We start from the raw sequence: 57,488 nt of genomic DNA, 5'->3' as shown, positions 1-57,488 counted from the left end.
GCGTCGGCATCGACGCCGAAGCGCGCCAGCGCATCGACCGGATTGAGCGTCAGCTTGCGGCCGCGCGCCTGCGCCTCCTCGGCGTTGAAACCGGTGTCGACCAGAATGTCGCGGCCGCCACCCCGGATCAGCCAGACGAAATAGTCGAGATCCTGGGCCGTGGTTTCGTGCGGATCCGGCTGCAGGTAATTCATGTGGGGGGTGCGCGGCGACATCGTGGCATAGCGCAGGGCGTAGATTTCGTAGGCGTTTCCCATCGGTGCTTCTTCTTTGTCTGGATTGTCCGATTTGTTGAGATGGTCCCTGGAGCTAAGCCACCGCCGCCCGGAAAGGTCAAACCGGACGCTTCGCCGCAGCCGCCGCGGCGACCTTCCGTTGACCTTCGCTGGGCCGCTGCGACGCAACACGCGCGGAACCCACATTGTTTGATGGGCGGAGAAGGCCGCCGCCGGGGTGGGATTTATTCCCCTGACACGTCGCGGTTAATTGTCGCTGCTACGATCGGCTTCGCAAACGGTTGACAGGGCTTGCCGGCCCGGTTTGATAATGGGGTTTCCGTAGAGTAAGGTCGCCGAGGCGCAAGCTGGTGTCGGCGCCTAGTTGGCTGGACTGCTGATTTATGAGAATCCGCCTTGCATTGTTGCTGATTTCGGCTTTGTCGGTGCTTCCGATTGTCCCGGCCGCCGCCGCGGGCGCCGAACGGTTTGCGCTGGTTATCGGCAACGCCAAATATCCCGACGCCGAAGCGCCGCTGAAGGAGCCGATCAACGATGCCCGCGCCGTCGCCGACGAGCTCAAGCGCGACGGCTTCAACGTCGAGATCGGCGAAAACCTGACCGGCGACGCGATGCGGCGCGCCTTCGACAAGCTTTACGGAAAGATCAAGCCCGGCTCGGTGGCGCTGGTTTTCTTCAGCGGGTTCGGCATCCAGTCCGGCCGCCAGAGCTACATGATTCCGGTCGACGCCCAGATCTGGACCGAACCCGATGTTCGCCGCGATGGCTTCAGCCTGGAGACGGTGCTCGGCGAAATCAACAGCCGCGGCGCCGGCGTCAAGATCGCCCTGATCGACGCCTCCAGGCGCAACCCGTTCGAGCGCCGGTTCCGCAGCTTTTCCGCGGGCCTCGCTCCCGTGATCGCGCCGAACGGAACGCTGGTGATGTATTCGGCCGCGTTGTCTTCCGTTGTCAGCGACAATGGCGGCGACCGCAGCCTGTTCGTGAAGGAATTGCTCAAGGAAATTCGCGTTCCCGACCTGATGGCCGAGGAAACCCTGAACCGGACCCGGGTCGGCGTCACCCGCGCCTCCCGCAGCGAGCAGGTGCCGTGGATTTCGTCCTCCCTGGCCGAGGATTTTTCTTTCATCCCGGGCGCGAAGCCGGCCGGCCAGGGTCAGGTGGCGGCGGTACCCCAGGTTACTCCGCCGGTGAAGCCTCCCGTGACGCCGCCCCCGCCGCCCCAAATCACCCCTCAAGTCACGCCTCAGGCCACGCCTCAGGCCCCCCCCCAACCGCCGCCGGCCGCAAAGGTCGAACCGCCGCCGCTGCCGCGTGTCGAAACGCCGCCGCCGGCACCGCCAAAGCCGCCCGAAATCGTCGCCACTCCGCCCGAAGCGGAAAAAACCGAGGCGCCGACGGCTCTGGCGCTGGCCGAGGATCCGACCATCAAGAGCCTGACCGCTAAGCTTGCCGCCAATCCGGATGACGGCGGCGCGCTGTACCGGCGGGGCCAGGTCTATGCCAGCAAGGGCGCCTACAGCCTTGCCATCAAGGATTTCGACAACTCGCTGCGGCTGAACCCCAAGGACGTGGAAGCCCATAACAACCGCTGCTGGGCCCGCGCCGTGATCGGCGACCTGCAGGCCGCCCTGAAGGATTGCAACGAAGCGCTGCGGCTACGCCCGAACTTCGTCGATGCCCTCGACAGCCGCGGCCTCGTCAACCTGAAGAGTGGGCAGACCAAGAATGCAATTGCTGATTTCGACGCCGCCCTCAAGATCAACCCGCGGCTGACCTCGTCGCTGTACGGCCGCGGCCTCGCCAAGCAGCGAAACGGCTCGATTTCCGAGGGCGAGCTGGACATCACCAATGCCAAGGCGATGGATCCGAATATTGTTAAGGAATTCGCGAGTTACGGGATACGCTGAGGATTATTTGAGGCAGGGACCGGCGCTGCCTGAACCCTGGAGCAGGCAGCAGAGACGAATCCAGGAAAGTTGCCGGGCCGGGCAGGCGACGGGCCTGCGCCCGATTTTCCGGCGGCGTATTTGAGAACGGATTGCAACCGCGCGAGGCGCGCAGGAGGGACTGGCAATGTCGAAGATCTCTGGAAGGAACAATCTCACGGCAATCCTTTCGATCGTGACGATCGGCGCCACGTTGTCTTTCGGAATGACCGGGGCGATCGCCGCCGACGAGGTCACCGAGGATCAGATCCTGCGGGCGCTGGCGCCGCCGGCCAAGAAGCCGCTGACCCGCGGCCTGTCGGTCGGTCCGCAGCAGGCTGAACCGGTGATCTCCGCCGAGGAAGGGCGTTTCGTCCAGAAGATCCGCGGCCGGCCCAGCCGTTCGCTCTCGGCCAGCGAGCGCGAGGAAATCGCCACCCTCGCCAAGGACAAGCCGAATATCGATCTGGAGATCACCTTCGATTACAATTCGGCCGAGATCAGCGCCAAATCGCTGGCTTCGGTGCAGGCGCTCGGAAAGGCGCTGAGCAGTGCCGATCTGAAGGGCTCGACCTTCATCGTCGCCGGCCACACCGACGCCGCGGGCAGCGACGGTTACAACCAGGACCTGTCGGAGCGGCGCGCCGACTCGATCAAGCGCTATTTGACCGAAAAATACGGCATCGCTGGCGCTGACCTCGTGACCGTCGGATACGGCGAGAGCAAGCTGAAGGATCCGAGCCAGCCGCTGGCGGAAGCCAACCGCCGCGTGCAGGTCGTCAACATGGCCAACAAGACCACGGCGTCCAAGCAATAGTAGATTTTTTCCATCACGGGCCTCCGTTCCGATCGCGCCGGAACGGAGGCTCTGTGTTTATTTGACGCATTTTCCCCGCGCGAGCCGGTATCCACTTCGCCGGAAAACGCTATAAAGAAAACGCGATAAAGCGTCTTGATACCTCCCTCCCGACAGGTCTGGATCGATCCGGCGATGAAGCTCTCCGAATATCTCAAGCCTGCGATCGGAGTGGTCGTCGTGGTCGCGGTGGGGGTTTACTACTGGCTTGGGCACCGTCCTCGTCCCGAGGAAAAGGAAATTCCGACCAAGGCGATGGTCATCGTCACCAAGAGCACCAACGCCTGCTTCTCCGACCTGGTCCGGGTCACCGGCTTTATCGTGCCGCGCCGCGAAGCGGTGGTCGGCGTCGAGCAGGAGGGCTCCAGGGTTTCCGAGGTGCTGGTGCGCGAAGGCGACATCGTCACCGACAATCAGGAACTGGCGCGGCTGACACCGCCGCCGCAGCAGCCCGGGACGCGGCCCGGCCCGACCGTGCTGCGCGCGCCGGCCGCCGGCCTCGTTACCGAAGTCAGGACCATCGCCGGCGCGCCCGCCTCGCCGCAGGCCGGCCCGATGTTCCGGATTTCCGTCAACAACGAGATCGAACTGGATGCCGAAGTGCCGGCGATCCATATGCTGAAGCTAAATCCCGGCGCCGGCGCGCGGATCAGCCGGGACAACGTGCCCGATTTGATCGGGCGCGTGCGGCTGGTCTCGCCGCAGATCGACCGCGCCACCCAGCTCGGCCATATCCGGATCGCGCTGACCAACAACCCGTCGCTCAAGATCGGCATGTTTGCGCGCGCCAGCATCGACGCCAAGCGCAGTTGCGGCGTCGCGATCCCGCGCACCGCCATTGACCATTCGACCGTTCAGGTGGTCAAAGGAAACATCGTTGAGACGCGGAAAGTGAGGGTCGGGCTGGTGTCCGACACATCAACGGAAATCCTCGAGGGCCTCGACGTCGGCGAAATCGTCGTCGCCGACGCGGGCACCTCGCTGCATGACGGCGACCAGATCAAGACCATGTTCGCCGAGGAACTAGATCGAACGCGGGTGCGCTGATGGCTCTCAATATCTCGGCCTGGTCGATCCGAAACCCGCTGCCGTCGATCGTCTTCTCCATCATCCTTCTGGTACTGGGCTGGGTCAGCTTCACCAAGCTCGCGGTGACGCGGCTGCCGAGCGCCGACATCCCGGTGATCTCGGTCGCGGTGTCGCAGTTCGGCGCGGCACCCGCCGAACTGGAATCGCAGGTCACCAAGACCATCGAGGACGGCGTGTCCGGCGTCGAGGGCGTGCGGCACATTTCGTCGTCGATCACCGACGGGCTGTCGCTGACCACAATCCAGTTCGCGCTCGAGACCAACACCGACCGGGCGCTGAACGACGTCAAGGACGCCGTCACAAGGGTGCGCTCCAACCTGCCGCAGAACGTCAACGAGCCGCTGATCCAGCGCGTCGACGTGATCGGCCTGCCGATCGTCACCTATGCCGCGATCTCGCCCGGCAAGACGCCCGAGCAGCTGTCCTATTTCGTCGACGACGTGGTCAAGCGCGCGCTGCAGGGTGTGCGCGGCGTCGCCCAGGTCGAGCGGATCGGCGGTGTCGAGCGCGAAATCCTGGTGTCGCTGGATCCCGACCGGCTGCAGGCCGCGGGCCTGACCGCGGTCAATGTCAGCCAGATCCTGCGCGGCACCAATGTCGATCTCGCCGGCGGCCGTGCCGAGATCGGCAAGAACGACCAGGCGATCCGTACGCTGGCCGGTGCCAAGACCCTGAACGATCTCGCCGGCACTATGATCCCGCTGTTCGGCGGCGGCGAGGTTCGTCTCGACGATCTCGGCACCGTCACCGACACCATCGCCGACCGCCGCACCTTCGCGCGCCTGAACGGCGAGCCGGTGGTGGCGCTCGGCATCAAGCGCTCCAAGGGCGCCAGCGACGTGGTGGTCGCCGCCGCCGTGCAGAAGCGCATCGAAGCGCTGAAGAGCGCCTATCCCGACGTCGACCTCAAGCTGATCGATACCTCGGTGGATTTCACCAAGGGCAATTATGAAGCGGCGATTTCGACCTTGTTCGAAGGCGCCATCCTCGCCGTCATCGTCGTGCTGTTGTTCCTGCGCGACATCCGCGCCACCATCATCGTTGCGGTCTCGCTGCCGCTGTCGATCTTCCCGGCGTTCTGGGCGATGGACATGCTGGGATTCTCGCTGAACCTGGTCAGCTTCCTCGCCATCACGCTGTCGACGGGCATCCTGGTCGACGACGCCATCGTCGAGATCGAGAACATCGTGCGCCACATGCGAATGGGCAAGTCGCCCTATCGCGCCGCACTGGAAGCCGCCGACGAGATCGGCCTCGCCGTGATCGCGATCTCGCTGACCATCATCGCGATCTTCGCGCCGGCAAGCTTCATGTCGGGGATCGCCGGGCAATTCTTCAAGCAATTCGGCATCACGGTGTCGGTGCAGGTGTTCTTCTCGCTGCTGGCCGCCCGCTTCGTCACGCCGGTGCTGGCCGCCTACTTCCTGAAGGACCATCCGCACGAGGACCCGCCGCCGGGCCGCATCCTGAAGACCTATACCAAGCTCGTGACCTGGTCGGTGAAACACTACTTCATCACCGTGCTGGCCGGCTTCGGCACCCTCGCCGTCTCGATCTGGAGCATCACGCTGCTGCCGCAGGGCTTCCTGCCGGCGCAGGACACCGCGCGCTCGCTGCTGGCGATGGAGCTGCCGCCGGGGTCGCAGCTTGCCTATACCGAGAAGGTCACCGAGGAGATCGTGACGCGCCTGCGCAAGCGGCCCGAGATCAAGAGCGTGTTCGTCGACGGCGGCCGTGTGCCTCCGGGCATCTTCGAAGTGCGCCGCGCCGCGCTGATCATCAATTATACGCCGAAGGGCGACCGCAAGATTACCCAGCGCGAGCTGGAGCTGGCAATCTCGGGCGATCTCGAGAACGTTCCGGACATCCGGTTCTGGTTCCTCGACGAAAACGGCCTGCGCGCGATCTCGCTGGTCGTCACCGGCGTCGACAGCAACATCGTCGGCAATGTCGCCAGCGAGCTGGCGACGCAGATGAAGCGGATTCCGATCATCTCCAACGTGATCTCCGAAACCTCGCTCGACCGGCCGGAGCTTCGCATCCAGCCGCGGGCAGAGCTGGCGGCAAGGCTCGGCGTCTCCACCGAAAGCCTGTCGCAGACCATCCGCGTCGCCACCATCGGCGACGTCGGCCCGGCGCTGGCGAAATTCGACGCCGGCGGCCGGCTGGTGCCGATCCGGGTCCAGCTCGAGGACGGCGCGCGCGGCGACCTGCAGATCCTCGAACAGTTGCGGGTGCCTTTGGGCCAGCGCGGCGAAAAGGGCGGCGTGCCGCTCTCGGTGGTCGCCGACATCCGGCTCGATCAGGGGCCGACCAGCATCAACCGCTACGACCGGGAACGTCAGGCCACCGTGGCCGCCGACCTCGTCGGCTCCGCGGCGCTCGGCGACGCCACCAAGAAAATCTACGACCTGCCGGTCATGAAGAGCCTGCCCAAGGGCGTCAAGGTCAGCCCCTCGGGCGACGCCGAAAGCCTCAACGAACTGTCGGAAGGTTTCGCCACCGCGATCACCACCGGCCTGATGATGGTCTATGCAGTGCTGGTGTTGTTGTTCGGCACCTTCCTGCAGCCGATCACCATCCTGTTCTCGCTGCCGCTCTCGATCGGCGGCGCCATCGCGGCGCTGCTGTTGACCGGCAAGCAGCTGACGACGCCGGTATGGATCGGCATCCTGATGCTGATGGGCATCGTCACCAAGAACGCCATCATGCTGGTGGAATTCGCGGTCGAGTCGATCCGCGAGGGCGCGCCGCGCGACGCGGCGATCATCGACGCCGGCATCAAGCGCGCGCGTCCCATCGTCATGACCACCATCGCGATGGCAGCCGGCATGATGCCCTCGGCACTGGCGTTCGGCGCCGGCGGCGAATTCCGTTCGCCGATGGCGCTGGCGGTGATCGGCGGCCTAGTGTTCTCGACGTTGCTGTCGCTGGTGTTCGTGCCCGCGATGTTCATCCTGATGGACGACCTCGGCGCCCTGATCTGGCGCTTCGGCAAGAAGCTGCTGGCCTCCAGCGGCGAGAACGAGCCCGGACCGGGCGATCATTCCGGCGGCCACAAGCCGGCACCGGCCATCGCGCATTCGCCCGCGGCGGAGTAGGATGGGGCTCCGTAGCCCGGATGGAGCCCACGGTCGGCGCGAAGCGCCGCCCGCTGGCGCAATCCGGGACGAACGCGGCGGCGGCCCCGGATTTCGCAAGCGCTCCATCCGGGCTACGGACTTTACTTGAAGACCCCCCGCCTCAACCCGCCACCGTCTTCGCGATCACATCCGCGAGCTGCTGCTGCAGAAACGGCTTCGACAGTTTGGGCAGGCCCTCGTCCGCGCCGGGCGGCAGCTCGGCGAATCCGGTCGCCAGGATGATCGGCAGATAGGGCTTTTCCGCCCTGATCGCGGCGGCGAGATCCGAGCCCGTCATGTGCGGCATGGCCTGGTCGGTGATCACGAGATCGATGGTGTCGTCGCGCCGGATGATGTCGAGGGCGTCCTTGCCGGAGACCGCCTCCAGCACGGTGTGGCCGAGGTCTTCCAGCATGGCCGCGGTATTGAGCAGCACCAGCGCATCGTCATCCACCGCGAGGATCAGGAGAGGACCTTCCTTTCCATTCGATGGCCTCAAGGCGGCTTCGTTCCGAACATGGTCAGGACCGTCCGCTACCGGAAGCCAAAGCTCGGCCGTGGTGCCGTCGCCCTTGCTGCTCCTGAGCATGAACTTGCCGCCGGACTGCTGGATCATGCCATGAACCATCGACAGCCCCAGTCCGGTGCCCTTGCCGATGCCCTTGGTGGTGAAGAAGGGCTCCAGCGCCCGCCGGCGCGTGGCTTCGTCCATTCCGCATCCGTTGTCGGTCACCGACAGACAGACATAATTTCCGTCCTTCAGGTCCGGCGCGCCCGCGATGGTCTCCTCCTTCGCGGTGATGACGACCAAGCCGCCTTTCGGCATCGCGTCCCGCGCATTGACGACGAGATTGAGGATGGCCAGTTCCAGCTGGTTCGGATCGGCGAGAACCTTGTTCAGCCCGGAGGCGAACTCCATCGTGATCTGCGCGGTGGCGCCGAGCGAACTGTGCAGCAGATCGGTCATGCCGCGAACGAGGTCCGCAACGTCGAGCGCCACCGGATTGAGCTCCTGCCGGCGCGCGAAGGCCAGCATCCGCTGCGTCAACCCGGCGCCGCGCTGGGCGGCGTGCATGGCGTTATCAACCAGACGTAACGTCTTGGGATCGTCGGGAAGACGCTTGCGCAGCAGTTCGAGGCTGCCCAGCACCGCCATCAGGAGATTGTTGAAATCATGCGCGACGCCGCCGGTGAGCTGTCCGATCGCGTCCATTTTCTGCGACTGGAACAGGGCTTCGCGGGTCTCCTGCAGTGCGCGCTCGGACTTTCTGCGCTCGGTAATGTCGCGGGTGATCTTGGCGAAGCCCAGCAATGTTCCATCGTCGGCGCGGATCGGATCGATGACGACGCTGGCCATGAATTTGCTGCCGTCCTTGCGCTGGCGCCAGCCTTCCTTTTCGAACCTGCCATCGCGCGCCGCCGTTTCGAGCGCGGCTTGCGGGGCTCCCGCGCGCTGGTCCTGCTCGATATAGAATCGGGAGAAATGCTGCCCGATGATTTCGGAGGCCTCGTAGCCCTTGATCCGTTCCGCACCCGCGTTCCAGCTCGACACCAGGCCCTCCGGCGTCAGCATGTAGATAGCGTAGTCGGTGACGCCCTGAACAAGACGCTTGAACTGCTCCTCGCTTCGCCTGAGCTGTTCCTCGGCGGCTCGCCGCTCGGTCAGGTCGCGCGTGATCTTGGCGTAACCGACGACGTTGCCGGAACCATCCCTGATCGGGTCGATGACGACAAAGGCCCAGAACCGGGTACCATCCTTGCGGACACGCCATCCCTCGCTCTCGAACTTTCCCTCGCGTGCCGCGGTCTCCAGCGCCCTTTGCGGCAATCCCGTAGCGCGATCGGCCTCAGTGTAAAAGCGCGAGAAATGTTCGCCCACGATTTCGGAGGCTTCGTAGCCCTTGAAGCGCCGCGCGCCCGGGTTCCAGCTCGACACGATGCCGTTGGAATCAAGCATATAGATCGCGTAATCGGTGATGGCCTCGATCAGCATGCGGTAACGGCCATTGTCGGACAATGACGCGTCGAACAGCTGACTTCCTCGCATTGAATACTCCCCGGCCAACCCCAACCTTGGGAAACCCGGTTCTGGCCGTATGGTTCCGTGGGCAGGCACAGCGTTTTCGGCCGGTTCTAGTCGTTCCGCGCCACCGCCGTCAGCTTGGTCATGTTCTGAAGCAGGATTCGGCCGCGCTGCAGATCGAGAATGCCGTCCTTGCGCCACAGCTGCAGCTGGCGGTTGACGCTTTCGCGGGCGGCGCCGACGAAGACGCCGAGTTGCTCCTGCGAGATGTGCACCTCGGAGCCGAAATCCGACGACAGCGCGCAGAGCCGGCGCGCCAGCCGCACCGGCAGCGGCTGCAGCATGGATTCCTCCATCCGCTCGCTCATCCAGCGGATGCGCTGGCACAGCAGCATGATCAGCTTGACCGCGACGCGGGGCTCGCGCTCGAGATGGGCCAGGAAATCCTCGCGCCGCAGCACGAATAATTCGGTCGGCTCGCCGGCGGTGGCATCCGCAGTGCGGCTCTGGCCGTCGAGTACCGCGACCTCGCCGAACAGATCGCCGGGGCCGAGGAAATTCAGGGTCAGGCGGCTGCCGTCCGATGCCCCGGTCTCGATCCGGATCTGGCCGCGGCGGACCCCGAACAGGGCGTCGCCGGCGTCGCCCTTCTGGAACAGCATCTCGCCGACCCCAAGGTGCTGGGTGTGGCAGAGGCTGGAGATCCGCTGCAATTCATCGGGCCCCAGGTCCGCGAACATCGGATTCATCTTCAGAATGACCGCAAATTCGGCCGCTTTACTCATTGCAATGCCTTCCAGCGAGGATGCGAGATCGTCAGATGGGCGTTAGCAAATCTTGCCCGCCCCGAAGTGTGTCATAAGTCACATATCTTTGCAGCACCTCCGGATTATTTTTGCTGGCTTTGAGCGGTTTCCCCTTCGGGATAAGCTTGGGGGTCAAGGGTCCGCGCCGATACGGCCGGGCTGAATTCGCATGCGGCTGGCCGATCTGGAATGACGACATGAGAGTACTGAAAATCGCCGGGGCCGCCATCGTCGCCGTGATCGTGGTGGCCGGCTTGCTGTTGATCATCGGCGTTCCCTCGGGTTTCCTGACGTCGGAAATCCAGGCGCGGGTCGAGCGCGAAACCGGCTACCGGCTCACCATCGCGGGCTCCAGCAAGATCGGGATCTGGCCGTCGCTCAATGTGACGCTGAACGACGTCACGCTGCAGGACCCGAAAGACCGCGACGGCTCCAGCCGCGTCACCGTCGGCAGCGTGCAGGCCGACGTGACGCTGGCGAGCCTGTGGTCGGGCCGCCCGCAGGTCACCGAACTCGTCATCAGGAAGCCGGTGCTGCATGTGCCGCTGCTGCGCGAACGCTCGGGACAGCTGATCTCATCGGCGAGGCCCGCGCCGCCCCCCGGTGGCGCCGACAAGGCCGCGATCGATCGCATCAAGGTGACCGACGGCACGGTGGTGTTTTCCAATTTGCGCGACCGCGTGGAAAATCGCATCGAGGGCATCAACGCCGAAGCCAAAATCGGCGCCGACCGCAAGGTCAAGATTGCCGGCAGCGCCAAGGTCGGCGATCGTCCGCTCAAATTCGACATCAACGCCACCGCGCCGGTGCCGCCGCTGGAGCGGCAGAACATTCCCGTCGAAATCGTGCTCGACGCACCCGGCATGTTGCAGGCGCCGGTGTCGGCCAAAGCCGAGGTCCGGCTCAACGGTTCGACGGTGATGATCAACGGCCTGTCGGGCACGCTCGGCGACGGCGCGTTCAACGGCTGGGCCTCGGTCGATCTCGCCAGCAAGCCGCTGGTCAAACTCGATCTCGACTTCCAGCGGCTCGATCTCGGCGGCGCCACGCCGAGCGGCGCATCGGGCGCGCAGCCCTGGAGCAACGCGACCTTCGACGTCAGCGGCCTGAACTATGTCGACGCGCAGGTGCGCGCCTCCGCCGCCGAACTCAAAGTGGGCGGCGCGCAATTCGCGCCGGCCGCGATCGACGCCACGCTCGCCAGCGGCGCGCTCAAGGTGCGGTTTTCCAATCTCGGCGCCTATGGCGGCCAGGCCAGCGGCGAGATCACCGCGGATGCGTCGGCGGCCGAGCCGAGCTTCGCGCTGCGCAGCGATCTAGCGGGCGTCCGCGCGCTGCCGCTTTTGAGCAGCGTCGCCGACTTCGACAAGCTGGACGGCAAGATGCAGGCGAAGATTGCCGTACGCTCCACCGGCGCCAGCCCGCGCGCTATCATGTCCAACCTCAACGGCACGGTGTTCACCGTATTCCAGGACGGCGCCATCCGCGGGCTCAACGTCGCCAAGATGATTCGCTCGCTGACCTCGGGCACGCTGTCGGGCTGGCAGCAAGGGCCGGACCAGGTCACCGACCTTAGCCAGCTCTCCGCCTCGTTCAAGATCGACAAGGGCCAGGCCGCCACCACCGATCTCAATCTGGTCGGCCCGCTGGTGAAGATGACCGGCATCGGCACCATCGACCTCGGCACCAAGCAGATCGCGTTCCGGGTCGAGCCCAAGCTGGTCCTGACCACCCAGGGCCAGGGCCGCGCCGCCGATCCGGTCGGGCTCGGCATTCCCGTGATGATCGACGGGCCGTGGTCCGAGCCGCGCATCTATCCCGATATGGCCGGCATGCTGGATAATCCCGATGCGGCCTATGCCAAGCTGAAGGAGATGGGCAAGGGCCTGTTCGGCAAGGACGGCGGCGGACTGGACGCGCTGTTGGGCGGGTTGAGCGGCGCGCAACCTGGCGGCGGCGCGGCGGCTGGCGGAGCCGCGCCCGGCGGCGGATTGAACGACATGCTCGGCGGCAAGCTCGGCGAGACGCTGGGTAATCTGATCCAGCAGGGGCTGGGCCAAGGCGGATTGGGGCAAGGCGGAATTGGGCAACCCCCGCCGGCGCAACGGCCAAGCCAGGGCCGCAGCCTCGCCGCGCCGGCTTCCCCGGTGCCGTCGATCCCGCCGGCGCCGGCATCGCCCAACGAAACGATCCCGGACGGTGCCCAGGACAGCCCGGCGATGAACGACGTGCTGCGGCAGTTGTTCAACCGCTGAAGGAAGACCCGTCATGCCCGGGCTTGACCCGGGCATCCACGTCTTCCTTCCGCTCATCGGAAGCAAGAAAGGCGTGGATGGCCGGGTCAAGCCCGGCCATGACGGGGTTGGAGCACCCTCCCAATGCCTAAAATCATGGCTAACCATGCTGGGGGCGACTCCGTCCGGGCGCGACAAATTGTGCTAAACAGGGCCGGCTGGGCGCGAACCTCAAGGCGGGGCGGCGCACGAGGGTCTGGATGAGCGCGGTCAAGGACAAAACTTGGTTTCTGCGCGAAGGGCTGTTCGCCAAATACGTCGTCTCGCTGGTCGGCCTCGTGGTGTTCGTGCTGGCGGTCAACGGCGCGATGGAAACCTGGATCAGCTATCGCGGTACTCGCGTCGCGCTGGTCGAGGCCATGGGCGAGAAGGCGGAGGCCACCGCGCGGCGGATCGAGCAGTCGATCTTCGAGCTGGAGCGGCAGATCAGCTGGGTGACGCGCGCCAGCGCGACGGCCGCGAGCCTCGATCGCACCCTGCAGCAGCGCCGCGCCGATTATGCGCAGCTGCTGAACCAGCTGCCGGCGGTGAGCCAGCTCACATTTCTCAGCGGAAGTGGCCGCGAATTGCTGCGGATGTCGCGCACCCAGGTGGTGACCGACAGCGACGGCGATTTTTCCCGCGACGTCCGCTTCATCGAGACCAACGCCAAGGGCGTCACCTTCGCGCCGGCCTATTTCGTCGGCTCCCGTCCGTTCATGTCGATCGCGGTGTCGCATTCCGGCGTCAATGCCGGGGTGACGCTGGCCGAAATCGATTTGCGCTTTCTCAACGATTTCCTCGGCGAGGCCCAGATCGGCAAGGTCGGCTACGCCTATGTGGTCGATGCCCGCGGCCAGGTGCTGGCGGGCTCGAAGGGCCCGGAGGTCGGCAACGAACTCGCCAGGCTGCCGCAGGTCGCAGCCCTGCTGAAGCCGGACGGCACACCGCTCACCTCCGGCACCGGCTTTGATGGCGAGGCGGTGTTGACCGCATCGAGCGCTGTTGCAAAACTCGGCTGGCATGCGCTGTTCGAGCAGCCGACCGCGCAGGCGCTGGCGCCGATCCGCGACCAATTGGTGCGGAGCGCGCTGTTGATCGGGCTCGGCCTGGTGGTCGCGATTCTCGCCGGCACCGTGCTGGCGCGGCGGATGCTGATCCCGATCACGGCCTTGCGCGCCGGGGCGCGGCGGCTCGGTGCCGGCGATTTCAGCCATCGCATCGAGGTGCGCACCAGGGATGAGCTGGAAGAACTGTCCGACCAGTTCAACAGCATGGCCGGCCAGCTGCAGGAAACCTATGCCGGCCTCGAATCCAAGGTCGAGGCGCGCACGCGGGATCTGGCGCGCTCGATCAACGAGCTCAAGGTGCTCGAGGAAGTCGGCCGCGCGGTGGCCTCCTCGCTCGATCTCAACGCCGTGCTGCCGACGGTGGCGGCGCGGGCGCTGGAAATCACCCATGCCGACGCGGTGCTGATCTACGGCCATGACGCGGCAAAGCATCAGTTCAACCTCACCGAGGCGATCGGCATCGACAAGGCGGCCGGAGGCAATCATCTTGTCATCGACGAGGCCGACAGCGTGCTCGGCGAGGCCGCGGCGCAAGGCGAGCCGATCGCGATCCCCGATCTCGCCGGGGCCGTCGAAAACCGGCTGCGCGACGTCGTGATGGAAGCCGGATTCCATTCGGTGCTGGTGGTGCCGCTGGTCGACCAGAAGGGCGTTCTGGGATCGCTGGTGGTGTTGCGCAAAGAGGCCGGCGAGTTCTCAGCCGACCTGATCGGGCTGATGAAGACCTTTGCGCATCAATCGGTGCTGGCGATGCGCAATGCGCGGCTGTTTTCGGAAGTCGACGCCAAGGGCCGCGAACTCGCTTCGGCGCATTCCACCGTGCAGCAGCAGGCCGCCAAGCTGCAGGAACAGACCGACGAACTGAAGAACTGGAACAGGTCGCTGGAGGAGCGGGTCGAGAAGCAGCTCGGCGAGATCGAGCGCATCCGCCGGCTGGAGCGCTTCCTGCCGCCGCAGGTGGCGCAGCTGATCGCCTCCTCCGACGGCCATGATTCGCTGCTCGACAGCCATCGCCGCGAGGTGACGGTGGTGTTCTGCGATCTGCGCGGCTTCACCGCCTTCACCGAGACCACCGAGCCGGAAGAGGCCATGAACGTGCTGCGCGAATATCACGCCGCACTCGGCGAATTGATCTTCCGCTACGAGGGAACGCTCGACCGCTATGCCGGCGACGGCGTGATGATCCTGTTCAACGCGCCGATCCAGTTCGAGGATCACGTGCAGCGCGCGGTGAAGATGGCGGTGGAGATGCGCGACACCATCGGCGTGCTGACCCAGAAATGGCGCAACCGCGGGCATAGCCTCGGCTTCGGCGTCGGCATCGCGCTCGGCTATGCGACGCTGGGCCAGATCGGCTTCGAGCAGCGGCTGGAATACGCCGCGATCGGCAGCGTCACCAACCTGGCCTCGCGGCTGTGCGACGAGGCCAAGGCCGGCCAGATCGTGGTCAGCCAGCGCGTGTTCGGTATGGTCGAGCCCTGGGCCGAGGGCCGCCAGCTGGAGGACCTGACGCTGAAGGGCTTCAACCATCCGATCCTGGCGGTGGAGATTTTGCGGTGGCGCGACGAGGGTGAGGTGGCGGCGGCGGCAGAGGTGGCGGAGACCGAGGCGCCGCGGCGGCGGCAGCAGCCGGTGTAGGCAACACCCCGCGCTGTCCTCCCTGCGAACGCAGGGACCCATACGCCGTGGCCTCTCGTTTGTACGACGCTGTTGAATGGCTTTCTCACCATCACCAACACCTGTGGTTATGGGTCCCTGCGTTCGCAGGGACGACACCACGGGTGTGGCGGGCGGGAGCCGCACCACAAAATGTCGAAAACAACCCCATGAACAGAATGGCTGGACTGGCGGCACTCGTCCCACCACAAGATATAGTACGTCAGGCCGCGCCTACGCCGCCGCCTGCCGCGCCGTCGCGGCGGCCAGCACCATCTCGGCGCATTTCTCGCCGATCATGATGGCGGGCGCGTTGGTATTGCCCGAGATCAGCATCGGCATGATCGAGGCATCCGCCACCCGCAGGCCCTCGATGCCATGCACCCGCAATTCGCTGTCGACCACGGCCATGGCGTCGGAGCCCATCTTGCAGGTGCCGACCGGATGGAACGTGGTTTCGGCATTGTGGCGCACCCACTCCAGCATGTCGGCGTCGCTCTGAATTTGCGCGCCGGGCGCAATTTCCTCGCCGGTGATCTCCTTCAGCGGCGACGTCGCCATCAGTTCGCGGCCCTTGCGGATCGCGGCGATGACACCGGCACGGTCGTGCTCGGTGGAGAGGAAGTTGAACCGGATGGCGGGCGGTGCGGCGGGATCGGACGAGGTGATGTGGATCGAACCCGTGCTCTCCGAACGCAGCACGTTGACGTTCATCGTGATGCCCTGCCGCTTGGCGACCCGGCGCACGCCGCCGACCATCTCATACAGGAAAGGCAGGATCGAGATCGTGGCATCAGTGGTTTCCAGTCCCTCGCGGGTGCGGAAATAGATCCGGATCGGGACCGCCGTCGAGGCGAGAAAGCCGGTACCGAACAGCGCGTACTTCAGGGCTTCCCGCGCCAGGCGCCAGCCGCGCGCATTGTCGTTGAAGGTGAGGTTGCGCTCCACAATCGCGAACTTCACCCGCGGCGAATAGTGGTCGCGCAGATTCTCGCCGACGCCCGGCAATTCATGCAGCGGCGCGATGCCGAGCGCGCGCAGGCGCTCGCTCTGGCCGATGCCGGACAACTCCAGCAGTTTCGGCGAATTGATCGAGCCGCCGCAGACGATGACCTCACGCGCCGCCCTCGCCTCGCGCCGCACGCCTTCAACGGAATAGCGCACGCCGACGCAGCGCTTGCCTTCCAGCACCAGCGTCTCGGCCAGCGCGCCCTGCTCGATCGCGAGGTTCGGCCGCCCCCGGGCCGGATCGAGATAGCAGACCGCCGTGCTCTGGCGGCGCCCCTTCGCGATCGTCACCTGTGACATGCCGACGCCTTCCTGGGTCTCGGCGTTCTGGTCGGGATTGAACGGCAGGCCAATGCGGCCGGCGGCCTCGATGATCTTCTCCAGCAGCGGCAGCTTGTTGCGCGGCGTATCGGTGACCCGCAGCAGCCCGTCGCGGCCGCGAAATTCATCGGAGCCGCCGGCGTAACGCTCCATCCGCTTGAAGATCGGCAATACGTCCTGATAGCTCCAGCCGCGGTTGCCGAGCTGGGCCCAGTGATCGTAATCGCGCGCCTGGCCGCGGATATAGACCATGCCGTTGATCGAACTCGATCCGCCCATCATCTTGCCGCGCGGCACATCGATGCGCCGTCCGCCGGAGCCCTCATCCGGCTCCGACCGGTAACACCAGTTGACCGCGGGATCGTCGATCATCTTCGAGGTGCCGACCGGCACGCGCGACCAGAAATGATTGGAGCCCTTGGTGCCGGCTTCCAGCAGCAGCACGCGGTGGGCGCCGCTCTCGCTGAGGCGGCTCGCGACGACTGCGCCTGCCGAGCCCGCGCCGACGATGATGTAGTCGTAGGTGGGGGACATGGCGGGATCCTCTTTTTGAGATGGGATGTTGCCCGGTCAGGTAACCAGCGCAGGGGACACGAGGCAAGGGGATGCGGGCAACTCACTTCCTTACATAAACCGGATCATCATCCCTCGTATCCGGCACGTTATTCCGCGCCGCAATCCGGATCGCCGCCCAGGCATTCTCCGCATTCGGCATCTTGAAGCGTTCTCGCATCCACGTCACAAAACTCTCCGTGCCCATCAGGTCGATATCGAATTCGTTTTCGAGCTGGATCGCGATGCGGGCCTTGTTGTCGTCGACCAGTACGACGACGGCTTCGCCGTCGGCCAGCACGCTTTCGACCACTTCGAGCACCTGCAGCACGCTGCGCTCGCCACGGTCCTTCCACGAAGGCTTCAGTTCGGCTTTCGAGCCAGCCAGTTGCCAGTTCTGCATGGCCTTGGCGTACTCCTCGCCTTCGCGCGTGGCCTTGATGTGAATACGGTTGGCGTTGCGGGCGAACCATTGTTTCAGCACCGCGCGTTGCTGCATGCGTTGATCGTCGCCGGGGTCCGGGTCGCGAACGGCTTCCTCTTTCACCATGTCCGAAATCCAGACGTCGGCCCCCGGCACGAACAGCCAGTCGAGCGCATCGCTGCCGATCAGCGCGAGCAGCGACAACGGCGTGGTATCGGGAATCAGGAGTCGCGAGCGCCGCGCTATGTCATCGTCGGGCCCGGTCACGAGATTCCCAAGCGGCGCTCGACCGCCGCGATCTCGGCGCGCACGGCATCGCGGTTGCGGCCGCTTTCGGCGGCCTCCGCCATGGCGAGCGCGACTTGCCGGAGGTCTGCGGTGTCGTATCCCAACGGATCCTTCAACGCGCCGCGCCGCACGATCGCGCGCGGTTTTGCCACCTCGCTCGGCAAGGCTTCGGCGGCGGCGAGTTTCAAGCGGCGAAACTCCTCGACGGACATCATCACCGAGCGCGGCTTGCCGTGATTGAGGATGAGCACGGGAGACCCGGCGGCCGAGCGCTGGATCTCACCGGATTGCTGTTGCAGATCGAGGGATGAGAACTCGCGCATGACGGCCTCGAATCGAGATAGCGGGGCTCGTTGTGAGTCCCCTCACCCGAAATTCGCTAACGCGAATTTCGACCTCTCCCCGCAAGCGGGGCGAGGTGGCTGAACGCTAGCTTTAGTTGCAGCCTCAAGAATACATAATATACGTGTTTTAGAGGATCATTCAACCTTCGCTTGGCCCGTCAGCCCGCCTTCTGATATCGATAGCCCCCGAAACGGGATCGTATTGCCGATGAATCATTTCCCCACCCTCAGCCTCTCGCGGACCCTCCTCGCCGCCCTCCTCGTCCTCGCCTCCCCCGCGCTCGCCGCGGACGAGCCGCCCGAGGGCGGGCCGAAGGGCGCCGCGGTCACCGTGATCAAGGCGGCAAAAGCCTGCTTCAACAATATCGTCGAGGTGTCCGGCATCCTGATCCCGCGGGAGGAGACCTCGGTGCGCTCGGAGCGGCCGGGGCTGAAGGTGGCGGAGGTGCTGGCGGAGCCCGGCGATACCGTCACTGCCGGCCAGCTGCTGGCCCGGCTGTCGCTGCCCGAGGGCGGGCTGACGCTGGTGGCGTCGCCGACCGCGGGGCTGGTCTCGGCCTCGACGGCGGTGGTCGGCTCGGTGGCGGGGGCCAAGGGCGAGGCGCTGTTTTCGATCATCGCGCGCAGCGAATTCGACCTGGTCGGCATGGTGCCGGTGCGGGATATTTCCAAGCTCGCGGTCAACCAGACCGCGCGGATCAAGATCATCGGCGCCGGCGAGGTCGAGGGCAAGGTGCGCCGGGTGGCCTCGACCATCGAGCCCAACAGCCAGCTCGGCCAGGTGTTCGTCTCGGTGGTGGTGCCGCGGCGCCTGCTGGTGAATTCGTCCGGCCGGGCGCTGATCAAGACCGGACAGAGCTGCGGCATCTCGGTGCCGCTGACCGCGATCCTCTACTCATCGGCCGGCACCGTGGTGCAGGTGGTGCGGCGGGCGCGGGTCGAGACCAAGCAGGTCGAGGTCGGGCTGATGTCGTCGGGCCAGGTGGAAATCCGCCGCGGCATCGAGGAAGGCGACATCGTGGTGGCCCGCGCCGGCGCGCTGCTGCGCGAAGGCGATCCGGTGCGGCCGGTGACGGCGAGCGTGGATGTGAAGAAGTAGGGCGGCGCGCTCCCATCCCTCTTCGTCCCTGCGCACGCAGTGACCCATAATCACAGGTGTTGGTTATTTAAGAAGGTCGTCGACCACTTTGCTTGAACCGAGGGGCCGCGGCGTATGGGTCCCTGCGTTCGCAGGGACGACGAAGGTATTTTGTTGTAGGCTCAACGCCTGCTTCAACAGCCCCCTCAATTTCGCGCATGTATTACGTCTACATCCTCGCGAGCCGGCGTCACGGGACCCTGTATATCGGGGTGACCAATTCCCTGCAGAAGCGGCTGGCGGAGCATCGCGAGGGCGAGGGCTCCTCGTTCGTCAAGACATACGGCGTTTACCGGCTGGTTTATGTCGAGGTTTACGAGCGCGCGGACGAAGCGATCGCGCGGGAGAAACAGCTGAAACGCTGGAAGCGGGACTGGAAGATCGAGCTGATCGAGCGCGAGAATCTGGAATGGCGCGATCTGAGTGATTTGCTGGTTTAATCTCTCGTCGTCCCTGCGCACGCAGGGACCCATAATCCCGGTCATCTGAGGCAGTAGCGCAGTGGTTCAACAAGCCGGTTAACACCATCTGCAATATCGATGGGCCGCGGCGTATGGGTCCCTGCGTTCGCAGGGACGACGTTGATGGAGATTGCCGGTTGCGGTCCCTGCGTTCGCAGGGACGACGAGGGAGCTTAGCTTCCCGCCTTGTCGCTCGCGACGGTGCCGGTGAAGCTGACGTCTTCCGGGAGCGAGGAGGAGACCGACGGCACCTGTTCGCCGTCGGTGGCGCGGGAGATGGCGATGCGGGTCTTGTTGAAGGCGGATTCGATGCCGGCGAGCTGCGGGTTGAGCTCCCTGAGCAGCTCGGTCATCAGCACGCTGTTGGCGCTCTTGGAATCGTCGGCGACCTTGCCCGGCGTGGCCGAGGTCAGGATCAGCGCGTTGTCGGGGGCGGTGATCGGGGCGAGGCCGTGGGAGAAGGCGCGGAAGCGGCGCTCCCAGGGATTGCGCCTGCTGGCGTCGACCACGACCAGTTTGGCGCGGGCGCCCTTTTCGCTGATCGCGTCGAGCACGGATTCGACGCTGATGCCGTCGCGGCGCACGTCGGCTTCCTTCCAGATCTGGGCGTCGACCGGGATCATGTAGCTCTCGCGACGGGCCTGCACGCCGTAGCCGCCGAAGAACAGCATGACCACGCTATCCGGCCCGACCTTGGCCTGCAGCCGCGCGACGGCGCGGCGCATGTCGTCCTTGCTGGCGTCCTCGACGACGTCGACGTCGAAACCGCTGCTGCGCAGCGTGGCGGTGAGCGCGCGGGCGTCGTTGATCGGCTGCGCCAGCGGCGCATGGGCGTCGGGATAATGGCCGTTGCCGATCACCAGCGCGATTTTCGAACCCCTGGCGGCGGCGGCTTCGCCCTGCTCGGAGGCGATCGCCTTGGCGGCATCGAGCGCGCGCTTGTTGAGCGCGGCATGGGCACCGATGCCCAGCGACACCGTGGCCACCAGCACGGAGGCAATCGTGAGGCTGCGGCGGGAGATGCTGATCTGCCAAAGGTTCATCGGTTCATTCCCGGTCATCGGCATAAGCGCGCCAGTTAGTCGCGCCAAAACCGATTAGGTTTGAGGAGTTGCCGGGCGGTGTGTCGCCCAATTGCGCTCTATTTGCGGCATTGCAACAAAAGAAGTCTTAACCTGCAGGACCCGCATCGGCAACCTCGTTTGGGGAAGGCAGCCCTGCGGGCCGCGCGCAAGATGAATTCCTTCGATCCTACATAGGGTTACGGCCGGCGTCGCGCCGCTTTTGCGGGCGCCAGCTGGCGCCAAAACGGGCGATTTTGCCGTGACCTCGGTCACATTTGTAATCCCTTCGTTTTCGTGTAGTTTTTCAAGGGCTTATAGGGTTGGAGATTTTGCCGGTTTCGCGGTTTCGACGCGGCCTGGCGGGACGTGCGACGGCGCGGCTGGGCAAGAAACTGCATGACATTTCACCGCATCGCCGGGGCCGCCTACCGCGCACTGACGGCAGCCAAGCACGGCCCGTCGCTGTACGACGTCTGCGATCCCCTGCTGCTGAAATATTCCGGCGGCGACCCGCATCTCGGCAAGTTCTATCGCACCGCGCTGGGCAATCCGGCGCTGCGGCCGCTGCTGCGGCGGACCGGGCTTGTCGAATTGCGCGACGAGGCCAAACTGCGCCGCCTGCGCGACGCGCTGGGCCAGGCGCGCGACCATGCCGAGCCGGACTGGGCCGCGATCGGCGCGCCGGTCGCGGACCTGCTGGATACGATCGAGCTGTCGCATCCCCGGCCCCTCGCCGCATCGGCGCCGGCGCGTGCGCCGGAGCTGGCGCAGATCGAAAGCGTGATCCGCGGCTGCGCTACGCATCTGCTGAAATCCTTTGGCCGCAATGGCTTCATCCCGACCTATGCCGCCTTCAATCTGATCGGCGACGCCGATCTGCGCGGCCGCGAAATGCTGATGGCGCTGACCGGGCTGAATTCGCGCGGCTACAAGAACTCGACGCTGCTGTTCAACCTGGCGCGGGTGTTCATCGCGCGCTCGCCGGCCCGCGCACTGATCAACCCGCCGTGGCAGGGCATCGCCGAGCCGATGTGGGAGCCGATGCAGATCCGCCACCGCTCGGCCTATTACGACGCCTTCTTCACCGAGGCGCTGCTGAGCTTTGCCGAGACCGGCCTCGCCTCGCCGGACGAAGCCACCGCTTCCCGCCGCGCCATCGCCGACATGGTCGACTTCTGCCTGACCACCAGCGCCGAGGATGTGAAGTCGCATGACGGCTCGACCGTCCGCGTCATCACCGCACTGGCGCCGCTGCCGCATCCGCGCTTTTCAAAGTTCTTCGCGCAGATCAAGCAGGACCTCGGTTTCGGCATCTACGTGCCGGACTGCGACACCACCGCCTGCTCGTTTTCGGCGGCAACCCAGGCCGGCTCCACCGATCCGATCCTCGACCAGCCGCTGCTGGATTTCTATGCCGGCTACCAGGTGAGCGAAGGCGCCAACGAGCCCAAGGTCACGGTGCCGCTCAACGACAACATCGATTACGAGGGCGGCGTCGTCACCTGGATCGACAATCTCAGGGGCGAGCGCCCGTTCGGCAATGACCTCGATCCGACGCTCAATCTCGACATTCTCGAAGTCAGTTTCCGCAATTTTGCGCGCTGGAAGATTTGGGAGACGCCGGCGCGGCTCGAGACCGTGCACCGCATCATCGGCTTCCAGAAGCGGCTGGTGCTGAGCGGCGCCTTCACCAATCCGCGCTCGCATATCTATTACCTGCCGGAGCTCTACTGCGCCTATTTCGGCCGCTGCTACGCCGCCTTCATCGCGCTGCCGCCGGCCGCGCAGGCCGCCGTCGATCCCGACGGCACGTTCGAGATCATCCGCGCGAAGGTGCTGGCCTATGTACAGACCGAGCTGATCGCGCACGAGATGAATGCGTTCGATGCCGCGCTGGCGCTGATCGCGCTCGGCCATCTCGGCGCCTCCCCTGCGAGTTTCGCGCCGGCGCTGCATTGCATCGTCGCGAGCCTTGGCGAAGGCGGCCGGCATGGGCCGTTCAAGGCCTATGAGTGGAACAAGATGAAGACCCCGACCCGAATCCTGGTCGGCGGCCCCGAAGTCACCTCGGCCTTCGTGCTGATGGGCCTGGCGCTGGCGCGGCGGGCGATGATGGCCGCAAGGTAGGGTGGGCAAAGGCGCGCGCTTCGCGCCGTGCCCACCATCCTTCCTCCGCGCAAATGATGGTGGGCACGGCGCGAAGAGCGCCTTTGCCCACCCTACGAAGCGACACATCGCGTTAAGTTGAAAGCGTCCGCGCTGGCATGGCAGCCCAATCCGCACCACAATCGTGGCGCCTGATTAGCCGATTCCTCATGGTAGACGGCCGCTGCTTCATGAAATTCCTGATTGCGCTGTTCGCATTGCTGCTGCCTGCCACAGCCTTCGCCGCCGACATCACCGGCGTTCCCAAAATCCGCGAGGCCGACCACGTCCAGATCGGCAACGCCCGCATCCGCCTCGGCGGCATCGACGCGCCGCAAGGGGACCAGCTCTGCCTCAACACCAAGGGCGAGCGCTGGGCTTGCGGCGCAACGGCCCGCGACGAGTTGATCAAATATGCCGGCACCAGGACATGGTCCTGCAACCGGCGCCAGGTCACCGATCGCCGCGGCCGCATCGTGGCGCGCTGCGATGTCGACGGCGAGGACATCCAGAAATGGCTGGTCCGCAACGGCTGGGCGCTGGCCCTGGTGCGGGTTTCCAAGGACTACGACCCCGACGAGAAGGCCGCGCGCGAGGCCAAGGCCGGGATGTGGCAGGGCGCCTTCATCGCGCCGTGGGACTGGCGCGTCCGCAACAAGAAGACCGCCATCCTCGGCGCCGTCAAACCGCCGGAGAACGCCCGCGCCATCCTGCTGGCCTCGGCCTCCGGACCGGTGGCGCCCTCGCCCGACTGCACCATCAAGGGCAACGTCAACCGTTCCGGCGTATGCATCTATCACACCCCGGCCAGCCGCTGGTACGCCAAGATCCAGATGAAGATCAGCAAGGGCACGCGCTGGTTCTGCTCGGTCGACGAGGCCGAGGCCGCCGGCTGCCGCGAGACCCGAAGGTAGCGCAATGAAGCGCGCCGCGTGGCTGCTGCTGTCGGTCATCACCGCCTACGTTCTCCTCGCCTATGTCGTGCTGCCGGCATTCTGGACCCATTACGAGCACCAGAAGGGGCTCGCCGAGCTGCCGATGGTGACGCGCACCGCGCAAGGCATTCCCGGCGATCCCGTCAATGTCGGGCTGGTCGGCGACACAAAAGACGTGCTCTGCGCCATGCATGCCGCCGGCTGGTATCCGGCCGATCCGATCACGCTGAAATCGTCGATCGAAATCGCCGGCAGCGTGCTGCTCGACCGCCCCTATCGCGCGGCGCCGGTCAGCAATCTGTATTACCTCGGCCGCCGCGAAGACCTCGCCTTCGAGAAGGCGGATGGACGCAGCGCCGATCACCGCCACCATGTGCGGTTCTGGAAGGTGCTGGAGCAGGGCGAGGAAAAGCGCCCGGTCTGGCTCGGCGACGCCACCTTCGATCGCAGCGTCGGCGTCAGCCATTACACCGGCGCCATCACCCACCACATCGATGCCGATATCGACGCCGAGCGGCAATTTCTCCTGACCGACCTGGAGGCGGCCGGCATGGTGCAGGCGAAATACCAGGTCACCGGCATCGGCCCGACACTGGCCGGGCGCAACGGCGGCGGCGATCTCTATTACACCGACGGCGAGGTCTGGATCCTGCGGCTGGTCGAGGCCTGCCACAAGCAGACCGGCCCCGCCGCGGTGATCGCCAGCCCCGCCGCGACCGAGATCAAGGACCAGATCTGGCAGGCGGTGGCGGCGGCTATGAGGAAGTGAGCAAACTGTGCCAGCCGTCATTGCGAGGAGCCCTTGCGACGAAGCAATCCAACCTGCTGAGGCAAAGCTGGATTGCTTCGCTTCGCTCGCAATGACGAGTTTGATATATTATCATTCCAATCCGACTTGAATTCCCCGCTATTCCCCGGCATCCCTCCCTCGAGCATTCGCAACAAGGACAAACAAAATGACCGTTCGCGCGGGCCGGGAGTTTCTGGCGATCCCCGGGCCTACCACCATGCCCGACGAAGTGCTGCGGGCGATGCATCGTCCGGCGCTGGACATCTATTCCGCTGAAATGATCGGGCTGACCGACAGCCTGCTGCGCGATCTGTCGAAACTGTTTGCCACCAAAGGCCGCTCCTACATCTATATCTCCAACGGCCACGGCGCCTGGGAAGCCACGCTCTCCAACGTGCTGTCGCGCGGCGACAAGATCCTGGTGCTGGAGAGCGGCCGCTTCGCGATCGGCTGGGGCCAGGCCGCAGCCTCCATGGGCGTCGAGGTCGAGGTGCTGAAGGGCGACTGGCGCCGTTCGATCCGCCCGGCGGAAGTCGAGGCGCGGTTAAGGCTGGACAAAAATCACGAGATCAAGGCGATCCTGGCGGTGCAGGTCGATACCGCTTCGGGCGCCTATAACGACATCGAGGCGATCGGCAAGGCGATCAGGGCGGCGGGCCACCCCGCGCTGTTCATGGTCGATGCGGTGGCCTCGCTGGGCTGCATGCCGTTCGAGATGGACGCCTGGGGCATCGACGTCGCGATGTCCGGCTCGCAAAAGGGCCTGATGGCGCCGCCCGGCCTCGGCTTCGTCGCCGCCAACGACCGCGCCCGCGAAGTGCACAAGACCGCCGGATTGCGCACGCCCTATTGGGACTGGACCGCGCGCGAAGGCAGCGAGCACTATCAGAAATATGCCGGCACCGCACCGGTGCACCTGTTGTTCGCGCTGCGCCAGGCCATCGACATGCTGTACGAGGAAAAACTCGACAACGTGTTCCTGCGCCATCGGCTGCTGGCCGAGGCGGTGCGCCGCGCGGTCGCGGTGTGGGCCGAGGGCCAGGTGCTCGGCTTCAATATCGCGGAGCCTGCCGAACGCTCCAATACGGTCACGACCGTGACGATGTCGAACGGCCACAGTCCGGTGGAGCTGCAGCGCTATTGCAAGGAAAAATGCGGCGTGGTGATCGGCACCGGCATCGGCGACCTCGCCGGACAGGCGTTCCGGATCGCCCATATGGGCCACGTCAACGCGCCGATGATTTTGGGCACGCTCGGGGTGATCGAGGTCGGATTGAAGGCGCTCGGTATTCCCCACGGCCATGGCGGCACCGAAGCCGCGATCGAATGGCTGGGGGAGAGCGTGGGAGCGTGATTCGTTAAAGTCCGCCTGCCCGGCGTCGCAGTTCGTGACGGCAGGGGACAAGAGTTTCCCGACGCGGACAGTTCAGCCCGGCGTTGAAACCCGTTCGATCTTTCCGCTAAACAGGGGGAGCGGAACTACCTTCGCGCGGACTGCTTTTTGCAGCATCTTGCAGACGCACATTGGCTCTCCCTTTACTGTTGTGCATTTGCAAGGGTAGCCATAGGTGAACTTGACCAGCGCCTCGATATCGTTGGCTGCGATCGCCTGTTCCACTCTTTCTTCGTATGTCATTCGCGCGTCTTTCTTTCGGCTATCCGTCCTGTCGGTCGGCTCATTGCACCCAAAATGTCCGAGGTCGCAGGAACGTGATTATCTGCCATGGACAGACCTGCGCTTCAACCGTTCAGTCGCCGGATTGCGATGGTGAGGTTGCTCGCAAAGCGACCCAAGCGGCGAGCCTTGTTCTTGCTGAATTCGATTCGCTTACAGCGCCTCCTGCCTTCGCTGCCGGATTCGCCGTAGACGCCTGAACAGCTTCGACAAGGTCGGTCGCACCGGCAGAAACAACTGGTATGCGACTTCAAGAATCGCGAGAATTCCGGGCAGCGCCGCCATACGTGCAGCACGCCGCCACCGCGGCAAAGTGCTCCAAACAGCAACGAATGCCGCCGCGCCAGACAACAATGATCCATCATTGCAGCGAACGTGAAACCGCTTCATGGCTTGCTGTTTGGTAAGATCCGCAGCAAGCGTTCCTTCGGATCGAGACACATCCAGGAAGTGGATTGCACCGGCACCTTCCTGCCTGCGATAGTGATTTATCTCCGCCTGGCAAAGTGGACACGCTCCATCAAAGTACACCGTTAATGATTGTCTGTCGGACTGCAAGCGGCGCCTCCATTCAGCCCGGCAGTGCGCCTGCCGCCCCCCTTCGCGCCCGCGCCCCATATCCAGCGGCACAGCGAGCTCAATTATGAATATCGGGCGGGGTCAAACATCCTGGCTATCCGCAATCCTATACGACCCTGCCATCGGTTTGGATCAGTCGCGCCGAACAAGATTTTGACTTCTGGCGGACATGAATCGCCTGGACCCCGCAGACTCTGGTGGATATCCGGATCATCGCGGAGAGCGCGGCCTTGGTGAGCAGTGGCAATGACCTGTCTTGGACAGATCAGGGGTTGCGAATGATCCAATTCCGGTCCGCGCGCGTATGAGCTTCTGGACGCGACATGACCACCGCGCGGCGGCGCCCGTTGATGGACATCGGTACCAAATTGTGCCGGCTGATGTGAGAAAAGCATGACTTTCCAACAAGCCAAGACCTTTCGTGCGGGACCTGACGAGCGCGGCCACTTCGGTGCGTTCGGCGGCCGCTTTGTGCCGGAAACCCTGATGCCCTTGATTCTGGAGCTGGAGTTTGCCTATGCCGAGGCGCGAAAGGATCCCATATTTCAGCAAGAAATGAAAAGCTATCTTACCAATTACATCGGCCGTCCTAGCCCGCTGTATTTTGCGGAGCGCATGACCGAGCACCTCAAGGGCGCCAAAATCTATTTCAAGCGCGATGAGCTCAATCACACTGGCGCTCACAAGGTGAACAATGTGCTTGGCCAGATCATGATTGCGCGGCGAATGGGCAAGAAGCGGATCATCGCTGAAACCGGCGCCGGCATGCACGGCGTCGCTACCGCCACACTCTGCGCCCGTTTTGGTCTCGAATGTATCGTCTACATGGGCTCGGTCGATGTGGAGCGGCAGGAGGCCAATGTCCTACGCATGAAGATGCTCGGCGCCGATGTCCGGTCCGTCGACTCTGGCTCCCGGACGCTCAAGGACGCCATGAACGAGGCCCTGCGCGATTGGGTCACCAACGTGGAAAATACCTTCTATTGCATCGGTACGGTGGCCGGTCCCCATCCGTACCCTCTGATGGTCCGTGATTTCCAATGCATTATCGGCAGGGAAACGCGGGATCAAATGATCCAGACTGAGGGACGGCTGCCGAATTCGCTGATTGCATGTATTGGCGGTGGTTCCAACGCGATAGGCTTATTCCATCCGTTCCTCGATGAAACACAAGTCATGATGTATGGCGTAGAGGCGGCGGGTCACGGCCTGAACAGCGGGTTACACGCCGCTTCGCTGGCGGAGGGTCGCCCCGGGATTCTCCATGGCAACCGTACTTACCTCCTGATGGATGGCGATGGGCAGATCGAGGATGTGCACTCGATCTCGGCAGGTCTGGATTATCCGGGCGTAGGTCCCGAGCACGCATGGCTCAATTCCGTTGGCCGGGTGAAATATCTCTCCGCCACCGACGAGGAATCCATTTGCGCGTTGCAACTCTGCGCCAGGCTGGAGGGGATCATCCCTGCGCTGGAGCCCGCGCACGCGATCGCCAAGGCAATCGAGATTGCTCCGAAAATGCCCCGCAATCATCTGATGGTGATCAACCTGTGCGGGCGGGGCGACAAGGACCTTGCGAATATCGTCAGCTATCTCGCGGATAGCAAGCGATGATCGGGTGCGTCTGTCGTTTCAGGCGCGGACAATCCGGTATTTCATGGACGAGCGGGCGGGTATCTTGAATTGGAACGAGGCGGCCAGATCGGATGCTTCGAGCGTACCCTCAGCCGCGGCCTGGCTGGGAGGCCTCGGCATTCTCCCCTTTGCCGGGCTCTCGCTTGCGACATTCTTCACACGTGATGCTTTGAAAACACAATTGTTGTTCGCGCTGTTGGCATATGGCGCGATAATTCTGTCGTTCCTGGGTGGCATTCATTGGGGTCTTGCGATCGGTGCGGTTCCTCAAACCGATAACACGCTGTTGCGTCGGATCGCCCTGAGTATCCTGCCTTCGCTCGTCGCCTGGGTGGCGTTGTTGGTGCCGTTCAGCATTGGCTTCCTGGTCCTTGCTGCAGCATTCGTCGCGATGCTGGTGGTGGACATCCGAGCCTCGCGCATGCACGAAGCCCCGGCCTGGTATCCGAAGCTCAGATGGCCACTGTCGTGCGGCGCAGTTGCCGCACTGTTTTTGGGAACGTTTTCGTGATGCGGCCCGCCGCAACGGCCCACCAAGTGATCCGGGGCCGCCTTGAATTCGTAAAACAGTTCAAGATGCGACGAGAACAATCATGAGAACGCGCACACGAGACTTTCCTGGTGCCGATCGCGAGACCAACGAACGACTGACGCTAGACGTCGCCCGCGATGAGGAAGCCATCATCCATGAGATCCTGGAACTTCGTCGGACAAATCCGATGAGCCTGGAAGCGATTGGCTTTCTGCTTGGAGCAGACCCGAGTCAGGTATCACGCTACTTGAACGGCACCTCGAGCGTCACTCTCACCAATTACCTTCGAATAGCGCGGGCGCTTGGCTATCGCTGCCGAATTGTGCTCGAAATGGCCGATATTGGTCCGCGTAACACACCCCCGTTAGACCTCAGAATAGCTTCCCACAAGGTCATCAACGCGCGTCGCTCCCCGACATCGTGAGCAGAGGTTGCTTCGTGGGACGCGGTCGGCGGCCAGATTTGGCACAGTTTCCGCGCCTCGGGAAATTTGTTCAGTTCCCTGTGATCCAATTTTTGCTCGGTCTCGTATCGATCATTACCGGGACTGCAGCGTCGCCGCTGCGCCCCCACCCCGGTAACAAGGCCCCGGTCGATAAGCCCCTCGACCGGGGTACTTTTCTTCAAAAGGGCAAGCGCCTTCTAAGACTTCCGCCTATCGGATGCTCGAAGTCCAGCATGCGAAATGAGAAGGAAACGCGGGTTTGAATATCCAGATCAATGACTTTTCCCAGCAGTCCAGTGGCATGCCTTCTCGCGAGGAGGCCGAGGCCGCGTTCCGGACCATTATCCGCTGGGCCGGGGAAAACCCCGATCGCCCAGGATTGCTCGAAACACCGTCCAGAGCCGCTCGGGCTTTCCGGGAGTATTTCGCTGGTTACGAACAGGACCCGCTGGCGATCCTGGATAAGACTTTCGACGAAACCGGCGGCTACGAGGAAATGGTCATCCTCCGTGGGATAGCGTTCCAAAGCCATTGCGAGCACCATCTCGCCCCCATCGTCGGCCAGGCATGGGTCGCTTACGTCCCCAGCGGCCGGGTCGTAGGGCTCTCCAAGTTGGCTCGCGTTGTCGACGCCTACGCCAAGCGGCTGCAGATCCAGGAGCGGATGACTTCGGAGATCGCTTCCGCAGTCCAGGACGTACTGCAGCCACAAGGTGTTGGAGTCGTGATAAAGGCTGTTCATCACTGCATGTCGAGCCGGGGCGTTCACAAGGTTGGAGCGGAAATGGTAACAAGCTGCATGCTTGGCTGCTTTCGCGACAACGCAGCAACCCGCCAAGAATTCCTGGCCATGACCAAACAATGAGCTTTATTGGCACATGTTTGATTGTAGAGGGCTCGCATCGGCGTGCAAACTGGGCCAACAGGCTCGCACACCTCGGTCACAATCTACTCGCGAGACTGACATTCGACATTGCATTTTCTGTCCGATTCGCCGAACTGCCATACGGAGCCAAGTTGGCGCGGAGCAGGTCTGAGGACATTATGGTCGCCAAAGAAATTCTGCAGGCTGACCCGCGACCTAAGGCATCGGAGTTTGCCGAATCCATCTCAAAAGTCGCAAATGACCGAGACGAGGCGGCATTCGACATGTTGTTTCGATACTTTGCGCCTCGCATAAAGTCTTACTGCCTGAGGCTGGGCGCCGATTCCTCCGGCGCCGAGGAAGTCACGCAAGAGGCAATGGTTTCGATCTGGCGCAATGCGAAACAATTCGACCCGGCAAAATCATCGGCCTCAACCTGGATCTTCACGATCGCGAGAAATCTGGCCATCGATCGTTTTCGCAGGACGCGCCGACCCCAATTCGATCCGAACGATCCGGCGCTCGTCCCCGAGGACCAGCTGCCTCCCGATCGTCTCATTGAACAGACCGAGAAGCAGGAGAACGTTCGGAAAGTCATGGATTCGCTTTCTGCTAACGAACGAAATGTCCTGATGCTTTCTTTCTATGAAAACCTTTCGCACGGCGAGATTTCCCGTCGACTCAGTCTCCCGGTTGGAACAGTGAAATCCCGGATACGACTGGCGTTCGCCAAGATTCGCTCCACCCTCAATGCCCAAGACGGAGCAGGCAGGTGACAATCAGATTTCATATCAGCAATGATGTCCTCCTGGGCTACTCGGCGGGAACTCTGGATGAGGCATCCAGCCTGCTTGTTGCGACCCACCTTGCCCTCTGTCCGCACTGTCGCGCACGCAGCAGTTCCGCTGACTCTCTCGGCGGCTATTTGCTCGATTCTCTCGAAACAACACCAGTATCCCCGACATTGATGGCTTCCATATCATCGCAAATCAGAAGCGACGTAACGGATCCCGAGCCAAGGCAGCCGTCCCGTTTTTCTGCAAATGCGGTAATTCCCGATCCGCTCCGAAGTTATCTCGGCGGGGACCTCGACGGCCTGCAATGGAAATGGCTCGCGCCTCGTGTTCAGCAAATTGCCATCGATACACGGGACAAGCGTTCGCGAGCGCGATTGCTGCGTTTCCAGAAGGGCCTGACGGTTCCATCTCATGGGCACAACGGTCGCGAATTAACCCTTGTCCTTGCGGGAAGCTTGTGTGATCGCGATACCATTCTGTATCGCGGCGACGTCGCTGAAACGGACGAACGTACCGAACATCAGCCCTTCGCCGGCCCAGGCGAAGACTGTGTCTGCCTCGCGGTAACCGACGCTCCGCTGCGGTTCAAGAGCAGGCTTGCCCGATTGTTGCAACCGCTGTTCGGAATTTAGTGACCATGGTGAGAACGAAAGACAGGTAATCACCATGCTCCGCTACGCTATGGCATATGTCGGTACAGGGGGTGTCTTTCTCGGCGCCGATTTCATCTGGCTCAATCGAGCCATGAGCTTCTATCGAAGCTCCCTGGGCGGGCTGTTGGCGGAGAAGCCGAACCTCGCCGCGACGGCGGCTCTCTACCTGATCCATGTTGTCGGAATTGTAATATTCGCCGTTCTGCCGGTCGCCAGGAATGGCGGATGGATTGCTTGCCCTAATGCTGGGCCGCCTGGTCGCATTCGCGAGCCACGACCTCACCAATCTTGCCACGCAAAATCGATGGCCTCTCCTGCTCACCTTCGTCGACATGGTTTGGGGGACGTTCGTCACGGCTCTCGCGGCCTTGGCGGGCTTTAGCGCAATCCGAACACTGCCACCCGGCGAGTGAAACCCGGTTACTGGACTCCAGCGGGCCTCAACCTTTCGTCGGCAGGACAAGCCATGCAAGTAATGACCGCAGCCACATCAGGATCGAAGCAACTCGAATATCTGTTGGCGCAAATTGCCGTCATGCAAGATCAGATGGCGTTTGCCGAACTCTATACTGCGACCAGGGGCAAGCTCTTCTTGACGGTTCTCCTCATAGTCAGGCGCTGGGATCTGGCCGAAGAGGTTATCCAGGACGTTTACGTGCGCATCTGGCTGAACGCGAACTCATACCGCTCATCATCCGGGTCGCCGATGACCTGGATGATCACCATCGCCCGAAATCTGGCGATAGACCTGATCAGGATGACGGCGCGGGAAAGTTACTCCGACGATTCAGTACTGCTCGAAATACCCAGTGACGGTCTCACCGCTGTTGAAGCAATCGAGGCGGTGGAGGATCATCGAACTGCGCTCAAGCACCAACAGAATATGCAGTCAGCCTTGCAATCTCTCGATCCAATGAGACGCGATCTTGTCATCGCAGCCTACATTCATGGTGAAAGCCGGGAGCAGATCTCAAAGAGAACCGGGGTGCCTGTTAATACCGTCAAGACCTGGATAAGAAGGGCCTTGTTGGAGGTAGCAGCATTTCTCCGCAATATGGAAAAGCAGGAACAGATTGTCTTCCAGGCTGCGCAAGATACGCGGAAAGACCAATCTGCACGGGCGGTTCCGACAATGAGCGCCGTCAGCCAAGCGGGTGCCCACGCCACGTGAGGTTGCGGCCAAAGAACAGGCTTTGATCCATCACTCCAGCCCTTTCCCGATCGAAGCCGGATATATCCGGCTCCGATGATCTGAGTCGCCAGAGGCGGGGCAACCCATTCAGAGATCACCGCCACTGCCCGGGCATAGCGGATGCTTTCAAACCAATCCGACCCCAAGCCTTCCCGCCGCCCCTGCATTCGTGCTTATATTGATCCAGCGATAAATAACCGCGACTCGATAGGGGAGGACTCTGATTGGCGTCCGTGGATTTGCGCGGCCTGACCAAGCGATTTGGAGCGCTGGCGGTCGTCGATGACGTCAGCTTACGGATCGATCATGGCCAGCTGGTCTGCCTGCTCGGCCCATCCGGCTGCGGCAAGACCACGACGCTGCGGCTGCTGGCCGGATTCCTCGAGCCCTCGGACGGCGAGATCCTGGTCGGCGACCGGCTGGTGTCCTCGAAAGCGCGCACGCTGCCGCCAGAGCAGCGCAAGATGTCGATGATCTTCCAGAGCTACGCGCTATGGCCGCACATGACGGTGACCGAGAACATCATCTACGGGCTTCGCTTGCGGAAACTGGACCGCGACACCATCGCCAAAAAGCTCGACGTGATCCTGCGGGCGACGAAACTCGAAGTGCTGGCGCAGCGTTACCCCGGCGAATTGTCGGGCGGACAGCAGCAGCGCGTGGCGCTGGCGCGCGCCCTGATCGTCGAGCCGGAGACGCTGCTGCTCGACGAGCCCTTGTCCAACCTCGACGCCAATCTGCGCGAGGAGATGCGGTTCGAGATCAGGCGGCTGCACGACGAATACCGCTACACCACGGTCTACGTCACCCATGATCAATCCGAGGCGATGACCACCGCCGATTTGATCGCGGTGATGAATGCCGGCAAGGTCGACCAGCTCGGCACGCCCGAAGATATCTACGACCGGCCGCAATCGGAATTCGTCGCGCGCTTCATCGGCGCCAGCAATGTGCTCAAGGGCACCGCCCGCGACGGCAACCATATCGAATTTGCCGGAGCCACTCTGCGGGTAACGGGTGCCGCGCTCAACGCCGGCCAAAGCGGCGCCGTCGCAATCCGCCAGCATGACATCCAGTTGTCGACGCAGGCGCCGCAGGATCCGCAGAACGCGGTGAAGGTCACCGTGACACGCCAGGTCTTTCTCGGCGCCAGCCGCGACTACATGGTCGAGACCGCTGACGGCACCACCCTGCGCGTGGTGACCGCGACCGAGAACGCCGTGGCCCGGGGCGCCGAGGTCTGGCTGCATCTGCCGCCGGAACGCTGCCGGGCGCTGAGCCGCTGATACGACGAGACGGAGGACGCGATGAAGAAGAAGCAAAGGCTTTCCAGGCGCGAGATTCTCAAGGCCTCGCTCAAGGGTTCGGCCGCGCTGGCGCTCGGCACCGTGTTCGCCTCGCCCGCCCGCGCCGCGGCGCCGCCCGCTGAAGCCATCACGCCGCAACTGATCGAAGCGGCGAGGAAGGAAGGCAAGGTGGTCTGGTACACCTCGATCGATCTATCGGTATCCGAGAAGATCGCCGCCGCCTTCAAGGAGAAATTCGGCGGCATCGAGGTGCGGGTCGAGCGCACCGGCGCCGAACGCGTATTCCAGCGCATCGGCCAGGAATATGCCAGCAACGTCCATGCCGTCGACATCGCCAACTCGTCCGACGCCGCGCACCTGCTGTCCTGGAAGCGGCAGGGCCTGCTGCTGCCCTACGTGCCGGAGGACGTGGCGAAACATTACAAGCCCGAGCACCGCGACGCCGACGGCACCTATGCCGGCTTCCGCGCCACGCTGAGCCCGATCGCCTACAACACCAGACTGGTGAAGGCCGAGGATGCGCCGAAGAGTTTTGCCGATCTGCTCGACCCGAAATGGAAGGGCAAGATCGTCAAGGCCCATCCCGGCTACAGCGGCACCATTTTGACGGCGACCTTCGAGATGGTGCGCGACATCGGCTGGGAATATTACGAAAAGCTCGCGAAACAGAACATCATGCAGGTGCAGTCGGCGACCGATCCACCGAAGAAACTCTCGCTGGGCGAGCGCAGCGTGATGGCCGACGGCACCGAATACAATGTCCTGCTGCTCAAGGAGGCCGGCCAGCCGGTCGAGCTGGTCTATCCCGCCGAGGGCACGCCCTTCATCGTCGGGCCGAACGGCATCTTCAAGGCGGCGCCGAATCCCAACGCGGCAAAACTGTTCCAGAATTACTGCTTCACCCCTGAGGCGCAGCGGATCGTGATCGATGCCGGCGGGCTGCGCTCGCTGCATGCGCAGGTCAAGGAGCATGCCGGCCGCAAGCCGCTCGCCGATATCAAGCTGATGAAGGAAGACGCTGAGGGCGCGGAGAAGGCGAGCGAAGAGATCAAGGCAAGGTATCAGAAGATTTTTCGGGTGTGATGCGAGATCGTCATTGCGAGGAGCTCTTGCGACGAAGCAATCCACCTTTCGTGCAGCAGCAAGAAAGCTGGATTGCTTCGCTGCGCTCGCAATGACGGGTCAGAGATATGGGAACCACGATGCCAAATGACCTCACCCGACGCGATCTCATCAAGGGCTCAGCCGCCCTTGGGCTCACACTGTTCGCTGCCCCCGCAAGGGCCGCAGCACCCGAGCCTGTCGCCATCACGCCACAGCTGATCGAGGCGGCAAGAAAAGAAGGCAAGGTGGTGTTCTACTCGTCGATGGATCTCCCCGTAGGCGAGAAACTGGGAAAAGCTTTTGAGGCGAAATATCCGGGGATGGCCGTGCAGATCGAGCGCTCCGGGTCGGAGCGGCTGTTCCAGCGGGTGGCGCAGGAATTCGGCTCGGGCATCCGCGCGGCCGACATCATCAACAGCTCGGACGCCTCGCACTTCATTACCTGGAAGCGAGACAATTGGCTGGCGCCGTTCGTGAGCGAAGACATCGCGCAGCATTTTCTTCCCGGGTTTCGCGATCCCGACGGCATGTCCGCAACGTCCCGAATCTATCTGTCGTCGATCGCCTACAATACCAGCCTGGTGAAGCCCGAAGACGCCCCGAAAAGCTTCGCGGATCTGCTTGATCCGAAATGGGCCGGCAAAATGGTCAAGGGTCATCCGGCCTATAGCGGCACGATCATGACCGCGACCTTCCAGATCGTGCGTGAATTGGGCTGGGAATACCTCGAGAAGCTCTCGAAGCAGCGCGTGATGCAGGTGCAGTCCTCGACCGACCCACCGAAAAAGCTCTCGCTCGGCGAACGCGCCGTGATGGCCGACGGCAACGAGTATGGCGTGGTATTGCTGAAGGAAGCCGGCCAGCCGGTCGAGCCGGTCTATCCCACCGAGGGCACACCGACCATCGCGGGGCCGACCGGCATCTTCGCTAGTGCGCCGCATCCCAATGCCGCGCGGCTGTTCCAGGCATGGCTGCACACCCGCGAGACCCAGCAATTCTTCACCGACTACACCGCGCAGTATTCGGCGCACGCGCAGGTGCAATCGAAGCCAGGCCGGCGGAAAATTTCCGACATCAAGCTGATGAAGGAGGATGCCGCAGGCGTCGAGAAGATGGCGGAAGAGATCAAGACGCGCTACGCGAAGCTGTTTCGGGTGTGACGCATGACGCCATGCGCCGCAGCTTCCTCTTCACCTCTCCCCGCTTGCGGGGAGAGGTCGACGCGCATCGCCAGATGCGCGGCGGGTGAGGGGGACTATCGGTTGCACCAGACTCGCGGAGAGTCCCCCTCACCCCAACCCTCTCCCCGCAAGCGGGGAGAGGGAGCTTGCGCTGCGAGATACGGAACAAACGCATGACCCTCACCACCACCATCGACGGCAGCAAGGGCACGTTCGACTGGACCAGGCCGGTGCTGGCGCTGTTCGCGGCGTGCCTGGTGCTGCTGATCGTGTTGCCGTTGTCGTGGCTCGCGGTCTACAGCGTCACCGACAAGGCCGGGCGCGTCACGCTGCAGAACTTCGTCACGCTGTTTTCGGATCCCGATTTCCTCGATCCGCTGATGACCACCGCCATCATCGCCACCAGTTCGGCCCTGATCTGCTGCGTGATCGCCGCGCCGATGGGATGGCTGGTGTCGCGCACCGACATGCCCGGGCGTCAGTTCATCCGCGCGTTGGTCACCGCTTCGTTCGTGACGCCGCCGTTCCTCGGCGCGGTGGCCTGGGAACTGCTGGCGGCGCCCAACAGCGGGTTGCTGAACCAGCTGTATCGCCTGGTCACCGGACAGGAAGCCGGCGTGCATTTGTTCAACATCTATTCGCTGACCGGCATCATCTTCGTCATCTCCTGCTACACCTTTCCCTTCGTGTTCGTGCTGGTGGCCAACGCGCTCGACAACATGCCGGGCGAACTCGAGGATGCCTCGGCGATCCTCGGCGGCAGGGCGTGGACCACGGCGCGGCGCGTCACCATTCCGCTGGCGCTGCCCGCCCTCGTCGCCGGCGCGCTGATCGCCTTCCTGCAGGCCATGACCCTGTTCGGCTCACCGGCGATCCTGGCGCTGCCGGCCGGCTTCCATACCATGACCACGAAAATCTGGAGCCTGTTCCAGTATCCGCCGAAGCTGGAATTGGCCGCAGCTGCCGCGGTGCCGCTCTTGCTGCTGACCATCCTGCTGCTGCAGGCGCAAAAATTCATCCTCGGCCGCCGCGGATATTCGGTGGTCGGCGGCAAATATGGCGCGCCGCGCCGCGTCGAGATGGGAGGGTGGCGCTGGGTCGCGCTGGGATTTTGCCTGCTGATCCTGCTGAGCCCGGTATTCCTGCCCTATTTCGCGCTGCTCAACGCCGCATTCTCGCCGAACGCGACCACGCTGGTGACGCCGGCCACCGCAACGCTGCACAACATCGTCTTCGTCTTCACCGAACTGTCATCGACCCAGCTGGCGCTGAAGAACACGGTGATTCTCGGCGCCTCCACCGCGACCATCGGCACCGTGCTGGCGCTGGTCGTCGCCTATGTCACCACGCGCCGCGCCATCACAGGCCATCGCCTGCTCGGCTTTCTCGCCACCGCACCGGTTGCCGTGCCCGGGATCGTGCTCGGCGTCGGGCTGTTCCTGAGTTACACGCGGCCGCCTTTCGTGCTGTACGGCACGCTGTGGATCCTGCTGATTGCGTTTCTCACCATCAATTTGCCGTCGGCCTATCAGCAATTGCAGGCGGCGTTCGCCACCATCCATCCCGAGCTGGAGGACGCCAGCCGCATCCTCGGCGCCACCAGATTGCAGTCGCTGCGCCAGATCACCGCGCCCTTGCTGCGCACCGGCGTGATCGCGACCTGGTGTTTTATCTTCATCGGCGTGATGCGCGAACTCTCGGCTGCGATCATCCTGTTCACGTCGCAGACCAAGGTCCTGTCGGTTCTGATCTACGACCTCAACGAGAGCGGCGACCTCGCGGCGATTTCAGTGCTGGGCATCGCGATGCTGGTGATCACCTTCGCGGTGGTGCTGGCAGTCAACCAGATCCCGGGCTTTGGGACCGGCGCAACGGCGAGATTGCGGAATAGCTAAACTCGTCAGATTTGATGGCGCACTGTTGCAACGCGCAAGGTGCGCCCCCTCTCCCATGGGAGAGGGCTGGGGTGAGGGGGTACGGTCTATCGTTGGCGTGTAACCCCTCACCCGGCGCTGCGCGCCGACCTCTCCCTATGGGAGAGGTAAGACAATCCCGCCGCCGCGAGCATGGGAATTCGCTTGCGAGACCCGATATAGCGTGTTGAGAACAGCCGCCCACAGAGGCGAACGAGGAACCGAGTGACACAGTCGAACAAATCCAACCCGGCGCCCGTGGCGCCGCGCCGTCCGCATGCCTTCACTACCCACGGCATCCCGATTGTCGACGATTACGCCTGGCTGAAGGATGCCAACTGGCAGGAGGTGCTGCGCGACCCGTCGGTGCTGGACCCGGATATCCGCAAATATCTCGAAGCCGAGAACGACTATACCGAAAGCCTGCTCGGCCACACCGCCGGCCTGCAGAAGACGCTGGTTGCGGAAATGCGCGGGCGCATCAAGGAGGACGATTCCAGCGTGCCCGCGCCGGATGGTCCCTTCGCCTATTTGCGCAAATACCGCGAGGGCGGCCAGCACGAGATGTTCGGCCGGATGCCGCGCGACGGCGGCGAGGCCGAAATCATTCTCGACGGCGACAAGCTCGCGGCCGACCACAAATACTTCCGGTTCGGCGGCGCGCGGCATTCGCCTGACCACAAGCTTCAGGCCTGGAGCGCAGATATCAAGGGTTCGGAATATTTTTCGATCCGCGTGCGTGACTGGGCCAATGGCGCCGACCGCGACGACCTCGTCGAGGAGACCGACGGCACGGTGGTGTGGAGCGCGGACAGCAAGGCGTTTTTCTACGTCAAGCTCGACGACAACCACCGGCCAATGCAGGTGTGGCGCCACCGCCTCGGCTCGCCGCAGGCGGACGACGTCCTGATCTATGAAGAAAAGGATGCCGGCTGGTTCACCCATATCCATGAAAGTTCGAGCGGCCGCTTCTGCGTGATCGCCGGCGGCGACCACGAGACGTCGGAACAGCGGCTGATCGATCTGGCCGATCCCTCCGCACCGCCGCGGCTGATCGCGGCGCGCGAGGAAGGCGTGCAATACTCGGTCGCCGACCGCGGCAATGAGCTGTTCATTCTCACCAATGCCGGCGGCGCCATCGACTTCAAGGTCGTCACCGCACCGCTTGACTCGCCGGAGCGCGCCAATTGGCGCGACCTGATCCCGTATCGCGAGGGCGTCTACATCCTCGATGTCGAACTCTATGCCGGCCACATGGTGCGGCTGGAGCGCGCCAACGCGCTGCCCGCCATCATCATCCGCGATCTCGTGACCTCGGAAGAACACGCCATCGCCTTCGACGAAGCGGCCTATTCGCTGGATACCATGGGCGGCTACGAGTTCGAGACGACGAACCTGCGCTTCTCCTATTCGTCGATGACGACGCCGTCGGAAGTCTACGACTACGACATGGCGAGCCGCAGCCGAATCTTGCGCAAGCGCCAGGAGATCCCGTCCGGCCATAACCCCGCCGACTACGTCACCACCCGCATCATGGCGACCGCGCATGACGGCGCGCAGGTGCCGGTCTCGATCCTGCACGCCAAAAACCTCAAGCGCGACGGCACCGCCCCGCTGCTGCTGTACGGCTACGGCTCCTATGGCATGGCGATGCCGGCGTCGTTTTCCGCCAACCGGCTGTCGCTGGTCGATCGCGGTTTTGTCTATGCCATCGCGCATATCCGAGGGGGCGCCGACAAGGGCTGGGGCTGGTATCTCGACGGCAAGCGCGAGAAGAAGACCAACTCGTTCGACGATTTTTCGGCGTCGGCGCGCGCGCTGATCGAAGCGAAATACACCGGAGCAAAACGCATCGTCGGCCATGGCGGCAGCGCCGGCGGCATGCTGATGGGGGCGGTTGCCAACCGCGCCGGCGAACTGTTCGCCGGCATCGTCGCCGAAGTGCCGTTCGTCGACGTGCTCAACACCATGCTCGACGACACCCTGCCGCTGACGCCGCCGGAGTGGCCGGAATGGGGCAACCCGATCGAGAGCGAGAAGGATTTTCGCACCATTCTGTCCTACTCCCCCTACGACAATGTCGCGGCCAAGGAATACCCGAAGATCCTGGCGATGGGCGGGCTGACCGATCCGCGCGTCACCTATTGGGAGCCCGCGAAGTGGATCGCGCGGCTGCGCGCCACCATGACATCAGGCGGCCCGGTCCTGCTCCGCACCAACATGGGCGCCGGCCACGGCGGCGCCTCCGGCCGTTTCGACCGGCTCGACGAAGTCGCGATCGCCTACGCGTTTGCGCTGTGGGCGGTGGGGATGGCGGAGAAGGGCGAGGTGTAGATGCTCCCTCTCCCCGCTCTTCGCGGGGAGAGGGTTGGGGGTGAGGGGCTCTCTCAACAGGCAGACTCGTGGAGAGTCCCCCTCACCCGGCGCTACGCGCCGACCTCTCCCCGCAAGCGGGGCGAGGTGAGCTTTCGATGACCGAGCGAGCACGGGAGCGCACCATGCCCAAGTACACCAAGACCGATTTTCCCGTCGAAAACGTCTGCCGCTTGCTCGAGCCGGGACCGGTCGTCCTGGTCAGCTCCGCGCACAAGGGCGCGACCAACATCATGACCATGGGCTGGCACATGGCGATGGAGTTTCAGCCTGCGCTGGTCGGCTGCATCATCTCGAGCGCCAACCACAGTTTCGAGATGATCCGCAAAAGCCGGCAATGCGTGATCAATATTCCGGCCGCGGATATCGCCGCCACGGTGGTGAAGATCGGCAATTCATCGGGGCGCGATATCGACAAGTTTGACGAATATGGCCTGACGCCAAAGCCCGGCAGACACGTCCGGGCGCCGCTGATCGCCGAATGCTACGCAAATTTCGAATGCCGGCTGGTCGATGCCAGCCAGGTCAGGAAATACAACATGTTCATCTTCGAAGTGGTGAAGGCGCATGTGGCGACCTCGCCGAAAGTTCCGAAGACGATTCACTACCGTGGCGACGGTGAGTTCATGATATCAGGAGCCAACACGCGCAAATATCGCAGGCTGTTCAGGCCGGAGATGTTGTGAGCATCGCTTATCGTCCCGTCGCTTTGCGCCACGCCACGAAATCGACCAGTGTCTGCTCGTCGGTGGCGGGGTAGAGGCCGAAGATGCCGCGGCCTTGTCGCACCTGCTCGGTGACAAAATCCTCGAATGCGGTCATTTCAAAGGCTTCATTGGCGATTTCGTCGGCGAGATGGGCGGGGATCACGATCACGCCGTCGCTGTCGCCGAGGATGACGTCGCCGGGAAACACCGGCGCGTCGCCGCAGCCGATCGGTCCGTTGATCTCGATTGCCTGGTGCAGCGTCAGGTTGGTCGGCGCGCTCGGGCGGTGGTGAAAGGCGGGAAAGCCCAGTTTTGCGATTTCGGCGGAATCGCGAAAGCCGCCATCGGTGACGACGCCGGCGACGCCGCGCTGCATCAGCCGGGTCACCAGAATGGCGCCGGCCGACGCCGCGCGGGCATCCTTGCGGCTGTCCATGACCAGCACAGCACCTGGCGGACAGTCTTCCACCGCCTTGCGCTGCGGGTGGGAGCGGTCGCGAAACACGTCGAGCTTGTTGAGGTCCTCGCGCGCCGGCATGTAGCGCAGGGTAAAGGCTTCGCCGACCAGCGTCGGCTGATCGGCGCCAAGCGGGTGGACATCCTGGATGCACTGCATTCTGAAGCCGCGCTTGAACAGCGCGGTGGCCACGGTGGCGGTGGACATGGTTTTCAGTTTGGCGCGGGTGGCGTCGCTGAGTTTGGTCATGATTCCTATTCTCCACTACTTGTCATTCCGGGGCGCGCCCTCGGTCGGCAATTGCCGACCTGAGGCGCGAGCCCGGAATCCATAACCACGATCGTGAGTATGGATTCCGGGCTCGTTCCGCTTCGCTCCACGCCCCGGAATGACGAGATAATTTGCCTCCGGAACGACGGATCAGTAAATCGACGGCTCATCGACCGGCTTGCCGAAACCGGTTTCGAGGAAATCGAAGTCGCAGCCCTCATTGGCCTGCTTGATGTGTTTGGTGAACATCCAGCCATAGCCGCGCTCATAGCGGCGCTCCGGCGGCTGCCATTCGGCGCGGCGCTTTGTCAGTTCGGCTTCCGGCACATCGAGGTTGATGGTGCGCGCGGCGACATCGAGCGAGATGCGGTCGCCATTGCGCACCAGCGCCAGCGGCCCGCCGATATAGGACTCCGGCGCGACATGCAGGATGCAGGCGCCGTAACTGGTGCCGCTCATGCGCGCATCCGACAGCCGCACCATGTCGCGCACGCCCTGCTTCACCAGTTTGGTCGGGATCGGCAGCATGCCCCATTCCGGCATGCCCGGCCCGCCCTGCGGCCCGGCATTGCGCAGGATCAGCACGTGATCCGCCGTCACGTCGAGAGCGGGATCGTCGATCGCCTTTTTCATCGAGGGGTAATCGTCGAACACCAGCGCGGGACCGCTGTGCTTGAGGAAGCGTGGCTCGCAGGCGCTCGGCTTGATGACGCAGCCATCCGGGGCGAGGTTGCCCTTGAGCACCGCGAGCGCGCCCTCGGCGTAGATCGGATTTTCGACCGTGCGGATCACGTCGTCATCATAGACTTCGGCCCGCGCGATGTTCTCACCGAGGGTCTGGCCGGTCACGGTCATGACGTCGAGATGCAGGTGCTGCTTGATCCGGCTCATCAGCGCCGGCAATCCGCCGGCATAGAAGAAATCTTCCATCAAATATTTGTCGCCGGAGGGACGGACATTGGCGATCACGGGCACCTTGCGGCTGGCAATTTCAAAGTCGTCGAGGCCGATGTCCTGGCCGGCACGGCGCGCCTGCGCGATCAGGTGGATGATCGCATTGGTCGAGCAGCCCATCGCCATCGCCACGGTGATGGCGTTCTCGAACGCCTTGCGGCTCTGGATCTTCTGCGGCGTGAGATCTTCCCACACCATCTCCACGACCCGGCGGCCGCATTCCGAGGCCATGCGGATATGGCCGGCGTCGGCGGCCGGGATCGAGGACGCGCCCGGCAGGGTCATGCCGATCGATTCGGCGATCGCGGTCATGGTGGAGGCGGTGCCCATGGTCATGCAGGTGCCGTAGCTCCGCGCAATGCCGGCCTCGACATCGACCCAGTCCTTGTCGGAGATTTTTCCCGCGCGCCGCTCGTCCCAGTACTTCCAGGCGTCGGAACCCGACCCTAAGGTCTTGCCCTTCCAGTTGCCGCGCAGCATCGGCCCCGCGGGAAGGTAGACCGTCGGCAGGTTCATCGAGGTGGCGCCGAGCAGCAGGCCCGGCGTGGTCTTGTCGCAGCCGCCCATCAGCACCACGCCGTCGACGGGATGGCCGCGCAACAGCTCCTCGGCGTCCATCGCCAGCATGTTGCGGTAGAGCATGGTGGTCGGCTTCAGGAAGGATTCCGACAGCGACAGCGCCGGCAATTCCATCGGGAAGCCGCCGGCCATCAGCACACCGCGCTTGACGTCGTCGACCCGGCTCTTGAAGTGCATGTGGCAGGGCTGCGCGTCCGACCAGGTGTTGAGGATCGCGATGACCGGACGGTCCTTCCACTCCTCCGGCGCGTAGCCCATCTGCATCGCGCGGGAGCGATGGCCGAAGGCGCGCAAATCGTCGGGCGCGAACCAGCGCGCGCTGCGGAGCTGGTCGGGGGTCTTTTTCTTGTCGGTCATGTCGGGGTCATTCCTGGGCTCAAGACTGCGTGCCCCACTTTTGCACGGTGTTGCGCTCGATGGTACGAAAGATCAGGTTTTCCACGACCAGGCCGATCACGATCACCGTCAGAAGGCCGGCGAAAACGGCGGGAATGTCCAGCAGGTTGCGGTTCTCGAAGATGAACCAGCCGAGCCCGCCCTGCCCCGACGACACGCCGAATACCAGCTCGGCCGCGATCAGGGTGCGCCACGCAAACGCCCAGCCGATCTTGAGGCCGGTGAGGATCGAGCCGAACGCCGCGGGAATCAGGATGCGGGCCACATAGGGCAATCCGCGCAGGCCGTAATTGCGGCCGACCATGCGCAGCGTGTTGGACACGCTCTTGAAGCCGGAATGGGTGTTGAGCGCCACCGGCCACAGCACTGAATGGATCAGCACGAAGACCAGGCTGCCATTGCCGAGGCCGAACCAGATCAGCGCCAGCGGCAACAGCGCGATCGCCGGCAGCGGGTTGAACATCGCCGTCATGGTTTCGAGAAAGTCGGTGCCGATCCGGGTCGAGATCGCGAGGATGGTGAAGATGGCGGCGAGCACGATGCCGGCGCCGTAACCCATGAACAGCACCTTGAGCGAGGCCCAGGCCCGCATCGGAATGGTGCCGTCCATGACCTTCTCGTACATGGTGATGACGGTGTCGTGGAAGGTCGGAAACAGCAGCGGATTGTCGAGGAAGCTGCCATAGGCCTCCCACACCACCGCGAGGAGAACAATGATCGCCGCCTTGCGAACAAAGCCGTCATTCCACAGCAGTTCGGGAAGGCTCAGCTTGCGCTCGACCGCCGCCGGGTCGCTGGCCACCACCGCGTCGCTGCGCATCAAAATTCTGGCTTCACCCATGGCGCGCGCTCCCTAATGTGCCGTCGCGGCGTCGGCGAACAGAAGGTCGTGAATCTGCTTCTCGAGCCGGCCGGCGCTGCCGTCCTCGCCCGAGACCTTGTTGACATCGACGATCTCGGCCTTGACCCGGCCGGGATGCGGCGACAGCAGCAGGATGCGGTTGCCGATCTTGATGGCCTCGGCGATCGTATGGGTGACGAACAGCACGGTGAATTTTGTCTCTTCCCACAGCTGCAGCAATTCGTCCTGACAGGTCCGCCGCGTCAGGGCGTCGAGCGCCGCGAACGGCTCGTCCATCAGGAGGATGTCCGGCTCCATCGCCATGCCGCGGGCGATGGCGACGCGCTGTTTCATGCCGCCGGACAACGTATGCGGATAGCTGTCGACCACGCGGGTCAGACTGACCTTCTCGAGATAGGCGCGGGCGCGTTCCTCGGCTTGCCTGCGCGGCAGCCGCCGCGTCATCAGCAGCGGAAACATGACGTTTTCCAGCACCGTCTTCCACGGCAGCAGCTGGTCGAACTCCTGGAAGATCATCATGCGGTCGGCGCCGGGCTCGGTGATCTCGCGCCCGTTGATCCGCATCTGGCCTTCGCCCGGCGTCATGTAGCCGCCGACCGCCTTCAGCAACGTCGACTTGCCGCAGCCGGAGGGGCCGAGCAGCACGAAGCGGTCGGAGCGATCGACGCTGAACGACACCTTCTCGGTCGCGGTCACCACCACGCTTGAAGTCTTGTAGCGCAGCGTCACGCCACTGACGTCGAGGAGCGCGGCCATCTGGCTCAGTTGCCCTTCAGATCGTGGGCGACCGGCAGATAATAGTCGGTCCAGGCCTTCGGCTGGGTCTTCAGCGTGCCGGTCTTGAACAGATGGGCGGCGAACTTCATGGTGCCCTGCGGCTGCAGGTTCCACTCCATCATGCCGGGCTCCTTGAGCCATGCCAGGAGGTCGTCAGCGCTGGTCTTGTCGCCGGTGATTTCCTTGTAGATATCGACGGCGGTTTTGGTGTCGCTGCGGATCAGGTCCTGCGCTTCCCTGGTGGCGTCGCGCACCGCCTGGATGATCTTCGGGTTGGCGTCGGCGAATTTGGTGGTGGTGAAGAACTGCGCCTGGCTCAGCGGCCCGCCCATCACGTCGGGCGATGACAGCACAATATGGGCGCCGGGGACATTCTTCAGTTCCAAAAACGTGAACGGCGGAATCGAGAAGTGATTGCGAACCTCGTGCTGCGGGTTCGACAGCGCCACATAGGCATCGGGGTGGCCGAGTTGCACGGTGTTGGCGTCCAGCTTCGACCATTGATCGGCGCCGAACAGCTCGGCAGCGGCGATCTGCAGCACGATCGCCTGGGTCGAGACCTTGACGGTGGGCACCGCGATCTTGTCGTTCGGGCCGATATCCCTGAGCGACTTGATGTTGGCGTCGCGGCTGATCAGCGTCATCGGCTGCGCCGAGGTGGCGACGATGCCCTTGACGCCGCCGCGGGTGCGATCCCACAGCAACAGCAGATTGCCGGTGCCGGTGTTGAGGATGTCGACGCCGCCCGCCAGCAAGGCGTCGGTCTGTGCGCCGCCGCTGTTGAAGGTGAGCCACTTGGTGGTGATGCCCGCAAGCCCCAGCGCCGCGGCGTGCTTCTCGATCAGCTTCTGCTTCTCCATGATGTGCGACGGCATGTAGAAAATGCCGGGCTGCCGCGACAGCGCGATCTCGGTCTTGGCTTGCGCCAGCGCCTGCGATCCCGACAGTGCGACGCCGAATAGCGCAGACGCCAGGGCGCCGGCGCGCCACATCATCTTGTTCATAATCTCACTCCCCTTCACTGCCATTGGTTGACCGTTTCGCGGAGATGCACTAATACATTAGTGCATCTGTTGCAAGCGCCTTTCCCGACCCTTGCCTGACCCTTGCCCGACCACCCCGGTTCCCTGATGGATTCACCACAAATCGCTTCCCGCCGAGCCACCCCGCATTCCGCCGACCGGCTCGATCGCGACCGTCAGGCCGCACCCCAGGTGTTCGAGCGGCTGCGCGACATGATCGTCTCGCTCAAATTGCCGCCTGGATCGCCCTTGTCGCGCGCAGCACTTGCCACGCAGTTCGGCGTCAGTTCGACCCCGATCCGCGACGCGCTGATGCGGCTCGAGGAGGAAGGCCTGGTCGACGTCTTCCCGCAACATGCCACGGTCGTGAGCCGGATCGATGTGCGGCTGGCCCAGCAGGCGCACTTCCTGCGGCAGGCGCTGGAACTGGAAATCGTCAAGGCCCTCGCGCTGGAGCATGTCGATGCCCTGATCGACGAGTTGAACGGCACCATTGCGCTGCAGCAGAAATTCACTCGCGCCGGCGATTTCGAGAAATTCATGGCTGCCGACAATGATTTCCATGCGCAGCTCTATGCCGCGACGGGCAACCGGGCGCTTTGGGATCTGGTGCGCAGCCGCAGCGGCCATATCGATCGGCTGCGCCGGCTGCATCTGCCTTCGCCGGGCAAGGCGCAAGACATCGTGCGCCATCACAAACTCATCGTCGCGGCGATCAGCGCCAACCAGCCTGATGAAGCCCAGCGTCACCTGCGCCAGCATTTGTCGGGAACGCTTGGGTATCTGGCCGAAATTCGCGCGCGTTTTCCGGAATATCTTAGCGAATGATTCATGCGGAGGCGCAAGTCTCCGGCCTGATGATCCTTCAGTAGTTCTACGGGTCCGTAACTTAACACCCGAAGAGCACCGGACCCGTAACGATATCCCACCGAGGTGAGTCGCGCTGCGCTGCAGGAGCGACGTTGCACCGTCGCCTTCTCGATGCACCGGCAAGAGGGACGAAAGGTTCGAATTCGTCATGTATTCTTCCCGTGGTAACCGAGGTCGCATCCATCTGCCGATCTGGGCCGGAGCATTCGTGGCTCTGATTTGTGTCGCCATTCTCGTGCTGAGCGGCTGGCGGGAGTGGTCGACTCGGGACGCGGAGTTGCAGAATGCTGAAATCGACATGGCGAACCTTGCACAATCTCTTGCGCAACACGCGAACGACACCTTCGAACTGACCGACAACGTCCTGATCGGCATGGTCCATCGACTGCAGATTGACGGCGCCGGAATCGAAGCCATTGCACGGCTTCAGACCTTTATCGACCTTCGCAAACGCGGTATGGGTCGTATTCGCGGCCTGTTCGTATACGACGAAACCGGTCGCTGGCTTGCAACCTCCGAAACAGTGAGTCTGAAAGACTTCAACAACAGCGACCGCGATTATTTCCGTCATCACGCTCATTTGGACGACCGCGCCATGCTGATCGGGCGGCCTGTCAAAAGCCGTTCCGGTGGACAGTGGATCATCACCGCCTCAAAGCGCTTCAACCATCCGGACGGCCGATTTGCGGGCGTCGTATTGGCCTCTCTTGACGCGGCATACTTCGCGCAATTCTTCGAGAAATTCAACATCGGCCGGAACGGCGCGGTTAGCCTGCTGAACTCCGACGGTATTGTTCTCGCGCGCCATCCCGACAACGACGTCTATATCGGCCGAGACCTGTCGAGTACCCCACTGTTCAAGGAGCGTGACAAACATCCGGCGTCAGCCCCCTACTACTTCAAATCGCCGTTGGACGGAGTGCAGCGATTGAGCTTCTACAAGACAAGCGAAAATTTTCCCCTGATGATCTTGGCCACCCAAGCTCAGGAAGAGGTGCTGGCGCCATGGCGCCAGGATGCGGCCACCCGCACGATGATCGTCGTCGCACTCCTGACGATCATTGCCGTGATCGGCTTTTACTTCGTGCGGCAGTTGCAAGCGCGTCATCTCATGGGTGCCGCACTCGAAGCAAAGGAGGCCGATTTCCGCCTGCTTGCGGAAGAATCCAGCGACATGGTGACCCGCATCGGAATGGATGAACGCATTCGTTATGTTTCGCCGTCATCGATACGGGTGGTGGGCTGGCGGCCGGAACAGCTCCTGGGTACGCCGGCGTTGGCGGGGGTGAATGCCGAGGATATGCCGCGGGTTAAGGCGATGATCGCAACGCTGAAGTGGGGGGACGAAGAAGACGCCCGGATCGCCTATCGCAGCCGTCATCGGGAGAAGGCGGAAATCTGGATCGAATCCACCATGCGTGTCACCAAGGAGTATGGCACGGCAGAAATCAACGGTGTCGTCGCGATTTCGCGCGACATGACGGAACATAAGGACCTCGAACAAAAACTGGCAGCACTCGCAACCATCGACGGCCTCACCGGACTGGCAAATCGCAGACATTTCGACGAGCATCTGGAAAGGGAATGGGCACGGGCGCGACGCGATGGCACCACATTGTCCCTGCTGTTGATCGACGTCGATCATTTCAAGAAGTACAATGATCGGTATGGACATCAGGCGGGTGACGCATGCTTGAAGTCAGTTGCACAAGCGCTGGCTGCGCAGGCTCGACGGCCCGCAGACATGGCTGCGAGATACGGCGGCGAAGAGTTTGTTCTGCTTTTGCCGGATACCGACTCCGCAGGATGCGAACAGATGGGAAAGAAGATCCGGGATTGCCTCGCTGTCCTTGGAATTGATCACGAATTCAACCTCCCGTCTCGAAAGCTGACGGTGAGCATCGGTGGCGCGACGATAGATTGGCAAGACCCGCAAGCCCAAAGCTCGTCGCTGATCGAAGCGGCAGACCAGGCGCTGTATTCTGCGAAGGATGAAGGGCGAGATCGAATGGTGATGTCCGGACCCGTCCTGGCGCCCCGGCTGATCGCGCCGGGTTTGACACCCTCGCTGGTGTCCTGATGGCAGAGCACCGGGCAACTCCGCGACACCGGGTCCTGAAGGCCGGAATCATAGAATTCGGCGGCGGGGCCATCGATTGCACCGTCCGCAACATGTCCGAGGCGGGAGCGGCGCTGGACGTGGCCAGTCCGATCGGGATCCCCGATCGCTTTGGCTTGATCTTGCCGGCAGAGGGGCGGTGTTTGCCCTGCCACGTGGTCTGGCGGAAGGAAAAGAGAATCGGAGTCGCGTTCGATCGGGATCAGTGACATTTTTTTCTCCCGAATCAAATTCTCCTGCACATCCCCTTGATCGGTGTCTGCCCTGAACCGTGCAGATGGAATGGGTTCTCGGCCATCGTTCCAACAGAATCAACGCGTCGTCCACCGATGGAAATGCTTGCGTGTGAATGCAAATTCAGCAACCCTTTTGCGACAGACCGGTGTTGATTCCAGATTCGAAGCGGAGAGTTGGACTTGGCAAAGATTCTGGTCGTGGACGACGACATTGCCGTGCAGGCGACCATCCGGATTTTGCTGGAACGGGCCGGCCACAGCGTTGTCGTCGCCGGCGATGGCCGCAAAGGGCTCGCGGTATTCGAGACAGGTGAATTCGATCTGCTGTTTCTCGATATCTTCATGCCGGGCATGGACGGCCTGGAAACCATGCGGCTGGTCCATCAGCAACAACCCCTGATCCCGATCATCGTGATATCAGGCAATCCCGTAACTTCCGATTCCGGCTCCGGCCCGGATTTCCTGACCATGGCCACCAAGCTCGGCGCGGTCAGGAGCCTGCAGAAGCCCTTCAAGCCGGCCGCGCTGCTGGCGGCCGTTGCCGGGTCCCTCGAGGCCGCACAGCGTGCGTCGTCAACATCCCAGCCCGCCGGTGAGGTTGCTTCCCGCCCATAAAGCGGAATAGCGTTGGGCGTCCCGGCCAGCCGCGCACCATGGCGGGATAGAGTGGTGCGAAGACCAAGATGACGCTTGCAACCAGATTAGCCGTCGCGATGATCCTGCTGGTTGCGCTCGCGGTATCCGCGGTCGGATGGCTGAGCTATCGCAACCTGGAGCAGGCGCTGCTGCCCCGCATGCTCGATCGCATCGAGACGCATTCCCGGCTTGTTGCCGCCGAACTGGACTCGCATGTGCGCAGCGGACCCGGCGACATTGCCACCTTTCACGGCCTGGCGGCGGTCAGTGGCTTGATGCGCGCCCGTCTCAATGGCGGGATCGATCCGACCGATCAAACCCCGGCGGCGCTCTGGCGCGAACGGCTGGGAACCCGGCTGGCTGCCCAGATGGCGCTCAAGCCGGCCCATTCGCTCCGGTTCATCGGGGTAGAGGACGGCCACCGGGAGCTCGTTCGCGTCGACCGCTCCGGACCCGATGGCGCGGTGCGCATCGTTCCGGAAAGCGAGATGCGGCGGGTCGGCGATGCGCCCTACTTCCGGTATACAATCAGCCTGCCCGCGGACGGAATTTACGTCTCGCATGTCGCTCTGAACGCGGAGAACGGTGCCGTCGAGACCCCCCATGTGCCGACGTTGCTAATCGCCAAACCGGTCATGGCGCCCGACGGCAAGCCGTACGGCATCGTCCTTATCAACGCCGACATGCGGCAAGCACTCGATCGCGTCAGGTCGTCGGTGCGGCCGGACGAACACGTCTATGTGGTCGACGGCAGGGGCGAGTACCTGGTTCACCCCGATCGCACGCGGGAATTCGGCTCGCAGCTGGGTAAGCCTAACGATTGGCGAAGCGACTTCCCCAATCTGGTATCATCGCTCGGCGCGAGCCGGAGCTTCGCACAGGCCGTCCCGGAACGGGGCGCTCGTCCGGACGGAATAGCGTTTGCTCCCGCGCGTTTGGCCGGCGGCGAATGGGTCGCCGTCATCGAGCGGCGTCCGAACGCCGCCTTCATGGCGTCCGCCTCGGCGATCCGAAATTCATCGCTCCTGGTCGGACTGATCGCCGTGCTGTGCGCGGCCGCACTGGCCGTGTTCATTGCGAGGACGCTGACCCGGCCGATCATTCAATTGACGGCGGCCGTCGAGGGCGCCGGCCGCGACGGGCTGACCGCCATTCCGGTCGACGCCAGCGGCGAGACCGGCGTACTCGCGCGCGCATTTGCCCGGGTGATGGGCGAAGCGAATGCAAAGGCCGCCGCGCTCGAGCGCGAGGTTCAGGATCATCGCCGCACCGAGGCCGCGCGCGACCATTACGCCTCGCGCGAGCGCCTTTTCAGCGCCGCCGTCGAATCCTCCATTGACGCCATCGTCACACAATCCCTCGAGGGCACGATCACCGGCTGGAACCCGGCCGCGGAACGGCTGTTCGGATATCCCGCGACGGAGGCGGTCGGACAGCAGATCGACCTCATCGTGCCGCCCACCCGTGCGGAAGAGATCCGTGACATCCTGCGTCGGGTCGGCTGGGGCGAAACGATCGAGAACTACGAAACCGAGCGCTTGTGCCGGGATGGCAGCCTGGTCCAGGTCTCGCTCGCCATTTCCCCGATCAAGGCACCCTCGGGACTGATCATCGGTGCATCGACTACCGCTCGTGACATCACGGCAAGCCGAAGGACCGAGCATGCGCTGCGCCAGCAGATCGAGGAGCGCCGCCGCATCTTCGAAACCTCCCAGGACCTGATCCTGGTGATCGATCCAACGGGCGTGCTGGTTCAGGTGAGCCCGAGCGCCGCAACCATCCTGGGATATGCGCCGAAGGAAATGATCGGCCGCAACGCCAGCGAATTCCTCCACCCCGACGACCTCGAGATCAGCCGCGACGAGATGCGCCTGGCGCGGCGCGGCAAGCGGGCGCGGAATACCGATTCGCGCTACATTCACAAGGACGGGCGGATCGTGACGCTGTCCTGGATGGGCACGTGGTCGGAGCCGGTCCGGCGGTATTTCTTCGTCGGCCGCGACATGATCGAAAGCCGGCTGGCGCAGGAGACATTGCGCGAAAGCGAACAACTGGCGCGCGGCATCATCGATACCGCGCTCGACGCCTTCGTCCAGATCGACGAGAACGGCCGCATCCGAAACTGGAATTCGCAGGCGGAAACGATCTTCGGCTGGTCGCACGATGAAGCGCTGGGACAAAAGCTCGGCGAATTGATCATTCCGGAAATCCACCGTGCCGGCCACGCGTCGGGCATCGCGCGCTTCCTGAGCACCGGCGAAGGTCCGATCCTCGGCCGCCGCATCGAGATCGAGGCCCTGCGGCGTGACGGCCGAGAGATCAAGGTCGAGCTCAGCGTCACCGCGTTGAAGCGCCGTGACGGGTTTGTGTTCAACGGTTTCATTCGCGACCTGACCGACAGGATCGCGGCGGAGGACCGGATTCGGCAGGCCGAAAAAATGGAAGCCGTCGGCCAGCTCACCGGCGGCATTGCCCATGACTTCAACAATATCCTGACGGTCATCACCGGAACTATCGAAATTCTGGCCGAGGCCGTCGAAAAGGACCCGCAACTCGCCGCCATCACCAGGATGATCGACGAAGCCGCGTCACGGGGCGCGGATCTTACCCAGCATCTGCTGGCCTTCGCCCGCAAGCAGCCGCTGCAGCCGCGGGAGACCGACGTCAATGAGCTGATCATCGACACCGCCAAGCTGCTGCGGCCCACGCTGGGCGAGCAGATCGAGATCGAATCGGTGTTTGAAGACGAAGCCTGCATGGCGACCGTCGATCCCAGTCAGCTGGCGACCGCCATTCTCAATCTCGCGCTCAACTCCCGCGACGCGATGCCCAATGGCGGCAAGCTCATCCTCGAAACCAGCATGGCCTTTCTCGACGAAAGCTACGCCAGCATGCAAGGCGACGTGCGGCCCGGACGCTACGTGCTGATTGCCGTGAGCGACACCGGAACCGGGATTCCCGCCGCCATACTCGACAAGGTGTTCAACCCGTTCTTTACGTCAAAGGGCCCCGGCAAAGGCACCGGTCTCGGCCTCAGCATGGTCTATGGTTTCGTGAAGCAGTCCGCCGGCCACATCATGATCTACAGCGAGGAGGGCCACGGCACCACGATCAAGATGTATCTGCCGCCGGGCACCGGAGCCCTGTCCGCGGCCGAAGCCGCGATCACGGCGGCCGTTGAGGGCGGTCATGAAACCATCCTTGTCGTTGAAGACGACAAGCTGGTCAGGGATTATGTGCTGACCCAGCTGCATTCGCTGGGCTATGTCACGCTGGATGCGGCCAATGCGGCGGAAGCGCTTGCTTTCGTCGCTGCCGGCAAGGACTTCGATCTGCTTTTCACCGACGTGATCATGCCGGGCGCAATGAACGGCCGCCAGCTCGCCAACGAAGTGCAGAAAACCAGGCCCGGGCTCAAGGTGCTGTTTACCTCGGGCTACACCGAAAACGCGATCATCCATCACGGCCGGCTCGACTCCGGAGTCCTGCTGCTCGCCAAGCCGTACCGCAAGTCGGATTTGGCCGCGATGATCCGCAAGGCGCTCGCCGGCTAACTCCGGACGTCGTCCCGGCCTGGTGCGCAATCGCGCACGGGGCGCCGGGACCCATACGCCGGGGCCTCTCGTTCAGGCAAGGTGTCAGACGGCTTACTTCACCGCGATCATCGGTGGTTATGGGTCCCTGCGTTCGCCGGGACGACGCAAAGACATTGACGCGCCGGTTCAGGAGTCGCGCGCGGCGGTCATCACGATTCGAATGAGATCGGCCGCATTCCTGGCGCCGAGCTTCTTCATGATGTTGGCGCGATGATCTTCGATGGTGCGCGGACTGATTCCGAGATGGCGCCCGGCTTCCTTGTTGGAAGCGCCCGACGTGAATTGCTCCAGCACTTCGCGTTCGCGCCGCGTCAACGGCTCCCGTCCCGGAAAATGCAGCGACGCGGTTCGTGAGGCGGAGTTCTCTGCCTGCCGGCGTGCATATGCCCCGATCGCTTCGTCGAGCCGGGCCACGATTTCGCTGCCGCGGAACGGTTTTTCGATGAAATCCAGCGCGCCATTCTTGATCGCGCTGACCGCCATGGCGATGTCGCCCTGGCCGGAGATCATGAAGATCGGCGCGGGATAATCCTCGCCAGACAGCTCCTTCAGGATGTCGAGGCCGGATTTGCCGGGAATATTCACGTCGAGCAGGATACAGGCCGGCGTTCGCGTGCGCGCCACTGCCAGCAGCGCGGCGCCGTCGGCAAAGCAAATCACCTGATAGCCGCCCGCCGACAACACCATCGACAGGGTGTCGCGGACGGCGGGGTCGTCGTCGACCACGAAGATCTCGCGTTGGGAAGCAGAGTTCTCAGCCATGTGTCGGTCCATCGACAGTGAAAAAATACACGCCCATTCGCCGCACGATACTGCCCTAATGCAGATTCGAGCCCACCCGTATTTGTACGGGACGCAGCCTTAACGCACAAGTAGCGCCGCGGGCATAAAAATGTGTGCAGGAGAGCAATCATGCAGGCGACAACTGACGGCAGGGTTCCGGACCCGTCCGGCGACCGGAATCACAGCCACCATTCGATCGTTTCGGAGCTGGTTTCGCTGATCGAGCACGTCCAGGCCGGCATGAAGCAGCTTGAAGCCGCCATTACCAGGGAATCCGCTCCCGGCAACCAGGATGCTGCCGGCAACGTTTTCGTCCTGGACGACGTCACCCCCCGCTACGCGAAGGTGAACGCCGCGCTGAACGCCTGCAATGCCGGCCTTGGCATCGCCCTTCACCATCTGCTGGATGCCAGGGCACCCAGACACCAGGCCGGCGATTTCACGGCGAGCGACCACCGGCCGGTTCGCCTGATCAATCACGCCTGAAGTGCCTGATTCGGCTTTTTGAGGCCGAGCCGCGGAAAACTTGCGATGCCATCCCTCAAAAGGTTTCTGTTGTATTCAACCGCCTGCTGCGATCGCTTGCCGCCAGGCTGCCCGGCCCGGTCCGCCCTCAGGCGCCTATCAGCGTATCCGTTGACATGGCGTTCGCCCGCTTCTTCTTGTTCTTTCCCTTCAGGAAGGAAACGTCGATCTCGGCGCCGTTGACGCGGACCAGCTCGCACCGCCGATAGGCGAGGCCGGTCGACGACAACAGCAGAAAGAACTCCTTGAGATTGAGCCCCTGAATCGAGCCTTCCACGGTCAGGATGGCGTCGTTGTCGGAGATGGCGTTGAGCAGGCAATCGCGGCGCCAGGTACCGTCGATGCCCATGATGCAGACACCATAGCCACGGCTGAACGTCACGCGCTCCGGTGCTTTTGCATCATCGCCCATTCGTCAATGCCCCGCCATCGCAGCGAACTTCGGCGCGGCTGCGCTCGCGGCCGGCAGCTTTGCCGGCGTCGCGCCTGCGGCATTGGGCCGGTACAGACCGCGCTTGTCCGGGAACGGCTTGAAGACATCGGTCAACCCGACCACGGTTTCCGCCGCACCCAGCACCAGAAAGCCGTCCGGCTCGGTGATCTTGGCGAGGCGATTGAAGATGTTCACCTTGGTTTCCTGGTCGAAGTAGATAAGGACGTTGCGGCAGAAGATCACGTCGAAGGTGCCGAGCTGGGAGAAGTCGTGCAGCAGATTGAGCTGCCGATGCTGAACCATGGAGCGAATGTCGGGGTTGATCTGCCAGAGTTCGCCGGTCTGCTTGAAGTATTTGACGAGCATCTGAATCGGCAGGCCGCGCTGAACCTCGAACTGGCTGTAGATTCCCGCCTTGGATTTCTCCAGCACTTCCTGCGACAGGTCGGTGGCGATGATTTCGATCCGCCAGCCGGCGAGCATGGCGCCCATTTCCTTCAGGCACATCGCCAGTGAATACGGCTCCTGGCCGGTCGAACCGGCGGCGCACCAGATCCGAATGCTCTTGCGGCTTGCGCGGGCCTTCACGATCTCCGGCACGATGGAATCGCGAAAGTGATCGAACGGAACCTTGTCGCGAAAGAAGAACGTCTCATTGGTGGTCATGGCCTCGACCACCTGGGTGGTGAGATCGGCGGATCCGCCCTTCATCTTCTGCACGAGTTCGGTGATGTCGGACAGTCCCGCCTTCCGCGAAAGCGGCAGCAGCCGGCTTTCGATCAGATACTGCTTGTCGGCGGACAGATCGAGACCGGAGCGGTCCTTGAGGAGTTTGCGAAAATATTCATAATCGGGCGGGGTCACTGGCGGCCTCTCTTACAACGCTAACGCTACGGGCAGAACCGGATTATTCCGGTACCGCGATCAGGCCTACTTCCTGGAACTTGGCCGCGATGATTTCCTTGTCGAACGGCTTCATGATGTATTCGTTGGCGCCGCCTTCAAGCGCGCGCTCGATATGTTCGATGCCGTTCTCGGTAGTGCAGAACACTACCCTCGGCGTGTCACCACCGGGCATGCGGCGCAGATGGCTAAGGAAGTGATAGCCGTCCATCACGGGCATGTTCCAGTCGAGCAGCACCGCTTCCGGCATGGCCTTCTTGCAGACAACCAGGGCGTCCACGCCGTCCTCGGCCTCGATGACCTGAAAATCGAGTCCTTCCAGAATACGGCGCGCGATCTTTCGCACGATGCTGGAATCATCGACAACGAGACAGGTTTGCATTTCTAGGCTCCTTCTTTCACGAGTGGCCTGTGCCAATTACTATGCTGCGAGCGAGGTCTTGGGCACGATTTCGAGCACGCGGTCGACGTCGAGCACGACCATGAGCTGGCCGTCGAGGCGGTGCACGCCGCCGGCGAGCTTGGCCATGCGGGGGTCGAGGTTGACGGGGTTTTCCTCGCGGCCGTCGTCGGCGAGCTTGAG

General features: G+C 63.4%; 50 protein-coding genes and 2 pseudogenes (1 of these 52 running past the window's edge). 33 read left to right on the top strand and 19 right to left on the bottom strand.

Going from position 1 to position 57,488, the window contains the following annotated elements; genetic code table 11:
- Window positions 1-257, bottom strand: the 5' portion of a protein-coding gene (locus tag Q7T45_RS17275) for an N-acyl homoserine lactonase family protein (protein WP_304872171.1). The gene continues 550 nt to the left of window position 1, outside the view; 257 of the gene's 807 nt are visible here — the first part of the coding sequence; it begins with the start codon at window positions 255-257; its stop codon lies off the left edge, out of view.
- Window positions 258-619: 362 nt separating this feature from the next.
- Here Q7T45_RS17275 and Q7T45_RS17270 point away from each other — a divergent pair, with 362 nt between their 5' ends.
- From Q7T45_RS17270 to Q7T45_RS17255, 4 genes are all read left to right on the top strand, one after another.
- Window positions 620-2,146 carry a caspase family protein gene (locus Q7T45_RS17270; RefSeq protein ID WP_304872170.1) on the top strand — a complete coding sequence of 509 codons (1,527 nt, stop codon included), beginning with the start codon at window positions 620-622 and terminating at the stop codon, window positions 2,144-2,146.
- Between the two features lie 166 nt (window positions 2,147-2,312).
- Window positions 2,313-2,981 (top strand): OmpA family protein, encoded by a 669-nt coding sequence (locus tag Q7T45_RS17265; protein ID WP_304872169.1) that lies wholly within the window; start codon window positions 2,313-2,315, stop codon window positions 2,979-2,981.
- 174 nt (window positions 2,982-3,155) lie between these two features.
- Window positions 3,156-4,067, top strand: coding sequence for an efflux RND transporter periplasmic adaptor subunit (locus tag Q7T45_RS17260; protein WP_304872192.1), 912 nt, complete (start codon window positions 3,156-3,158; stop codon window positions 4,065-4,067).
- Complete coding sequence (locus Q7T45_RS17255; protein WP_304872167.1) at window positions 4,067-7,210, top strand: efflux RND transporter permease subunit; 3,144 nt, start codon at window positions 4,067-4,069, stop codon at window positions 7,208-7,210. The genes Q7T45_RS17260 and Q7T45_RS17255 overlap by 1 nt, the downstream gene beginning before the upstream one ends.
- 142 nt (window positions 7,211-7,352) lie before the next feature.
- Here Q7T45_RS17255 and Q7T45_RS17250 read toward each other — a convergent pair whose 3' ends face one another.
- On the bottom strand, window positions 7,353-9,278 hold the full coding sequence (locus Q7T45_RS17250) for a PAS domain-containing sensor histidine kinase (protein ID WP_304872165.1): 1,926 nt from the start codon (window positions 9,276-9,278) through the stop codon (window positions 7,353-7,355).
- Window positions 9,279-9,364: 86 nt separating this feature from the next.
- Window positions 9,365-10,039 carry a Crp/Fnr family transcriptional regulator gene (locus Q7T45_RS17245; protein ID WP_304741882.1) on the bottom strand — a complete coding sequence of 225 codons (675 nt, stop codon included), beginning with the start codon at window positions 10,037-10,039 and terminating at the stop codon, window positions 9,365-9,367.
- A 218-nt stretch (window positions 10,040-10,257) separates the two neighbouring features.
- Here Q7T45_RS17245 and Q7T45_RS17240 point away from each other — a divergent pair, with 218 nt between their 5' ends.
- Both Q7T45_RS17240 and Q7T45_RS17235 read left to right on the top strand, forming a co-directional pair.
- Window positions 10,258-12,315 carry an AsmA family protein gene (locus Q7T45_RS17240; RefSeq protein WP_304872163.1) on the top strand — a complete coding sequence of 686 codons (2,058 nt, stop codon included), beginning with the start codon at window positions 10,258-10,260 and terminating at the stop codon, window positions 12,313-12,315.
- Between the two features lie 239 nt (window positions 12,316-12,554).
- Complete coding sequence (locus tag Q7T45_RS17235; protein ID WP_304872162.1) at window positions 12,555-15,041, top strand: adenylate/guanylate cyclase domain-containing protein; 2,487 nt, start codon at window positions 12,555-12,557, stop codon at window positions 15,039-15,041.
- A 252-nt stretch (window positions 15,042-15,293) separates the two neighbouring features.
- Here Q7T45_RS17235 and Q7T45_RS17230 read toward each other — a convergent pair whose 3' ends face one another.
- The 3 genes from Q7T45_RS17230 to Q7T45_RS17220 form a co-directional block, all read right to left on the bottom strand.
- A complete protein-coding gene (locus Q7T45_RS17230; protein WP_304872160.1) occupies window positions 15,294-16,922 on the bottom strand; it encodes a GMC family oxidoreductase in 1,629 nt (542 codons plus the stop codon).
- Window positions 16,923-17,004: 82 nt separating this feature from the next.
- Window positions 17,005-17,631 (bottom strand): hypothetical protein, encoded by a 627-nt coding sequence (locus Q7T45_RS17225; RefSeq protein WP_304872158.1) that lies wholly within the window; start codon window positions 17,629-17,631, stop codon window positions 17,005-17,007.
- Window positions 17,628-17,975 carry a type II toxin-antitoxin system Phd/YefM family antitoxin gene (locus tag Q7T45_RS17220; RefSeq protein ID WP_304872156.1) on the bottom strand — a complete coding sequence of 116 codons (348 nt, stop codon included), beginning with the start codon at window positions 17,973-17,975 and terminating at the stop codon, window positions 17,628-17,630. Before Q7T45_RS17220 ends, Q7T45_RS17225 begins: the two co-directional genes overlap by 4 nt.
- A 229-nt stretch (window positions 17,976-18,204) precedes the next feature.
- Between Q7T45_RS17220 and Q7T45_RS17215 the strand changes: the two genes are divergently transcribed.
- Together Q7T45_RS17215 and Q7T45_RS17210 are read left to right on the top strand one after the other, a co-directional pair.
- Window positions 18,205-19,095, top strand: a complete 891-nt coding sequence (locus Q7T45_RS17215; RefSeq protein ID WP_304872154.1) for an efflux RND transporter periplasmic adaptor subunit — start codon at window positions 18,205-18,207, stop codon at window positions 19,093-19,095.
- Between the two features lie 197 nt (window positions 19,096-19,292).
- A complete protein-coding gene (locus tag Q7T45_RS17210) occupies window positions 19,293-19,574 on the top strand; it encodes a GIY-YIG nuclease family protein (RefSeq protein ID WP_304872153.1) in 282 nt (93 codons plus the stop codon).
- Window positions 19,575-19,768: 194 nt separating this feature from the next.
- Here Q7T45_RS17210 and Q7T45_RS17205 read toward each other — a convergent pair whose 3' ends face one another.
- Complete coding sequence (locus Q7T45_RS17205; RefSeq protein ID WP_304872152.1) at window positions 19,769-20,638, bottom strand: caspase family protein; 870 nt, start codon at window positions 20,636-20,638, stop codon at window positions 19,769-19,771.
- Between the two features lie 417 nt (window positions 20,639-21,055).
- Here Q7T45_RS17205 and Q7T45_RS17200 point away from each other — a divergent pair, with 417 nt between their 5' ends.
- The 4 genes from Q7T45_RS17200 to Q7T45_RS17185 all read left to right on the top strand — a co-directional run bounded on the left by Q7T45_RS17200 (window position 21,056) and on the right by Q7T45_RS17185 (window position 25,883).
- Window positions 21,056-22,786, top strand: a complete 1,731-nt coding sequence (locus Q7T45_RS17200) for a hypothetical protein (protein ID WP_304872151.1) — start codon at window positions 21,056-21,058, stop codon at window positions 22,784-22,786.
- Between the two features lie 209 nt (window positions 22,787-22,995).
- On the top strand, window positions 22,996-23,718 hold the full coding sequence (locus Q7T45_RS17195; protein ID WP_304872150.1) for a thermonuclease family protein: 723 nt from the start codon (window positions 22,996-22,998) through the stop codon (window positions 23,716-23,718).
- Window positions 23,719-23,722: 4 nt separating this feature from the next.
- Window positions 23,723-24,508, top strand: a complete 786-nt coding sequence (locus Q7T45_RS17190) for an LssY C-terminal domain-containing protein (RefSeq protein ID WP_304872149.1) — start codon at window positions 23,723-23,725, stop codon at window positions 24,506-24,508.
- A 187-nt stretch (window positions 24,509-24,695) separates the two neighbouring features.
- On the top strand, window positions 24,696-25,883 hold the full coding sequence (locus tag Q7T45_RS17185) for an alanine--glyoxylate aminotransferase family protein (protein ID WP_304872148.1): 1,188 nt from the start codon (window positions 24,696-24,698) through the stop codon (window positions 25,881-25,883).
- Between the two features lie 72 nt (window positions 25,884-25,955).
- Here Q7T45_RS17185 and Q7T45_RS17180 read toward each other — a convergent pair whose 3' ends face one another.
- Together Q7T45_RS17180 and Q7T45_RS17175 are read right to left on the bottom strand one after the other, a co-directional pair.
- Window positions 25,956-26,165, bottom strand: coding sequence for a hypothetical protein (locus tag Q7T45_RS17180; RefSeq protein ID WP_304872146.1), 210 nt, complete (start codon window positions 26,163-26,165; stop codon window positions 25,956-25,958).
- A gap of 192 nt (window positions 26,166-26,357) precedes the next feature.
- On the bottom strand, window positions 26,358-26,762 hold the full coding sequence (locus Q7T45_RS17175) for a thiol-disulfide oxidoreductase DCC family protein (RefSeq protein WP_304872145.1): 405 nt from the start codon (window positions 26,760-26,762) through the stop codon (window positions 26,358-26,360).
- Window positions 26,763-27,176: 414 nt separating this feature from the next.
- Here Q7T45_RS17175 and trpB point away from each other — a divergent pair, with 414 nt between their 5' ends.
- The 15 genes and pseudogenes from trpB to Q7T45_RS17100 all read left to right on the top strand — a co-directional run bounded on the left by trpB (window position 27,177) and on the right by Q7T45_RS17100 (window position 41,466).
- On the top strand, window positions 27,177-28,397 hold the full coding sequence (trpB, locus tag Q7T45_RS17170) for a tryptophan synthase subunit beta (RefSeq protein WP_304872144.1): 1,221 nt from the start codon (window positions 27,177-27,179) through the stop codon (window positions 28,395-28,397).
- A 4-nt stretch (window positions 28,398-28,401) separates the two neighbouring features.
- Window positions 28,402-28,929 (top strand): DUF3429 domain-containing protein, encoded by a 528-nt coding sequence (locus Q7T45_RS17165; protein WP_304872143.1) that lies wholly within the window; start codon window positions 28,402-28,404, stop codon window positions 28,927-28,929.
- 82 nt (window positions 28,930-29,011) lie between these two features.
- Window positions 29,012-29,374, top strand: coding sequence for a helix-turn-helix transcriptional regulator (locus Q7T45_RS17160; protein ID WP_304872142.1), 363 nt, complete (start codon window positions 29,012-29,014; stop codon window positions 29,372-29,374).
- A 322-nt stretch (window positions 29,375-29,696) separates the two neighbouring features.
- Window positions 29,697-30,260, top strand: a complete 564-nt coding sequence (gene folE, locus Q7T45_RS17155; RefSeq protein ID WP_304872191.1) for a GTP cyclohydrolase I FolE — start codon at window positions 29,697-29,699, stop codon at window positions 30,258-30,260.
- 179 nt (window positions 30,261-30,439) lie between these two features.
- Window positions 30,440-31,036, top strand: coding sequence for a sigma-70 family RNA polymerase sigma factor (locus Q7T45_RS17150; protein ID WP_304872141.1), 597 nt, complete (start codon window positions 30,440-30,442; stop codon window positions 31,034-31,036).
- Entirely contained in the window at window positions 31,033-31,689 is a 657-nt protein-coding gene (locus Q7T45_RS17145; RefSeq protein WP_304872140.1) for a ChrR family anti-sigma-E factor, read from the top strand. The genes Q7T45_RS17150 and Q7T45_RS17145 overlap by 4 nt, the downstream gene beginning before the upstream one ends.
- A gap of 34 nt (window positions 31,690-31,723) precedes the next feature.
- A pseudogene (locus tag Q7T45_RS17140) lies at window positions 31,724-31,879 on the top strand (DUF2177 family protein); the annotation flags it as partial.
- A gap of 49 nt (window positions 31,880-31,928) precedes the next feature.
- Window positions 31,929-32,123, top strand: coding sequence for a DUF2177 family protein (locus Q7T45_RS17135; RefSeq protein ID WP_370691297.1), 195 nt, complete (start codon window positions 31,929-31,931; stop codon window positions 32,121-32,123).
- 53 nt (window positions 32,124-32,176) lie between these two features.
- Complete coding sequence (locus Q7T45_RS17130; RefSeq protein ID WP_304872138.1) at window positions 32,177-32,881, top strand: RNA polymerase sigma factor; 705 nt, start codon at window positions 32,177-32,179, stop codon at window positions 32,879-32,881.
- 254 nt (window positions 32,882-33,135) lie between these two features.
- A complete protein-coding gene (locus tag Q7T45_RS17125; RefSeq protein ID WP_304872189.1) occupies window positions 33,136-34,188 on the top strand; it encodes an ABC transporter ATP-binding protein in 1,053 nt (350 codons plus the stop codon).
- Between the two features lie 21 nt (window positions 34,189-34,209).
- Window positions 34,210-35,292 carry an ABC transporter substrate-binding protein gene (locus tag Q7T45_RS17120; protein ID WP_304872137.1) on the top strand — a complete coding sequence of 361 codons (1,083 nt, stop codon included), beginning with the start codon at window positions 34,210-34,212 and terminating at the stop codon, window positions 35,290-35,292.
- Between the two features lie 119 nt (window positions 35,293-35,411).
- On the top strand, window positions 35,412-36,473 hold the full coding sequence (locus tag Q7T45_RS17115; protein ID WP_304872136.1) for an ABC transporter substrate-binding protein: 1,062 nt from the start codon (window positions 35,412-35,414) through the stop codon (window positions 36,471-36,473).
- A gap of 194 nt (window positions 36,474-36,667) precedes the next feature.
- Window positions 36,668-38,389, top strand: a complete 1,722-nt coding sequence (locus Q7T45_RS17110; protein WP_304872135.1) for an iron ABC transporter permease — start codon at window positions 36,668-36,670, stop codon at window positions 38,387-38,389.
- 243 nt (window positions 38,390-38,632) lie between these two features.
- Entirely contained in the window at window positions 38,633-40,741 is a 2,109-nt protein-coding gene (locus tag Q7T45_RS17105) for a S9 family peptidase (RefSeq protein ID WP_304872134.1), read from the top strand.
- A 164-nt stretch (window positions 40,742-40,905) separates the two neighbouring features.
- Complete coding sequence (locus Q7T45_RS17100) at window positions 40,906-41,466, top strand: flavin reductase family protein (RefSeq protein WP_304872188.1); 561 nt, start codon at window positions 40,906-40,908, stop codon at window positions 41,464-41,466.
- Between the two features lie 7 nt (window positions 41,467-41,473).
- Here the strand turns inward: Q7T45_RS17100 and Q7T45_RS17095 are convergent, their stop codons facing one another.
- The 5 genes from Q7T45_RS17095 to Q7T45_RS17075 all read right to left on the bottom strand — a co-directional run bounded on the left by Q7T45_RS17095 (window position 41,474) and on the right by Q7T45_RS17075 (window position 46,774).
- Window positions 41,474-42,193 (bottom strand): ribonuclease activity regulator RraA, encoded by a 720-nt coding sequence (locus Q7T45_RS17095; protein WP_304872133.1) that lies wholly within the window; start codon window positions 42,191-42,193, stop codon window positions 41,474-41,476.
- Window positions 42,194-42,364: 171 nt separating this feature from the next.
- The gene (gene araD, locus Q7T45_RS17090; RefSeq protein ID WP_304872132.1) at window positions 42,365-44,104 is read right to left on the bottom strand and encodes an L-arabinonate dehydratase; all 1,740 of its coding nucleotides are present in this window, start codon (window positions 44,102-44,104) and stop codon (window positions 42,365-42,367) included.
- 19 nt (window positions 44,105-44,123) lie between these two features.
- A complete protein-coding gene (locus tag Q7T45_RS17085) occupies window positions 44,124-44,984 on the bottom strand; it encodes an ABC transporter permease (RefSeq protein ID WP_304872131.1) in 861 nt (286 codons plus the stop codon).
- A gap of 12 nt (window positions 44,985-44,996) precedes the next feature.
- Window positions 44,997-45,761 (bottom strand): ABC transporter ATP-binding protein, encoded by a 765-nt coding sequence (locus Q7T45_RS17080; RefSeq protein ID WP_304872130.1) that lies wholly within the window; start codon window positions 45,759-45,761, stop codon window positions 44,997-44,999.
- 5 nt (window positions 45,762-45,766) lie between these two features.
- Window positions 45,767-46,774 carry an ABC transporter substrate-binding protein gene (locus tag Q7T45_RS17075; RefSeq protein ID WP_370691299.1) on the bottom strand — a complete coding sequence of 336 codons (1,008 nt, stop codon included), beginning with the start codon at window positions 46,772-46,774 and terminating at the stop codon, window positions 45,767-45,769.
- Window positions 46,775-46,912: 138 nt separating this feature from the next.
- Between Q7T45_RS17075 and Q7T45_RS17070 the strand changes: the two genes are divergently transcribed.
- The 5 genes from Q7T45_RS17070 to Q7T45_RS17050 all read left to right on the top strand — a co-directional run bounded on the left by Q7T45_RS17070 (window position 46,913) and on the right by Q7T45_RS17050 (window position 54,219).
- Window positions 46,913-47,632 carry a GntR family transcriptional regulator gene (locus tag Q7T45_RS17070; RefSeq protein WP_304872128.1) on the top strand — a complete coding sequence of 240 codons (720 nt, stop codon included), beginning with the start codon at window positions 46,913-46,915 and terminating at the stop codon, window positions 47,630-47,632.
- A gap of 190 nt (window positions 47,633-47,822) precedes the next feature.
- Complete coding sequence (locus Q7T45_RS17065) at window positions 47,823-49,754, top strand: diguanylate cyclase domain-containing protein (protein WP_304872127.1); 1,932 nt, start codon at window positions 47,823-47,825, stop codon at window positions 49,752-49,754.
- On the top strand, window positions 49,754-50,002 hold the full coding sequence (locus Q7T45_RS17060; RefSeq protein ID WP_304872126.1) for a PilZ domain-containing protein: 249 nt from the start codon (window positions 49,754-49,756) through the stop codon (window positions 50,000-50,002). The genes Q7T45_RS17065 and Q7T45_RS17060 overlap by 1 nt, the downstream gene beginning before the upstream one ends.
- A gap of 207 nt (window positions 50,003-50,209) precedes the next feature.
- Complete coding sequence (locus tag Q7T45_RS17055) at window positions 50,210-50,644, top strand: response regulator (protein WP_304872125.1); 435 nt, start codon at window positions 50,210-50,212, stop codon at window positions 50,642-50,644.
- Between the two features lie 68 nt (window positions 50,645-50,712).
- The gene (locus Q7T45_RS17050) at window positions 50,713-54,219 is read left to right on the top strand and encodes a PAS domain S-box protein (RefSeq protein WP_304872124.1); all 3,507 of its coding nucleotides are present in this window, start codon (window positions 50,713-50,715) and stop codon (window positions 54,217-54,219) included.
- 168 nt (window positions 54,220-54,387) lie between these two features.
- On the opposite strand, the gene Q7T45_RS17045 is transcribed toward Q7T45_RS17050, so the two are convergent.
- Window positions 54,388-55,023, bottom strand: a complete 636-nt coding sequence (locus Q7T45_RS17045) for a response regulator transcription factor (RefSeq protein WP_304872123.1) — start codon at window positions 55,021-55,023, stop codon at window positions 54,388-54,390.
- A 150-nt stretch (window positions 55,024-55,173) separates the two neighbouring features.
- Between Q7T45_RS17045 and Q7T45_RS17040 the strand changes: the two genes are divergently transcribed.
- Window positions 55,174-55,530, top strand: coding sequence for a hypothetical protein (locus Q7T45_RS17040; protein WP_304872122.1), 357 nt, complete (start codon window positions 55,174-55,176; stop codon window positions 55,528-55,530).
- A 127-nt stretch (window positions 55,531-55,657) separates the two neighbouring features.
- Here Q7T45_RS17040 and Q7T45_RS17035 read toward each other — a convergent pair whose 3' ends face one another.
- From Q7T45_RS17035 to Q7T45_RS17020, 4 genes and pseudogenes are all read right to left on the bottom strand, one after another.
- On the bottom strand, window positions 55,658-55,981 hold the full coding sequence (locus Q7T45_RS17035; RefSeq protein ID WP_304872121.1) for a PilZ domain-containing protein: 324 nt from the start codon (window positions 55,979-55,981) through the stop codon (window positions 55,658-55,660).
- Between the two features lie 3 nt (window positions 55,982-55,984).
- Window positions 55,985-56,866 (bottom strand): protein-glutamate O-methyltransferase CheR, encoded by an 882-nt coding sequence (locus tag Q7T45_RS17030; RefSeq protein ID WP_304872120.1) that lies wholly within the window; start codon window positions 56,864-56,866, stop codon window positions 55,985-55,987.
- 43 nt (window positions 56,867-56,909) lie between these two features.
- A complete protein-coding gene (locus tag Q7T45_RS17025) occupies window positions 56,910-57,287 on the bottom strand; it encodes a response regulator (protein ID WP_304872119.1) in 378 nt (125 codons plus the stop codon).
- A gap of 39 nt (window positions 57,288-57,326) precedes the next feature.
- Window positions 57,327-57,488, bottom strand: a pseudogene (locus tag Q7T45_RS17020) (chemotaxis protein CheW); the annotation flags it as partial.

Origin of the sequence: Bradyrhizobium sp., assembly GCF_030646015.1 — a bacterium.
Classification (GTDB): Bacteria; Pseudomonadota; Alphaproteobacteria; order Rhizobiales; family Xanthobacteraceae; genus Bradyrhizobium.
This window is presented reverse-complemented; position numbering and strand designations above follow the sequence as displayed.

Coding starts and splice junctions, on each gene's coding strand:
- Q7T45_RS17085 (WP_304872131.1), bottom strand. CDS start 44,984: ATGGGTGAAGCCAGAATTTTGATGCGCAGCGACGCGGTGGTGGCCAGC.
- Q7T45_RS17185 (WP_304872148.1), top strand. CDS start 24,696: ATGACCGTTCGCGCGGGCCGGGAGTTTCTGGCGATCCCCGGGCCTACC.
- Q7T45_RS17075 (WP_370691299.1), bottom strand. CDS start 46,774: ATGTGGCGCGCCGGCGCCCTGGCGTCTGCGCTATTCGGCGTCGCACTG.
- araD (WP_304872132.1), bottom strand. CDS start 44,104: ATGACCGACAAGAAAAAGACCCCCGACCAGCTCCGCAGCGCGCGCTGG.
- Q7T45_RS17210 (WP_304872153.1), top strand. CDS start 19,293: ATGTATTACGTCTACATCCTCGCGAGCCGGCGTCACGGGACCCTGTAT.
- Q7T45_RS17200 (WP_304872151.1), top strand. CDS start 21,056: ATGACATTTCACCGCATCGCCGGGGCCGCCTACCGCGCACTGACGGCA.
- Q7T45_RS17150 (WP_304872141.1), top strand. CDS start 30,440: ATGGTCGCCAAAGAAATTCTGCAGGCTGACCCGCGACCTAAGGCATCG.
- Q7T45_RS17115 (WP_304872136.1), top strand. CDS start 35,412: ATGCCAAATGACCTCACCCGACGCGATCTCATCAAGGGCTCAGCCGCC.
- Q7T45_RS17270 (WP_304872170.1), top strand. CDS start 620: ATGAGAATCCGCCTTGCATTGTTGCTGATTTCGGCTTTGTCGGTGCTT.
- Q7T45_RS17230 (WP_304872160.1), bottom strand. CDS start 16,922: ATGTCCCCCACCTACGACTACATCATCGTCGGCGCGGGCTCGGCAGGC.
- Q7T45_RS17025 (WP_304872119.1), bottom strand. CDS start 57,287: ATGCAAACCTGTCTCGTTGTCGATGATTCCAGCATCGTGCGAAAGATC.
- trpB (WP_304872144.1), top strand. CDS start 27,177: ATGACTTTCCAACAAGCCAAGACCTTTCGTGCGGGACCTGACGAGCGC.
- Q7T45_RS17245 (WP_304741882.1), bottom strand. CDS start 10,039: ATGAGTAAAGCGGCCGAATTTGCGGTCATTCTGAAGATGAATCCGATG.
- Q7T45_RS17110 (WP_304872135.1), top strand. CDS start 36,668: ATGACCCTCACCACCACCATCGACGGCAGCAAGGGCACGTTCGACTGG.
- Q7T45_RS17235 (WP_304872162.1), top strand. CDS start 12,555: ATGAGCGCGGTCAAGGACAAAACTTGGTTTCTGCGCGAAGGGCTGTTC.
- Q7T45_RS17190 (WP_304872149.1), top strand. CDS start 23,723: ATGAAGCGCGCCGCGTGGCTGCTGCTGTCGGTCATCACCGCCTACGTT.
- Q7T45_RS17220 (WP_304872156.1), bottom strand. CDS start 17,975: ATGCGCGAGTTCTCATCCCTCGATCTGCAACAGCAATCCGGTGAGATC.
- folE (WP_304872191.1), top strand. CDS start 29,697: ATGCCTTCTCGCGAGGAGGCCGAGGCCGCGTTCCGGACCATTATCCGC.
- Q7T45_RS17080 (WP_304872130.1), bottom strand. CDS start 45,761: ATGGCCGCGCTCCTCGACGTCAGTGGCGTGACGCTGCGCTACAAGACT.
- Q7T45_RS17120 (WP_304872137.1), top strand. CDS start 34,210: ATGAAGAAGAAGCAAAGGCTTTCCAGGCGCGAGATTCTCAAGGCCTCG.
- Q7T45_RS17260 (WP_304872192.1), top strand. CDS start 3,156: ATGAAGCTCTCCGAATATCTCAAGCCTGCGATCGGAGTGGTCGTCGTG.
- Q7T45_RS17195 (WP_304872150.1), top strand. CDS start 22,996: ATGAAATTCCTGATTGCGCTGTTCGCATTGCTGCTGCCTGCCACAGCC.
- Q7T45_RS17100 (WP_304872188.1), top strand. CDS start 40,906: ATGCCCAAGTACACCAAGACCGATTTTCCCGTCGAAAACGTCTGCCGC.
- Q7T45_RS17035 (WP_304872121.1), bottom strand. CDS start 55,981: ATGGGCGATGATGCAAAAGCACCGGAGCGCGTGACGTTCAGCCGTGGC.
- Q7T45_RS17095 (WP_304872133.1), bottom strand. CDS start 42,193: ATGACCAAACTCAGCGACGCCACCCGCGCCAAACTGAAAACCATGTCC.
- Q7T45_RS17135 (WP_370691297.1), top strand. CDS start 31,929: ATGGCGGATGGATTGCTTGCCCTAATGCTGGGCCGCCTGGTCGCATTC.
- Q7T45_RS17130 (WP_304872138.1), top strand. CDS start 32,177: ATGCAAGTAATGACCGCAGCCACATCAGGATCGAAGCAACTCGAATAT.
- Q7T45_RS17065 (WP_304872127.1), top strand. CDS start 47,823: ATGTATTCTTCCCGTGGTAACCGAGGTCGCATCCATCTGCCGATCTGG.
- Q7T45_RS17045 (WP_304872123.1), bottom strand. CDS start 55,023: ATGGCTGAGAACTCTGCTTCCCAACGCGAGATCTTCGTGGTCGACGAC.
- Q7T45_RS17205 (WP_304872152.1), bottom strand. CDS start 20,638: ATGAACCTTTGGCAGATCAGCATCTCCCGCCGCAGCCTCACGATTGCC.
- Q7T45_RS17050 (WP_304872124.1), top strand. CDS start 50,713: ATGACGCTTGCAACCAGATTAGCCGTCGCGATGATCCTGCTGGTTGCG.
- Q7T45_RS17215 (WP_304872154.1), top strand. CDS start 18,205: ATGAATCATTTCCCCACCCTCAGCCTCTCGCGGACCCTCCTCGCCGCC.
- Q7T45_RS17040 (WP_304872122.1), top strand. CDS start 55,174: ATGCAGGCGACAACTGACGGCAGGGTTCCGGACCCGTCCGGCGACCGG.
- Q7T45_RS17160 (WP_304872142.1), top strand. CDS start 29,012: ATGAGAACGCGCACACGAGACTTTCCTGGTGCCGATCGCGAGACCAAC.
- Q7T45_RS17180 (WP_304872146.1), bottom strand. CDS start 26,165: ATGACATACGAAGAAAGAGTGGAACAGGCGATCGCAGCCAACGATATC.
- Q7T45_RS17255 (WP_304872167.1), top strand. CDS start 4,067: ATGGCTCTCAATATCTCGGCCTGGTCGATCCGAAACCCGCTGCCGTCG.
- Q7T45_RS17250 (WP_304872165.1), bottom strand. CDS start 9,278: ATGCGAGGAAGTCAGCTGTTCGACGCGTCATTGTCCGACAATGGCCGT.
- Q7T45_RS17070 (WP_304872128.1), top strand. CDS start 46,913: ATGGATTCACCACAAATCGCTTCCCGCCGAGCCACCCCGCATTCCGCC.
- Q7T45_RS17265 (WP_304872169.1), top strand. CDS start 2,313: ATGTCGAAGATCTCTGGAAGGAACAATCTCACGGCAATCCTTTCGATC.
- Q7T45_RS17240 (WP_304872163.1), top strand. CDS start 10,258: ATGAGAGTACTGAAAATCGCCGGGGCCGCCATCGTCGCCGTGATCGTG.
- Q7T45_RS17060 (WP_304872126.1), top strand. CDS start 49,754: ATGGCAGAGCACCGGGCAACTCCGCGACACCGGGTCCTGAAGGCCGGA.